Here is a 57,671-nt window from a genome sequence, read left to right as displayed (position 1 = left end):
GTTTCGTGCTTGCATATCAATCAAATTTGTTAGATTGGTATTGGCAAACTTCATGTGAAATGCCCCTGAATCAGACAACGATAGTTGATATAAATCTTCCACCAATTTTCCTAGAATGTGCACTTGATGATGCATCGAGTCAATGTGTTTGGGCTCCGGCTGACGAATGCCATCTTGGATGGCTTCTAGCTCACCTTGTAAAACGGAGAGAGGGGTTCTAAGTTCGTGAGAAATGTCAGTAATCCATTGTTCTCTTGTTTTTTTTTGCTCGCTTAAGCTGGTGGTTAATGAGTTGAATGCTCGACTTAGCTTGGAGAACTCATCATGCCCGTGTGTGGGTATCTGGTGACTATAATCGCCTTTAGTCAATGCAACCGCGGTCTGATTGAGTTGCTTAAGTGGCATAAGAAAATGACGAACTAACCATATCGCAATGAGAAAAGACCCTAGGCCTGCTAGCGAAATAATCCATGCCATATTTTGCATTTGTTGTGCGTAGAAGCTCTTAACTAATTGGTCATTGATAGTGTTGGGTTGGATGATGTTGAGCCATCCAACGATGTTACCGGATACCACTAAAGGAATGGCGGCTATGGGGGTCTTATTTGATTCCAGCGGAGGCTCGATACCGATCACCCATCGGTGATCTTGGTCAGTGAGGTAAATGCGATGACTCAATGGTCCCGATTTGTTCGTGGTTTTTCTCGGACGGTGATCGTCAAATACCATAAAAGGTCTCGGGCGAGGGATAGGCTCACCCCAAGATGTGAAAATCTCATGCCACAGGAAAGGGTCGGACGCTAAGTCATTCCAGCCGTCTTCTAAGTCATAGTATTGGATAATGTCACTCGCTAGAACCACGGCTTTTTCTTGCTCGGTATCGTTAATGTAGGATTGTAGTCCAGACTTAAAGCTGTAATTGATCATCAACGACATACCGACCACCATGAACAGGCTACCGAACAAAATGGAGATAAATAGCTTTGAAAATATCGTTAACCGCACACTACACCTTTGAATGAATATGGCTTATTACTGTCATTATATGACGTATTTTAGCGCATGAATGTGGAGGAAAAATGGAAGCGTCATAACGGCATGAAAATAATAATAAACAGATTATTTATGAATCACACAATAATTATTCACTAAATCGCTGTTTTTTGCGTTGTGTTAAGGAATGCTGGTGGTATATCGGTATAAAAGAGATAAAGGATGTGACTGTAACTATTATATGGCAATTAAAAAAACACTATTTAACGTATTTCTTATCTTTATCTATACATTGTTGCTGGGCTGTATTTATCACGTGATGACATTTCGTGAAACGTTACGTGACGACGTAGAGCATATAGTTTCAAGCATTGACCACCACCTTAAGTCAGTGGAAGATGAGTTACGGCAATTGCCGATTCCAGAACAATGTGATGAGCCTTACATGACACGACTTCGTCATCAGGTCTTCAGCAGCGTGACGCTGCGAGGCATTGTTGTGGGCGACCCCAATGGGGCATTTCCAAACTTATGCAGTAATTTTGGATCTTATGCGCGCAGAGTAGATGAAAAAGATTGGGACTATTCATCACAAGGGGATCTGCTTTTTGGCAAGGTGAAGTTTTCAAAATATCGCCGTGATAGCTCCTATGCGCTAGCGATAAGAAGGGCGAATGGATTGGTGATAGGACTAGTTAACCCTAGGGCGATTTTAGGGTGGTGGGTGAGCCCTGTCAGCGAAGATATAAATATTACGCTTTTGTTCACAGAGGAGGAAGATATTAAACTAGAGCGTCTTAATTTACCTGTCAACGAAGATACGTATTTATATAGCGAAGAATCAGAAGCTTATCCCTATGAAATATTGGTACATAAATCGACTTCAGAAGTGAAGCATCGCATTGTTACGTTTGGATATCGCTTGTTGGGTTTATTTGTTGTTTTGTACAGCATCGTATTGATTTATTTTGTTATGAGATACCAGGTGCGGAGAGATGATGTCGAAACGTCTTAGTAGTAAAATAGTCATTTCAATTGCAGTCGTTGCTCTTATTGCCATCGTGAGTGCCTTTTATGCACGAGCGAACATAAAAAATGAAATGCAAAACAGTGCGAAACACAGCGTCGAGATGATTGAGCGTAACATTGTCCATATTAGTAATGTTGTGAAAGCCAACCCTTATGATGTGGAATGCTCGACGGCGTTGCAAGCCGAGCTCGCCAATTTGACGTATGAGCATGAAGAGGTCAGAGCGTTAGGTTATGTCGAAGATTATTTAAGTTCTTGGCATGGCTGTAGTCTATTTGGTCAAACTCGTAATACGGCAGATTACTGGCAAGGTGATGAGGTTTCGGGCATCTATCTTGGTTGGTCGTTACTGACAAATTACTTTCCTGAGACCTCCTTTGTCATTGCCGTGTCTTCTGATGATGTTTCGAGATTTGGATATGTAAATCCACGAAGATTGGTCGGTTCTTGGATTGAACCTACGTTGGATTTTGCTGACTATACCCTAACCTTAGAAAATCAACCGTCTCGTGTTTACAATCGCGACTCGACACGGCTTGATGCCTATTGGACTTCTTCTACTGTTCATGAGCGTTATCGTTCCGATGCCTATCAGTTTGAGATAGTGGTAACGGCAAGCTATGAAAGTGTCCTTGTTAGAGCTGCCATTTATTTTTTATCTGGTCTCGTGACGCTAGGGTTAGTTATCTTGACCATATGGGTGTTGAGCACATCGTTTTTTCTCATAAAAACCAAAGATATGCGTGTAGAACTGTAAGCAATATGCGAAGAGCTATAAGTAATACGCGAAGAACTATAAGCCATACTTAGAGGGATATAAGTAGAGAATTATAAGTCGAGAGCTATTAGCCATACACTGTATATTCGGATTAGATTAAAGGCCTAGCTCGAAAGCTAGGCCTTTGCACACTTATTTTCCGTCTGAGATCGCCCTCAGTGTCGTTGCTGCAAGCTTATTGTTACGCTTAAAGGCTCAAACTTACTGTGTCACGGTAACGTCTTGGAACGCAGGTTCAATGCCGTAAATAGTCGTTGAAGTATATTTCACCGTCGAGAAGTCAATATTATCTAGGTCAACTTTGCGAATTTGTTGATTATCTGCGGTGCGGAAGTAGTAATCTTTGTTCGCGATGTCGACAACGTTACCGTAACCGACCATTTGTGGGTCAGGTGATACCCATTCCCAGTACATCGTACCTGGGACGATTTCCATGTCATTAAGCAGTGCGAATGCTCGTGCAACCCCATTATCACGAATGTCACCCGCTTTTGGGTTCTGATCCATAGCCGCTAGGACCGTTGCAACGCGAGTAAAGCGACCGTCTGGACCTGAATCGCGCTTGTCGAACGTATCAAGTGTTTCGCTGGTACGTGCGTTCACTTCTTTGATGGCCGCTTCAGCAAGCTCAACTTGAACGGGGTAAGCGGGGTCGTTGGTCATTGTGCCGAGGTCGTTTTCGTAGATCGTTGGGTAACCAGAATCATCAACGTATTCAACCACGATGGCACGTTTTGCGTCGCGGATGGCAAAGTGCATTCCGATTTCTAAATCGTGAGCAACGGCGATCTTTGTTGTTTCTACTTTGGTTTTCTTCAGTATTTTTACCGCTTCATCTACAGACTTAGCGTTGGCTAAGGTGAAACCGGTTACCTCAAGGTAGTTGACGTCACCTTCACCTTCAGCGGCGTATTTAGATTCAACTAATGCTAATGACTCAACGTTGACACCGTGTTCGTTCAAACCTGAAGAAATCCATTCAGTGTCGCCGTGGCGCATACCAACGAATCCTACATCGCCAGATTTACCATTAATTGCGTACCCTTGAGGAACCGTCACTAGATGCTCTTGCATAAAATCAGGCGCTTCCATTGAACGGGCAACAAAAGCATTACCATCCATTTCGAACGTTGCGTAAGAGCAAGCGTTAGCGGTTTGAATTGCACCAAACGTTGCTGCAGCCATCGTTAAAGCTAATAGAGTTTTATTCATGTTGATACCTTTTAATTAGTTTAACCAACGCGGCGTGGTCATCGCTGGTTTGCATTAGATGGTGCTATTATGCCTGTGAAAAATGAACGTAAAAACACACATGATGCACCCTTTGGTTGTTTATGGCATGATGGGGATCTGATGATTAATGACAGGCATTCGACATGGATTTTTCACTTGCTCAAATGGAAGCATTTACTGCGACTTATGAATCTGGCAGCTTTAAAGCCGCCGCTGAACAGCTCAATAAACGCCGCCAAGTCATTACCAAGCTAGTTTGCTCAATGGAAGAGAGCTTCAACATCACTCTTTTTGAGCGTAAAACGAGGCACTTAGAACCTACAGAAGTCGCTCGTAAGCTTTACCCAGTGATGAACCGAACGTTAGTTAATAGCGGTAAAGTGCAAAGCACCATTAGACGTTTTGAACGAAAGGAAACCACACGTTTGAGTGTGGGAATCGATAGTATGTTGGTTTGCCCTGAAGTCATGGCGTGCTTTCGAGAGCTATTGAGTGCGTCCCCTGAATTACAATTAGATATACATACGGGCAGCACAACAGAAATGTTTGATTGGTTGACAGAGAAGAAGGTGGAAGTGGCTCTGCGTTTCTACCCCTTTTCAGTAGAAGGCGAAATGGTAAAAATAACGGCTTTCAATTTTGAAATGATCAATATTGCTTCTTCGCAGTTAGTGAACAACGGCGCTGTGATATCGGAAGATGAAGCGTCACAAATGGCTCAGGTTGTCCCTAAGTTTGTTTATCACTATAACCATCAAAAACAGCACGTCTTTAGCGACAAGCCCATTATCTCAAATAACCTTCAACAGACCCTTTCTATTGTTGAAGAGGGCATGGGTTGGACCGTCGTTCCTAAGTTTATGGTACGGGATCAGCTTGTTAATGGCACCTTTGCTAGTTTTACGATTGAAGGTGCCTCCCCAATTTATTGGTCTGCAGAGCTGATTTATTTAAGTGAGGAGGATCTTAGCTTAGCGGGGGACTTACTCACCCAGCAACTACAAAACCTCAGCTTTTAACGTTTATTGATTTCCTGCTCTAGACCTTGAACGTGTTGAGTGAAAATATCGCCTGCAAGAGTGAGTTTATCATCGCTTTGGTAGATGATCTCAGCGGTCCAAACAACAGAAACGGACCCTTCAATATAGAATTCAGAAATGTTTTGTTCTGCAATGAGCTTCTTGACGCTAAATTCAGGCACGACTGCCCAGCCAATTTCAGCATTTGCCATCTCAACGGTTGCTTGCAAGTTGTTTGAAATGATAACCCTGTCACTCTGTACATGGCCTTTATCAAGCCCATATTGAAACACAAACTTAGGCACAATCTGGCTCAGGCTCGATAGCTCTTGACCGGTGATAACGGCGCCGCGTGGGATAAGGTTATTATGAGCAATACAAATGGTGGGGAAATTAAATGCGCTGACGGTGACAAGGTCATCATCTAAGGAAAAAGGTGAAGCCCTGAGTCCCATGTCGGCAGTGCCATCGTGCACCCACTGACTGATCTGCTTGGTGTTGCCTGCTAATACTTCAAGATCAATGGTTGGGATCGCGTCTAATACCGCCTTGTAGCAACGTGTTATTTTAGAGCTCATTAACTGGCTGTCTATTGCCAGCGTAAAACTGGTGGGTAGCTCTTCTTCAAAACTCTCTAGCATCTCAGCGATTTGTTCAGAATCTAACAGTACTCTTTTCGCCAATTTATACAGCTTTTGGGCTTGCTCGGTAGCTTCTAACCGACGTACGTGCCGCTCAAATAGTAAAACCCCACAGCTTTCTTCCATTGTGGCCACTAGTTTTGCAATCGCTTGGCTACGTTTCTCTAAGCGAATCGCCGCACTTTTAAAGCTTCCTGTTTCGTAGGTTAGAACAAAAGCTTGTAATTGTGATAATGAAAAATCCATAGGCATCTCTTAATCGTTTTCCCTATTATAGACTACCTAATGTTGTTTATTGCGATTTTATGAATTGATTTTTCGAGTGCATGATAGCTCCATCAAACGACTTAGAGTGATAACACACTCAAACTAAACACCATTCGGAGTATCTCATGAAAAAATCAATCATCGCATTAGCACTTGCTGCTACCACCGCCGTGGGTCTCACTGCCACAGCACAGGCTTGCTCTTACTCTTACATCACCGATGCTAATGGTCATCATTTTATCAGCCGTACTAACGAACTGCCGATGGAAACCGAAGAAAACCTAATTGTGGTCCCACGTGGCCACGAATTCCGTGACTCAACCTCAAAATACGGTTTCGTTGGCATACGCCATGGTGACACTCAAATGATTTCTTCAGGTTTAAATGAACAAGGTGTCAGTATTGAAGCCTTGGGTTTTTGGGCGGCCGAGTACTCAGACACAGAAAAAGGCGATGCAACGTCACTTTCTATTGTGTCGACCATGTTAGGGAACGCGAAATCAACCGATGAAGCGGTTGAGATTGCGAAGTCGCTGACGGTTGTTTACGAAGACATGAAGCAATTTAATGGGGTAACGGTTGCTTTCCACTATGCGATTAATGACGGTGAGCGTGCAGTCGTGATTGAACACGTCAATGGCGAAGCCGTGGTTTACGAAAACACGCTCGGTGTAATGACCAACGATCCAAGTTATCCTGAGCAAGAAAAACTGGCTAAGGCGGCCATTGAAAAAGTGAATGATCGCGATTCAGAAACCTTAGCCATCTTTCCAGGTTTCAGTACCAGCTCTGAGGACCGTTTCTCTCGAATAGCGGCGTTGAATGCGGCCTACGATAACAATAAACCCGCGAACGACCGTCGTGATGAAGGGATTAACCGAGCATTTTCTATGTTAAATAACATGGAGTTAGTGTCAGGTTCAATGTATTGGGAATTCTTGTCGCCACTCCCACAAATTGTCGCATATGGCAACGTGGTTGACATTGAAGACAAGGCTTACTACTTCCGTACTTACGACAACCCAACCATTCGTAAACTGGATTTAGACACGATTAACTTCGATACCATTACCTACTCAGCAACGCCGATTTATGGTGTGGAAGCAACCTACGCCGAAGTGGCGATTAAATAAACTCGGTCAAAGCAGTAATACCGTTGAAAGCCAGTAAATGCTGGCTTTCAACTTAATATTTTCAAGCCCAATTACCACGCCCTAGGCGCTACTTTCTAGGAAGGGATGCGCTCTTGCCAAAGACGTTAATTAACGCGCCGACAACAATCAAAATGCCACCCGCATAGGTCCACCCTGATGGGCTTTCATTAAATACAATGACGCCAAGAATAATAGAAAAGACAATCTGGACATACGCATAGGCGGAGGCTTTGCCTGCCGCTTGTGTTTGCATGGCCTTAGTTAAGCCGAGTTGGCCAATTTGTGTGAAAATACCAACAAGGATGAGCAAGAACGTCAGTGTCAAATCCGGCATGACAAAGTCATCGCCAATTAGAAGCAAAGAAAGCGGGAGCGCAACCAGCGGGAAGTAAAAAATAATGACGGAACTGTCTTCGGTGACGCTCAGTTTTTTAACGATAACGTAAGCGATGGCGCTACCGAATGCACCTAAAATCGCGATGCCAACGTTAAATAGGGGGAGCTCACTACTACCACTCGCGCCAAGTGTCGGGTATACCATAACGTATAAGCCTAACAAGCATAAAAGTATGCAAACAATCGTAGAAAACTGTACGCGCTCCTTTAAAAAGAGAAACGCTAGGAGGGCCGTGAAAACAGGGTGGGTGTATTGCAAAATCGTCGCTTCTGCAAGCGGCAGTGTGGTAATGGAATAGTACACACACATCAAGGCCATGGTGCCTACCGTACCCCTAGCCAACAACAGTTTTTTATTGTTTCCCCATATGGAGATGCCCTTACGTTTTACATCGCCATAGCTAATGATCAAAGAAACGAGCGCCCTTGCTGCAACAATTTCAAAAACGGGAAGCCCATAGCTACTGACATATTTTACACAAGCCGACATTAACGCGAAGCCAAGGGCCGACAACACCATAAAGCGCACGCCAATAGGAAACATTTCAGCTAAACGAGAATTCATAGGGTACTCAATGGTTAGTGGTGGATCTGACAAATAACATGGTTAATGGTTAATGGTTAATGGCTAATGGCGTTAAGAGTGAGCGACGGAGTATTTGTCTAAGAAGGCCTTTACCGATGCTTTAGGCGTTTTTGACAGTTTTTGCATCAATGAAAACGTTGGGTTGGTGAATTCATGTTGGGCTTGAAGCTCGTTTAATAAGACCAGCCATAATGAAGCCGTGACCTCAGCGTCCGCTAACGCTCTATGAAATACACCGTCGTTGTCGATATTATGATAACGAACAAGGTCACCCAATTTATGAGAGGATGCCTCTTGTGTCAGGCGACGAGATACCAACAACGAACACGCAAAACTACCATCATAGGTTGCTTGAATATTGGCAAGCTCTGCGTCTAAAAAACGTTGATCGAACGAAGCATTATGCGCCACAAGGTTACTGCCTTGGATCCAATCAGAAAACTCAGCCATGACTTCTTCACAGCTTGGTGCATTGACCAGCATACTGTTAGTGATACCCGTGTAGTTTTCAATAAACCCACTAACACGGAACCCCGGATTCATCAGCGATTGAAAACGATCAATGACCTGTCCGTTCTCTAGTTTTACTGCGCCGATTTCAATCGCTCTGTCACCTTGATTTGGTGATAAGCCCGTTGTTTCGAAATCGAGCACAATAACGGAGTCGGCGAGGGGGTTTATTGGCATGGTGCTATCTCTAGTTTACAGTGTGAATAATGCGAAGCAGGCAAGTCTAACGTGTAATGGCAAAGACCAAAAGAGCTAATTAGCGTGGTGGTTTGAATGGTAGTGCATTGCTTGAATAAATAGCATAAAAAAAGGAAGCCTTTTGGCTTCCTTTTTCGGTGTTTCTTTAGAGTTATAGCTTCTTAGAAGCAAACCCTGCTAGCGCGATAATAGCAATACCCATTAGCATAATTGGGCCTTTACCACTATCAAATCCGCTTAAGATACCCGCCATTGCAACAATTGCTACTGCTACAGGGATAACGAACTTAACCAGGTTGTACCAAAGACCAAATAGTGGGAAAGAGAACTTACCATCGTTGGTGATTTCTTTCTCAAGCTCTTCACGAGTCAATCTCCAACCAGCGAAGATACATACCAACATACCGCCAACGGCAAGGAAGATCTTATCTGTTAGTAAGTCGAAGATGTCAAAGGCTCCGGTATCAAACAGAGTTGGACCTACGCCACCTAGAGATAGAGATGCAAAGACACATAGCACCGCCATTACGGATGCAGCAGACAGTACCGCCACAGAGCGCTTCATGCCTTTCTCATCGATAAGGTAAGACACAACCACTTCTAATAGAGAAACAGAAGAGGTTAGAGCGGCAACCGTTAGACCAACGAAGAACAGTAGTGCAAATAGAAGTCCCATGCCGCCCATTTCAGCAAACAGCTGAGGAACAACAACGAAGACAAGACCAGGACCAGCAGCAGGTTCCATGCCCAGGGCAAACATCGCTGGGAACATAGCAACACCCGCAAGGATAGCAACACTGGTATCCATTGCTGTAACCATAGCGGTAGTTTGAACGAGGTTTTCTTTCTTCTTCAAGTAACTGCCGTAGGTAATCATACAACCCATACCAAGGCTAAGAGAGAAGAACGCTTGTCCAAGTGCCGCTAGTACAACACCGCTGTCAACTTTCGAAAAGTCAGGGCTGAATAGGAACTCAACACCGGCCATTGCTCCAGGAAGAGATAAGCCTTTTACTGATACGATGATAAGAATCAAGAATAAGATAGGCATTAAGATCTTGCCTGCCTTCTCGATACCACCAGAGATACCACGACTTACGATAAGAACGTTAAGGAAGAGGTAAACACCCATCCACATCAATGGCTGAAGTGGATCAGTAATGAAAGCACCGAAGCTATCGCCAATCGCATCTGGTGTGCTAAGCAGTCCAGTCGACACTTTTGACACATATGCAAGTGCCCAGCCGCCTACTACTGGGTAGAAACCCATAATCAGCAAGCCACTCAATACACCAATGACACCAACGAAGGTCCAGCGACCATCAGTTGATTTAAAAGCGCCTACAGCTGAACGGCCAGTCTTACGACCAACGGCAAATTCAGTCAACATGACACTAAAGCCAATAAAAATAACGAAAGCAAGGTAAATAGCGATAAAAGCACCACCGCCATTTTCACCTGCTGTGTAAGGGAACTTCCAAATGTTTCCTAGACCTACAGCAGAACCTGCTGCGGCCATTACGAAGCCTAGCTTCGATCCCCAATTATCACGGGGTGCTGCGTTTGTGTTGCTCGTTGCCACGGGTAACTCCAAATTTTGTTTGTTGTGTTTGTTATTCTTGGCGCCGAAAAATGTGTGTGTATTTTTATGTATACACTTTCTAAAGTTTTTGTAGGCGCTACGATCGTGACAAGTAAACCAGTTTGTGATTATAGATGGAAGTGTGAATAGTGCATTTTTCTAAATTTTGTCATCAAAATGTTGTTAAGTGCTGATTTTTTGTTCTCATTTTCCTCATGCTTCTAATTTGTTAACAATTGACAGAACCTTGAGTGGTCGGATCTTAATCACGTAGGTGCATATTTTGTGTTGTTGGAAATATACTGTGCGGGAATTTGTTGAGGAAGATTGATAGAACTCGCGCAAAGTATTCTGTTAATAATTTGTTGTCATGATGAGTGTATTAGGTGTTTATGATAACTGAAGTAATAGAGTCGGCATGATTTGTTGGTTTTTTATTATGATGATAAAAGTGTTTTTCATTAGGCTGAGCTGTCAATAGGTTAAATGAATAAGGAGTGCTTCTATCTGTAATGTTTTCTTTGCACCTGTAGAGTGCTTGTCATTCATTTTAGCGTGTTGAATAACCGTTTTGACGATTGCCAAGGACGATATAATCGCCCCCTTATCGATAAGTCATGAGGAATACTCGATAGAGGAGGCACTATTGGTTAAGATGGGGCCCTAAACCGAGCCACACTGTATTTGAGAAGATAAACGAAATGAGCAACCTGACTGTAGAACAAGAAAACGCTATCGCGACATTCAAAGCCGCACTACACCTTCCTAAAGGTGGCTTTCATGTCTTAATTGTGGATCTTTGCCAGCAATACCAACTGCCATTTCAAACCTGTCGCTCTGTACTGAAAAAAGCTCAGAAATCGATAGAATCAAAAATCCGTGACCAGTATGACGAGCTTGAACCCGCTGACCTTACACAAGCCTGTTGGCTAGCTTTGATTCACCAATCACTTTCTGAGTTAGCAGCACAGACCCAGCCACTCATGGTGACAATGACCAGCAGCGAACGCTACACGGCGATAATGAGTGCGATGGAGTCTCCCCATGTAGAGGCTAGTGCTCGCGATGAGCTAATCGATAAACTCATGATGGTCTATGAATTAGACGTATATAAATCATTGGGCGCAATGCTGCATACATCGGCATTATATTGGGAGCTTCGAGATGACCTGTTTGAGATGACGGCTGATCGTTTACAAAAATTTTCCGATTACCCACAACATGTAGAAGCCACTTTACATCTACTTGACCTAGCCGACAGGGTACGATCGCCGTCCGTTAAGTAAGCGGTGACTGTGGATTAGAAGCTGATTTGTGGTTTAAACGCGTATTTGTGGGTGACGAGTAGTCATAACCCTTTCTTAATCGATGTCTTAACCAATAGGTACGGATAGCTAATAATTAATAGCTAATAACTAATCGAGAGTGTGGTGTTAGCCATAGCCATAACCACCACACTCACCATCGATATTGATGCTTACTGAATAATTAGCACCTGTTGATTTAAGTTACAGCGGTGTTCTCTGAGTTTGTTGTAGCGCACGTATCTGCGGTACGGATAAAGATTGCTTGAACGAAATCAGGTCAGCAACGCTAATTTCTAGCTCGGTACCACTGTTGTATGTGCCTGTACCGTCTTCACCGACATTAACAGGGTATTCCGTTGCTAATGTTGTAAGATTACTCAAATCAAGTTCTGCAAAGTTCGAAAAGTGATCAGATTCAGGTTCGTAAAGGTATATTCCAGAGGTAGAATCATCGTCTAGATTCATATTAACAACCACGTAGACCCATTCATCATTAGTGAAACTTAATTTACGGGTGTCATTGCGGGTATTTTCATCACTTGCGTTTAACTTTATGGTTGAACCTTCAACAAGTGGGTTTTATCACTGGTTGAAAAGCCGCCACAATGCTTCACCACGTGAACTTGCTCGTTACGCGCTTGATAACCACGTAAAGAAAGCCTTTGTCGACGGCAAGGAGCGTGATGGTGCTCGTCGCATTAAGGTAGCTTTGGAAGAAGGTAAACACCCTTACAACATCAAGACAATATCGCAAAGCATGAAGCGCCAAGGCTTGGTTGCCAAAGCCGCAAGGAAGTTCAAATTCACAACCGATAGCAATCATACTAAAGCAATTTCCCCGAACCTCTTGGCTCAGGACTTCAATGCCACAGGGCCAAACCAGAAATGGGCGGGAGATATCACCTACCTTGCAACGAGTGAAGGCTGGCTGTATCTGGCAGTGATTATCGACCTTTATTCAAAGCAAGTCATCGGTTGGTCTATGAATGAACGTATGACAGCGGAACTTGTTTGCGATGCGTTAAAAATGGCATTGTTCCGTCGAGGCTTTCCTGAGGGTGTCATTTTACACAGCGACCGCGGAAGCCAATACTGCTCGAATGACTATCGCGAACTCATAACCGCCTATAAATTAAGGCAAAGCATGAGTCGAAAAGGAAATTGTTGGGACAATGCATGTGTTGAAAGCTTCTTCCACTCCCTGAAAGTCGAAGCGATCCAATATGAGCCTATTATGACCCGAGAAAAGATGCGTCAAACCGTCTTTGAATATATTGAAGTTGATTATAATCAGACAAGAAGGCACAGTGCTCTTGGATACCTTAGTCCAATTAACTTTGAAAAACAAAATGTCGCTTAACCGAGTGTCCAGTGTTACTGGTGCAGATCAAAGTTGGGTAATGATGGCTTATTGATCTCATCATTTATTTCATCACTAATGTAGTCATAATAAACGCCATCGACACCTAAAATAAGGACCTTTTTCTCTTTGTTAACATCCGATATTGTTTCGGATTCAGAGCCACAGCCAGAAATTATTGCAATTGATGACAGAATTAGAACCGTTTTTTTAAACATGATATATCTCACTTTGTTTGGTGTAGTCCAAATGTAAAGTGAGTCTTTTAAATAAATGTGAAATAGAGAGTTATATTTACTTTACGAATCAACAAGGAACACTTCACCGTTAGCATTATATCTTATGGGATTTATATTGTCGTTTTTAATATATTTCATCGTAACATTTATTTAATTATAGGTAAGTGTGATTTGTGATAATGTCTTTGAAATACAATGAATGTATGAGGGTGTATCATGCTTGATAAATGCAACAAGAGAAAAAGCAACCGAGATATTCCTCCACTTGGTTCACTGCGTGTATTTGAAGCCGTTGCTCGGCATGGAAGTTTAAGCAAGGCTGCAGTTGAGCTAAATGTTAGTCGCTCTGCAATAAGTCAACAAATAAAAACTCTAGAATCATTTGTTGATTCAACGCTGTTGACAAGAACAGGGAATAATATTGAATTAACAGAGCAAGCTAGATTTTATTTACCTATAGTGACTGAGTCATTAGATAATTTACATTCTGGTGCGAGGCAAATTTTTTCTGAAAAAGAAAAAGAGAAAATAACAATTAGAATATAACATTCGTTTTGTTATGCGTGGCTGTTTCCAAGATTGTCTGACTTTAGACGTAGATTTCCACTAATTAATTTTAAATTTATTACAACAACACGTAATTATCCAGAATTTTCTAAAGATATTGATGTGGAGATTATAAATGGATACGGAAATTGGGATCATCCATTAACAGAAAATATTTCAATTAAAGAACAGTGGATCGCAGTCGCAAGCCCAAGCTTTATTCGTCAATATGATTGCACACAGCCTATAGAAATACTTGCGACATATCCAAAGATTCAAACTTACAGCTACAACGAGAGTTGGAAAGACTGGCTGCATTCGATACTTTTTGGTGTTCCGTTTACCGAACCAGAGCTGCAGTTTGACAGCACTCACTTATCTATGGAGGCGGCGATCCAAGGGCATGGCATGCTCATCGCTAAGAGTTTACTTATTGAAGATAGTCTTAAGCAAGGAGACCTAGTGCAGATACACCCTAAAGTTCTAATGAGTAAGAGCAACCACTATTTAGTTTCGAATCCAATGACAGCGAACCGTTACGAGGTCGACATGTTTTGTAAATGGCTGAAAGCTGGCATTCAAGCACAACATCAATTGGCGTCTTGATATGTACTGGCACGGACAAATATCACGGATATATTGGACGGTATTCTACGCCATGCCAATGTCCGCTCAGGGATTGTAAGTAAGTCGTACTAAAATTTTCACACCTCGCTTTTCCATGAAAGCGTTGGCGACAATATTTCGTTTTTATCCTCATGAATTACTCAGCATTTACCTTTAATTTATGGTTTCTAATTTTAAACTTAAGTCGTTTTTCTTATGTGCTTTGTCACGCTCTCTATTTCTTTGAAGGCATTATTTTGCTGTGCTACGAAAAATATTGACACAGGTAGAGCGAACGCTCTACCATTAAGTAGAACAAGTATTCTACTTAATGGTAAATCAGATGCTTAAAGAACAAATAGCCGCGAGTTTGGAAATGGCGTTTAGCCAACACGGGTTTGCAGAGCCCAGCGTTGCTCAACTTAAAGTCGCGTGTAACGTCAGCCTTCGTACCTTGTACAAACACTATCCATCTAAGGAAGCCATGATTGTTGGCGCACTTGAATACCGTCACCAACGTTACCTCTCTTTCTTGCTTGAAGACGCGCCTTTTTCATCAAATGTTGAAGCTACTGTTCACGTTTTTACCAAGCTAGAGCAGTGGATGCAGGCGTACGCGCAACATGGCTGTTTGTCGATGAATGCCATTGCGGCATTTCCTGATAACGCCCTCATTACTGGTGCGGTAATGAATCATAAGGAAGCCGTGCGTCATTTTCTAGGGCAGCAAAGTAAGCATACTGAGCTGTCTACTGTGCTGTTTCTATTGCACGAAGGAGTGTCGAGTGCGTGGCCAGTCTTGGGGGCAGAGGCCGTGGTGTCAGCCAAAACAACCGTCATACAAATTTTAGAGGAAACCGCTTAATGAACACAATATCAACGACAATGAAAGGGGTGCAACTTATTGGCCATGGTGGTCCGGAAATGCTTGAATATCGCGACGATATTACTGTCCCAACACCCAAACCAAATGAGGTTCTTGTTCGAGTATCGGCGGCTGGCATTAATAATACCGATATCAATACTCGCATTGGTTGGTACTCGAAAAATGCGGGAAATACATCAGATGCAAGTTGGTCGGGTAACGCGCTTGAATTGCCACGAATTCAAGGTGCAGATGTTTGCGGTATGGTGGTAGCGGTGGGTCAAAATGTATCGGAGTCGCGTATTGGTGATAGGGTCATCATCGAGCCGTGTCTATCGGAAGCGAATGGAGCTCTACAAAACCCAGCATGGTATTTTGGATCAGAGTGTGACGGCGGTTTTGCTGAGTACACAGTCGTGGCTGAAAAGCATGCTTATACGATAAATAGCTCATTGACTGACCGTGAACTTGCTTCGTTTCCTTGTTCCTATTCTACGGCTGAAAACATGCTGACCCGAGCTGGTGTTACATCATCAGACCGTGTACTGATTTCAGGTGCATCCGGCGGGGTAGGTTCGGCGGCGATTCAACTAGCCAAAGCTCGAGGGGCGATGGTTATTGCTATAACTAGCCAAAGTAAGTATCAACAAATCTTAGATCTTGGGGCGGATCAGGTCGTAGAAAGAAACGATGATCTTGTTGAAATATTGGGTGAAAACAGTGTCGATGTGGTTATCGATTTGGTTGCGGGTTCTCAATGGCCGACTTTTTTGCAAGTACTGCGGCCCAAAGGGCGTTACGCGGTGTCAGGGGCGATTGGTGGCGCGATGGTGGAACTGGATGTTCGGACCTTATACCTAAAAGATCTTAGCTTTTTCGGTTGTACCGTACTTGAACCTGAGGTTTTTCAGAACCTAGTCGATTGTATTGAGCAAGGAAAAATTAAACCGCTTGTGGCGCAAACCTTTTTGCTTGAAGACATCGCTCTGGCGCAACAAGTCTTTTTGGACAAAAAGCATACAGGAAAAATTGTGCTGCAAGTCGCTAGTAATGAGTAGCGGTACCATCACTACGTTACGGTTATGAATACGATGCCGGGGTAGAGCGCGTGAAGCGCTGAACTAAAATTAAGGATGAACGTTTTGCGTTCATCCTTATTACGACATTGAGCTAGATAGGGACAACAAGTATATCAACCGGTGATTTGTTGATGAGGTGACGAGAGTAAGACACGATGCGACTCCAAAAATCGTGGTGGTGCCCACAAATTAATAGATCCACTCCGTTATCATTAATGGTGGCATTTAGCTTGTCACCTAAATCTCCGGTACCGACTAAAAAGCGCTTAATTGGAAAGTCGGTGTATTGTTGAAATGTCACTAGCATCTCATTGGCGTGAGCATTTAGCGGTTGTCTGTCAGGTTCCGCTTGTATGTCCACTAGGTCAGGATATATCTCCCCATGCGTGCCATCGATGTGGATAAACGATACTTCTGCATCGACGAGTTGGGCAATAGATACTGCCTTATCAATGAGTACATTACTGTCTTCCGACAGTTCTAACGCGACTAAGATATGTTTATATTTCATCACTATGCCCTCATGTTTGACTTCTAATCTAAGGATAGTCTTCAATCTTCAAAAATAATACTGCCAAGATCTCAGAAAGTTGTTAATGGTCAAAAAAACTGCGAATAATCATATTGTGTTGGTTATTGTCGCTTCAAGACGCGTGTCGTTGTCAAGAGTAAGCCCATGGTGATAAGTTCAAGTGTCCGACTGGATTTTGGGGCACTTTGGTATAGAAAAACACAACGTCATAAGCCGACACAACGACTTGCACTCCACTTAGGCCAATGAGGCAAGGGTAGCAGCGCCATATTGACTTCTTCATTCGTTTGTCGATAAGATTGGGTCATCATCTCTTAAGGAATTAACGCCATAATGAAGTACTAACATCTCGATATCCAATGAACATCATATTTTTGGACTCTCGGGGTTAGTGGGCGTTACTTCGTCATATCTATCTTGCACTACGGTATTATTGTGACCTTTGATTCATGCTATGGATCGTCAGGACGTATTTAATCAGCAATACGTCAACACAATAACACCAGCTTAAGTAACGCTCTGCCATTGTAAAAAATGGTGACCCCTTTTACTGATATTCGTAAAAGGAGGGCATTCATGCCTAAACAATCAACAAAAACACGATTTACTGGTAAAGCACTATCTACTCATCAAAAGCCGGCGACTCATAAAACTCGGTCGATTCACAAAGAAGCACCTGCAGATAAAACATTAGCCGCTCATCAATTGTCATTCCAATTAGAGACAGGGGAGTGGCTGTTCAAAGATCTCAGCTTTAGTCTCAATGACCGGTTTACGGGGCTAGTAGGGCGAAACGGTGTCGGTAAGTCGGTGTTGTTTTCTTTATTGGCTGGCTTACTAGTACCGACGCAAGGGGTTGTTAATCGCCCTGGGCACCATCCCAGAGCAACGCCAAATTTAGATGAGATGACCAACCGAGTGAACCTAACTCGCACCGGCGTTGCGACTCTAGAAAGTAAGCTAGGCTATTACTCTCAGTTACCCTCGTCTTTACTCACTCAAACGATCACTGTTGCAGAGTTCTTAGGCATTGAAGAAAAACGTCGAGCCTTACTTGCTATCAGTGAAGGTCGCTATGAACAAGCGCATTTTGACCTAGTGGATGAGGATTGGCATTTAGAAGAGCGCGTAAAGGCTCAGTTGGAAACGTTGAGAATCACGCCTGATCTTGATGCCTTGTGCCATACGCTTAGTGGTGGTCAATTGGCATGCTTGCAGTTACACCAATTGTTTGAATCAAATTCGGCGATCTTATTGCTTGATGAACCGTCCAATCACCTCGATGACTTAGGCCGTGAGTGGTTAATTGAGCAGTGCTTGCAATTTGAGGGGCAAGTCTTTGTCATCACTCATGACCGAAGTTTGTTGCGTCATGTTGATGCAATCTATCGACTGACGAGCCTGGGTATTGACTACTTTAAAGGAAGTTATGACGATTACTTCGCGCAGTCCACTGCTCAATCGGCGGCGTTGAATAAGCAAATATCGCACCTCTCTTCAGAGCAAAAGAAACTCGAACGCCAAGCGCAGGTGAATCAGGAAAAAGCACAGCAACGTGAAGCAAAAGGTAATCGACTCAGAAGGTCTGGAAGCCAGCCAAAGATCTTAATGGACGCAATGAAGGATAAAGCGGGGCGGACTAAAGGGGCCGCCGCAATAACTCAGAGAAACCAGCAAGCTCGTAATGCCGAGAAACTGCAGGCATTAAAAGCAAAAAAAGAGCAGCTAAAACCGCAAGCCATGTACCTATCGCCTTCTGATAACGGCAAGAAGCGAACTCTTCTGTCTATTGAGCAGTGCTTGTTGAAGTATGGTTGCGGTAACCTCGTGTCGTTTTCCATGACGCAAGGAGAAAGAGTGCGCTTACAAGGGCAGAATGGCTGCGGTAAATCCACCTTGCTCAAATCCATTGCCAATGGCGCGGCACCAGAGTCTGGCGATATTCGATGCTATGACAATACAGTGTACCTTGACCAGCATTTCGGGTTACTGGATAACGAAACGTCGTTGCTGGAAAATCTGCTTACGCGCAGTGATGGGTTAACGGTTAGCACTGCAAGGGTTTTGCTGGCAGGAATGGGCTTTCGGCGAGACACCGTGCATCGCAAAACCAAGCATCTCAGCGGGGGTGAAAAAATGAAGCTGTCGATGCTAATTGTGAGCCATATTCCTAAAACACCGCTGCTATTGTTAGACGAGCCTGATAACCATCTAGATATTGAATCAAAACAGCTACTTGCAAACGCTCTTCGTTACTATAAGGGGGCGTTCATTTTAGTGAGTCATGACCGTGATTTTGTTGACGAGGTAGGGATCAGTCGGATCATTACCATGAACTAATAACCAGAAGGGCTGCTGCTGAGATCACTTGCTTTGATACTTGGCACAGCCATTTTAATCATCTCTCCCTGACATAGTGAGTATGTATGACAGCGGTAGCATTTATCACAAATAATCATATAGACACATATAAAACAGGTGTCATTATTGATAACAAAGTAAATTAAACACGTAATGCTATAACATAATGATTTTTATAATGAAAAATAATTCTATTGAGCCTGATTTGTTTTTGGGCTAGCCGTTTGTCAGTTTTTACTGACGACAACACGCTATTTTCGGGTTGTTATCTTCTGCGTGTGAGCATTGTTGGTCTGGGTGCTCTGTTCTATCTTTACTCTGATTTCTTAGCAATTAACCATTTGTCATTCAAATAAAGCCAAGATAGTGACTATTAGGAGTACACGAATAATGCCTCTTCATGCAAAAGATTCAGTTCGCAATGACCTTTTAGATGATGTTTATTCATCACGAGATTTATCGATTTCTATGCCTAAATACAAGATGCCTGACCAAGAGCATGCCCCGAATCATACCTACCAAGTTGTGCATGATGAGCTGTTTATGGATGGTAATTCTCGCCAAAACCTTGCCACTTTTTGTCAGACATGGCTCGAAGACGAAATCCACCAATTGATGGATGAGTGTATCGACAAGAATATGATAGACAAAGATGAGTACCCACAAACGGCGGAGATTGAATCTCGATGCGTGCATATGCTGGCCGATTTATGGAACTCGCCTGACGCAGAGAATACGCTAGGGTGTTCAACCACTGGATCAAGCGAAGCGGCGATGCTCGGTGGCATGGCATTGAAGTGGGCGTGGCGTGACAAAATGAAAAAGCTGGGCAAGCCTACCGATAAACCGAATATGATCTGCGGCCCTGTGCAGGTTTGTTGGCATAAGTTTGCTCGTTATTGGGATATCGAACTGCGTGAGATACCAATGGAAGGCGACCGCTTATTAATGTCTCCTGAAGAAGTGATAAAACGCTGTGATGAAAACACCATCGGCGTCGTCCCGACATTGGGCGTAACGTTTACGTGTCAATATGAGCCTGTAAAAGAGGTTCACGACGCATTGGATAAACTGCAACAAGACACGGGGCTTGATATTCCAATTCACGTGGATGCGGCAAGCGGTGGCTTCTTGGCACCATTTTGCCAGCCTGAGCTTGTATGGGATTTTCGTTTACCTCGGGTTAAGTCGATCAATGCCTCTGGCCACAAATTTGGCTTGAGCCCTTTAGGCGTGGGTTGGATTGTATGGAGAGACGCCGCAGAATTACATGAAGATTTGATCTTTAACGTGAACTACCTTGGCGGCAACATGCCCACGTTCGCGCTCAACTTTTCTCGGCCGGGCGGTCAAATTGTGGCGCAATACTACAACTTCTTACGGTTAGGTAAAGAAGGGTATCGAAAGATTCACCAAGCCTGTTATGACACCGCGATTTACCTGTCATCTGAAATCGAAAAAATGGGCATGTTTGACATTATTTACGATGGAAAAGGGGGCATACCGGCAATGAGTTGGTCGCTAAAAGAAGGCGTAGACCCGGGCTTTAACCTGTTTGATTTATCAGACCGAATCCGTTCTCGTGGCTGGCAAATTGCCGCTTATGCGATGCCGCCCAAGCGTGAAGATCTTGTTATTATGCGAATACTAGTGCGTCATGGATTTAGCCGAGATCAAGCCGATATGTTGGTTTCTGACCTTAAGAACTGCGTGGAATTCTTTGCCAAACATCCGATTACTCATGGTAGTGATGCGGAAGAATCAGCAGGCTTCAATCATGGTTAAATGGCGCTTTAAATAAGACAAGAATAAGTGGCTCCTTAAGAAAAAGCCGCCTGACGTGGCGGCTTCAATTACCTATGACTAGCTAGTCATTACCTATCGCGCGCATTGTGTGTGCAGATAACTGCTTTCACGACTTTGTCTCATTCTACGGGAACGTGAACATGAATATTTCTGAACTACCTTTCTCAGTGATCCACTATATCGCTGAAAATCCATTTGTTTTCCTATTCCTTTCCATTGCTGTCGGCTACCCACTTGGTAAGGTCTCAATTAAAGGTGTCAGTTTGGGCTCGACAGCGGGAACCTTGATTGTCGGCATCGCGATTGCCCTGACAGCCTACTCTGGATATGGTCTGAGAATTGATGAACCGGGGCTAGTGTCCGATATCTTCTTGATGATGTTTATGTATGCCATTGGCATGAAAGTCGGACCACAATTCTTCTCCGGTTTGGCTCGAGGGGGCATCGACTTCGTCGTCATTGGACTGATTGTGGTGTGCAGTAATTTCATCATCGTCTATTTTGGTGCGAAATTGCTCGACCTTGCACCGGGGTATGCCGCTGGCATTATTTCGGGAAGTTACACGGTGACAGCGGTGATGGGTGTCGCGCAATCGGCGATCAGCTCTGGAGCGTTTAAAGCACCGGAAGGCATTACCTTGGACCAAGTTAGCGCGAATATTGCAGCGGGTTATGCCATCAGCTATGTCTTGTCGACGGTTTTCATTATTCTTCTGATTAAATACTTGCCTGCGCTGTTCCATCGAGATCCCGTTAAAGCGGCAAAAGAGGCAGAGGAAGAGTTTGGAGCGGGTGGGGATGCCGAGCCTTTGCCCAGCACCAGCGGCTTTTCAAATTTAGGGATTCTGCCTCTGGATATTCGAGCCTATCAAGTGTTGCACCAAGAATTAGTGGGGCAGAGTGTTCAAGCGTTATTTCATCAATTCCCTCATGCTGCGATTTTAAAACTCGTGCGCGGAGATGAGGTTCTGGACGCAGCCGATAACCCCACCTTACAGATGAATGACATTATTGGCATAAGAGGCAGCTATCACACGCTTATCGAAGGCGGAAGTAAAGAGGTGGGTGCTGAGGTCGATGAGCCTCGCGCTAGGAATGTAGATATTGAGGTCGCCGACCTTCACCTTGGCAAATCACCATATATTGGTCAGCCATTGACGGATATCGGAACCGAAGTTGGCTTTGGTATTTATATCAAAGCGCTGTTCCGCCAAGGCCATCAAATGCCTTTATTGCCACAAACCGTCATCGAGGTGGGCGATGTGCTAAGGGTTGCCGGCTCAGACTGGTGCGTGAAACAAACGGCACAAAAACTGAACAGTGCGCCTATTGTAGAAAGCACGATTACAGAAACCTTCTACCTCGCCATATCGTTGTTGGTTGGGTATATCTGTGGGCACTTTAGTGTCAGCCTTGGCGGTATTCCTTTTGCTCTAGGGACATCGGCAGGGTGTATGCTAACGGGTATTATTTTCTCTTTCTTACGAACCCGAAACCCTGCATTCGGCGGGCCGATGAGTGAGGGCGCGAGAAGTTTTCTACAAGATATTGGCTTAAGCTTGTTCGTTGCTGTGCTAGCCGCCACTGTGGGCCCTAAGATATTGTCGTCGTTTCAAGGGATTATCGTCGTCAAAATTGCCGTGCTTGGACTGGTCGCCGCGTTGCTGCCACCATTACTTGCCTGGTTGTATGGCCTGTACTTTAGGAAAATGAACCCTGCCATTCTAGCGGGGGCTTGCGCGGGTGCTCGCAATAGTACGCCGGCAATGAAAGGTGCTCAAGACGCCAGTCAAAGTGCCATACCGGCAGTGGGTTACCCGGTACCTTATGCTCTCACGTCGATGTTGGTATTAATCTTTGGCTATCTGGCCATGGTCTTATAAGTGCCTAGACTTGGCCATTTACCAGCGTTCTGAAGATTTAAAGACGATAAGGCATTTAACAATGGCAGTACTAAGGTACTCCGGCCTTAACGTTTTAAGGCCGAGTCTGAAGGTTTAAGTTTAAGTCTTGGACTTGAGCACAATAAAAGCGAGTTTATCTCGCTTTTATTGTGCTTAGGCGGTGAGTTTACACAGTTGCAAGCTTGGCTGAGCGCTCTTTCGCATTTTGGCGAGCACCAAGAATAACGGTTAAACCAAAAGCCACAACAAATGCGATGACCATGCCTACGACGTAATAAATCAGGTCGCCAGGGCGAATCGAAATAATACCTGGTAAGCCCGCCGCCCCAAGCGCAGAAGCTTTGACATTAAACATGGTAATAAACGCGCTTGAGATTGCTGCCGCACAAATTGCTGCAATAAATGGATAGCGTAGTTTCAAATTGACACCAAACATTGCAGGTTCCGTAATGCCGAGTAACGCAGTCACGCCAGATGGCATGGCAATGCCCTTCGTTTTGGTATCTTTTGTGGTGAATGCAACGGCGATGGCTGCTCCGCCTTGGGCAATGTTAGACATTGCTGCGATTGGGAAGATAAATGTGCCTCCCGTAATCGCGATATCCGCTAACAGTTGGGTTTCGATAGCAATGAAGCTGTGGTGCATACCCGTGATGACAAACGGCGCATAGATGAAACCAAATAAAGCACCGCCCACGAAACCGGCTGAGTCGTACAGCCAGTTCAAGCTATCGCCGAGTAAAAAGCCAATATCGCGAGTGAAAGGTCCGACGATCGTGAACGTTAAAAAGCCCGTGATAAAAATAGCCAGCATTGGTGTCAGTAAGTTATCAAGTACCGACGGAATGAACTTACGCAGTCCATTTTCCACTTTCGCGAGAATAAATGCCGATACTAGGACGGGCAGAACCGAGCCTTGATAGCCTACTTTTTGGATCTCAAAACCAAAGATATTCCAGGTCGGGACCGTGCCAGAGACACTTGCTCCACCGAAGCCCCAGCCATTTAGTAAGTCTGGGTGAACCATCAGCATACCCAGTGCGGCGCCAAGGAATGGGTTGCCACCAAACTTTTTAGAGGCAGAAAATGCAAGCAAAACAGGTAGGTAAACAAAAGGGGCATTCGCAAACGTGTTAATCATGCTGGCTAAATCAGCCATACCAGGGTAAGCATCAATCAACGATTGCCCGTCAATGAAGAGTCCCTTAGCGGTGAGCAGATTGAACACACCCATCAACAGGCCACCGGCAACAATCGCCGGAATGATTGGAACAAAAATATCGGATAATCCTTTGACGGCCTTCTGAACAATATTTTGTTTTTGCGCGCCAGCGGAGGCAACTTCACTGGTCGACATATCACTCATGCCAGTGAGTTTAGCCATCTCAGCGTGTACCTGATTGACAATGCCAGAGCCGAAGATGACCTGATATTGACCTGCGACCTTAAACTGGCCCTTTACACCATCCAAGTTGTCGATGGCGTCTTCTTGAATCAAAGACTCATCTTTTATTGCCAGACGAAGACGCGTGGCGCAGTGGGCGAGGGCGGCGAGGTTATCTTTCCCTCCAATTAACGCTAACAGTTCTTTTGCTACAGCAGGGTAATTCATCATTCACTCCGAATATCTGGTATGTATTTCATTGGTACTGGATGTGGTTATCGTATTGATTATTCTTTTTGGAATAGATAGCCGCTTCTTTTTTTGGGAACGTTTGCAAGATGGATTTTTCGGCAAAATCGATCGTTAGTCAAAATTTAATGGTTAAAAACATGACAAAGATCGACTTATTTGGCGTCTAACGAGATTGAATGTGATCACAAACCCCTATCTTTCAGGGTTATTAGTTGTCAAACTTGCAATCAATTGCAGGAAAGACAGAAAGGCTGATGAATTCATGGCAAGTCTACACGATGTGGCAAAATTGGCAGGCGTATCGAAGTCCACGGTGTCCCGCGTTGTCAATGATGAGTACGGCGTAAAAGAGAGCACTAAAATAAAGGTAAAGAAAGCCATTGAAGAGTGCGGTTATTTTGTTAACCAGGTTGCTAAAGATCTGAAATTACAACGAACAAATCTCATTGGCGTCATCGTGCCTACGGTCTCTTCAGGCGCGGTGTCACAAGGCGTTGATGGCTTGAGTCAGGTGTTTGAGCAAGCCGGGAAGTACGTGTTGTTGGCAAACAGCCAGCACAATAACGACAAAGAAGTGGAGTTTATTCGCCTGTTTAATCAGAAGCGAGTCGAAGGCATTATTCTCTACGCGACACACCTTGATAAAGAACTCGTCAAGGTCATCACTCAGTCCGACGTGCCCGTCGTATTGGTGGGTCAAGACGGATCGCTGTTCGATATTCCCAGCGTGATCCATGACGACAGCCGCGTGGGGTTTGTTGCAGGACAACGCTTAGTTGATTCTGGAGCGAAGAAGATTGGATTTATCGGTGTGGCGAGTCAAGATATTGCTGTAGATTCAATGCGTTACCAAGGATTATTGCAAGCGACACAGTTTGCTGGGCTAGGTGAACCTTTGTTTCATAGCCGAGGAGAGTTTTCGATCGATTCAGGTTATGAGCAGATGCTATCGATACTCAACACGCATCCAACGGTTGATGGGATATTTTGTGCCACAGATAGAATTGCTTTGGGTGCCATGAACGCGCTAAAACAAGCAGGTAAAGTTCCCGGCAAAGATGTGAAAGTGCTTGGTGTTGGGGATGACGAACTCAGTAGTATTTGTACCCCATCTTTGTCGACCTTCCATTATTCTTTTGATTCTGCTGGAGAATCTTCTGCGCAGGTACTTTTGGATTTAATCGATGGTAAACAACAGCATATGAGTAAAATGGTGCTGGGATTTAAGAGTGTTGACCGAGAAACATGCTAGTGTTCATGTGACAAATGACATGGATAAGAAGCGAGCGAACCGAATGAGCCGCTAACACGAATACATGAACGCATTTGTGTATTCGTGCCGCCTTGTTTGATCGCGAATCCTTGTGTTTTTACTTGTGTGGTCACAGATTTAATGGGGTTATTCTAAATGAACTTGTAATTTTTGTTCGTTGCAATTAATGTTGCAATCGTTCCCAAAAAATTAATGTCTTTGTGAGTGTAACTATGTCGTTAACTGGTTTTATAGAAGTGTGTGGTGGAATAGAGAATGTAACGCGCATTCTTGTTCCTGATGATCGCCTGCTGTTTGAGGTACGCGAACTGGCCTTAATTACGATGCAGGATGATGAACTCTCTTCATCTATCCGCGAATGTATTGGCATTGATACGGCGCTATCACAGCTCGCTTTTAATAAACCAACCTCGTTAAGTGACGCTGATCTTCTCGACGTAGGTAAACGCATTGCGTTGCGTCAAACAGAAATGGCGAGTCATTGTGCCCTGCCAACAGCGTGTGAATATCGACCTCAATGGCATATTGCGCCGCCGCAAGGACTACTCAATGATCCCAATGGATTTGTCTTTCATCAAGGTCAATACCACCTGTTTTATCAATGGTCGCCGTATTCGTGTCTGCACAAAGATAAGTATTGGGCGCATTTAACCAGCACTGACATGGTGAACTGGCATACTCAACCATTGGCGTTAACTCCGTCAGATTGGTTTGATTCACACGGCGTATTCTCAGGCCATGCCGTGAGCCATGGTGATGAGTTGATGTTGTTCTACACAGGCAATACTCGTATTGGTGAACAACGAGACCGCCACACCACACAATGCCTAGCCGTTTCTAAAGATGGCGTGCACTTTGATAAAAAAGGCCCAGTGATTGCCACGCTTCCTCCTGAGGTCACGCCGCACTGCCGAGACCCCAAGGTCATTTATCATAACAACGAATGGTTAATGTTACTTGGTGCTCAACGAGAAGATTTAATCGGTCGTTTGGCCGTGTACAAATCGAGCAATTTGCATGATTGGTCTTTTCACGATTTATGCGGTGACGAAATGGGGGAGTTCGGTTACATGTGGGAGTGCCCTGACTTATTTACACTCAATGGGCAATGGCTCGCGGTGATAGGCCCGCAAGGGATTCAATCTTCAAACCCTCACCACACGGTTCCGCATCACAATGGGATTTTTCACGCGCAACTATCTGCAGCGGGTGACATCACGCTGTCTGAGTTTAGTGCGCTTGATTATGGCTTTGATTTTTATGCGCCACAGACGCTAGAAACCCCCGATGGGCGACGCGTTCTGGTTGGGTGGATGGGGCTGCCTGATGAAGTAAACCAGCCTAGCGTTGAAAACGGATGGGTCCATCAACTTACTGGATTACGTGAGTTAACCTATCAGGGAGGTCAACTCATTCAACAGCCAATTCGCGAGCAACAAAAACAGCGGCAAGCTCGACAAGAGATGACGCTATCAGACTCGTCCGTTGATCTGCACACCAAGTCATTTGAGTTAAAAGTAGACTTGGAATGGGACAGTGAGCTTGCTCTGTTCAAAGATGACAATAATGAACTGTTGATTACATTAGATAGGGCGACTCGTATCCTACGACTGGATAGAAGCCGTACTTTGCTTAGAGAAGGTGACACGGTGCGTGAGTTGGTGATTCCTGAGCACAGCCTGCACTTAGCAGGGGTGGATATGGCTGACAAGGTGGCACTGCACATTCTAGCGGATGCTTCGTCGGTAGAAATATTTATCAATCACGGTGAGTTTGTTATGACGAGCCGAGTGTTTACCCCCAAAGCGGCGACTCGTGTCTCTGTCACAGGGCAGGCCACACTGGAAGTTTGGGCATTGTCAGCAATGCACTCTCAATAAAGTAGTCATTAATAATGAATCAAGGTGGTACTAATAGTGAATAGAGTATGGTTGTCTGGCGACGCGGTTGTTGACCTCATCCCCGATGGGGAATTGAGCTACCTCAAATGTCCTGGTGGCGCGCCTGCTAATGTGGCTGTCGCGGTGTCACGGTTAGGTGGGGATAGTGCCTTTTTCGGCCGAGTTGGTAACGATCCGCTTGGTCGATTTATGAAGCAAGTATTGTCTGACGAGGGTGTCAGCGCTGAAACTTTAATCCTCGATGACAAGCAACGCACATCGACGGTCATCGTTGATCTTGATGAAAATGGCGAGCGCAGTTTTACATTTATGGTAAAGCCAAGTGCTGATCAGTTCTTATCTCAAGACGATGTGCCTGAATTTAGTCCATATCAATGGCTTCATTTGTGTTCCATTGCTTTAGCGGGTGGGCCAAGTCGTAGCAGCAGCTTGCATGCGATGAGACAGATAAAAGCAGCGGGCGGGTTCGTGAGCTTTGATCCGAACCTTCGCGATGAGGTGTGGAGCGATCCCTCTGAGATTCGTTCCGTTGTTATGTCAGCAGTGCAGCTGGCTGATGTCGTAAAGTTCTCTGACGATGAACTGATGTTTCTTACTGAGACCGACACCCTGCAGCAAGGAGTGGACGAAATATCGCTATTGAATATCCCTTTGGTACTGGTGACGCAAGGTGCAAAAGGCGCACTCGTTATTCATAATGGTAAACAACAGTTGATTGCCGGTAAGAAAATGCAACCAACCGATACCACAGGAGCAGGCGATGCGTTTGTTGGCGGGTTAATTTGTCGATTGGCACAAGCGGACGATTGGAATCGTATTGAGACCATCGTTGAAGCGGTCAAATGGGCGAATGCCTGTGGCGCATTGGCGACGACGCAAAAAGGCGCCATGACGGCACTTCCTACTAATCAAGCATTACTCAACTTTATCGCTGGCGAGTAAAGCATCTAAAAAATCACGAGTAGAAAGAAACCGCATATCATCGAACAATGGGGCTGAGCAATTGGCCTCATTCACGTCACTTGCTCGAACATTGAATGACTTCTCTGCTCATTTTGCGCAGAGAAGTCAACCGTACTCCCTCCCGATTGACCCATAATTCGTCGCTCTTTCTTATTTATAGGTCATCGTCCCTTTCTTTGAGCGTTGGGGGTACCCATCCGAGTATGGTTACTTTTTCGTTGAATGTGATCTCAATGAGTGGGTTATATCGTTTTGTTTAGCGCGGGCTTAAATAGTATTGAAAAGATGGCTAGCTGATGGGATCTAATCGCGGTATTGGTCAGCGCGATGGACTCGAAACGGATTTAAAAATCAAAAAAAGTATCATTCCACAGAGAAAATCAAAAATTATCGACAATTATTGGCGGTATACAGACAGAATATGTGGCGATAATAAGAAACCATACTATCTCTATTGGAAATGTTTAGTAACACCAGGACATCTTTTGTCGCTATTTTATGATGATGTATGACGATTTTAAGGTGAATAGTGCTGGGTCATGTCACATTTAGCCCTCTATTTCATTGACCCCTTTTTATCGGATTAAGTAGTATGAGTAATATTGTAATACAAATCATTATTCAAACTTGAGTAACAAGGAAATAGAATGAAAATTACCCCATTAGCTTTGGTTATGGTCGGTGCATTAGCCACGTCAAGTGCATACGCTGATAAGACAACACCTGCCGAGGTTCTGGATCTTTCGTGCTGGAAAGTGACATTGCCAGTGTCGTTGGACAATGGCTCACGCCCAACAGAATTTAGCGAGCAAGACATCGCCAAAGGGGTAATGAATGACGATTACTTCTATGTCAATGAAGCGAAAGACGGTGTGGTTTTCCGCTCTCCGATTCAAGGCATCAAGACATCAGAAAACACAAAGTATGTTCGTTCAGAACTTCGTGAAATGATGCGTTGTGGCGATACAAGCCATAAAACAAAAGGTGTTGCGCCAAACAACTGGGTATTCAGTAGCAATGTATCTGAAGACTCGCTTAAAAATGCTGGTGGTGTTGATGGTAACTTGAAAGCAACGCTTTCTGTTGATCACGTGACAAGCACAGGTGAGATCTGGCAGCAAGGCCGAGTCATTATTGGTCAGATTCACGCGCCAGATGACGAGCCGGTTAAAATCTACTACAGAAAACTACCAAACCATGAAACAGGTTCGCTTTGGATCAGTCATGAGCCAAATGGTGGCGATGACATTACCTTCCCAATGATAGGCCCTACGACACCGAATTATTGGAAACAGAGCGGAAAAGATATCCAACCTTCTTACGATGACGGTATTGCTTTGGGCGAAAAATTCTCTTACGAGATTGATGTTGTGGGTTCGGACATGACAGTAACGGTTAGCCGTGAAGGCAAGCCTGATGTCGTTCAGAAGGTTGATATGCAGAACTCAGGTTACGAGTTAGCTGACCAATGGATGTACTTTAAAGCAGGTGTTTATAACCAAAACCGTTCGGGTGATGCGGACGACTACGTTCAAGCAACATTCTACAATCTTGAGGTTTCTCACAAGTAATTGTTGAGACATCGATGAGACACCAAAAGCGAGCCTACGGGCTCGCTTTTTTGTTGGCTGAGATAGCGATAGATTAAAACGGAGATAGGTGGAAATCGCTCTAGGTTGAAATATATATCGCTTTAAATAGAGAACGGCTGAAAACGCGAATCGACCGTTGTCGGTCATCCCTCCATCTCATTTATATGTGAACATTAGTTTGGTTTATTTATCGCCAAGGGGCTAACCAATATCCTTGTTAAATACCGCACAAGGACGTGAGTTCTTTTAATCTAGAGGAATTCGCACATGAAAAATATTCGTTTCATTTCTATCTTGGCAATGTTCGCCCTACTTTTTTCGGGTATCACTCATGCACATGAAGAAAACGCTGACCTGAAATTTCGTGGGGGTATTGGTTATACCTCATTAGGAGGGGATGAATCCGCGGCGAATGTCACCGTGGGCTTAGAGCTAAACCAATACATAGGGCTAAATTTTGATATGTACAAAGGGGCAGACAACGATCTTGATTACACGGGCGGTGGCTTTGCTCTGGAGTTGGGTTATAACTTTGCTTTATCACAAGGCTTTGAGCTCCGTCCGTTTGTTGAGGCGGGGATGACGGCAGGCGTGATGGAGAATCCAAATACCATCATTCCTAATAACAACAAAGATGCGCATTTAGGATTCAGCTCAAACGTCGGTTTGCGTCTTCAACATGATGAAGTCCCAGTATACACTGAGTTTAAAACGGACTTGCAGACCTCTCATTCCGATGCTCGATATTTACCAGAGAATACGTTTTTAGTGGGTTTACGATTTGCACTTTGAGCCTTCTATGACTTGCCTTCAGTCTGAGTCGGAGAGAAAAATCATTCACATAGCTGCTGCTTTAATCCGCTATATTTCAGTTGGTTAAACGGGTCATAGGAAGAGAAAATGTTGTTTGACTCGGCACTTAACGTTAAGCTCCCGCACTACGTAAATATAAGAAAACAGGTACTAAACATGACGACCCCTAAACGACCAATTAATAGCCATGACAATTACCATGCGCATGTTTATTTCACTCACGAGACGTTAGAGTTTGCTTCTGACTTATGCCAGCAAGCAGGGGCTACATTTGGTTTAGACATTGGTAGAGTCAATCAAAAACCAGTGGGCCCGCATCCAGTGTGGAGTTGTCAGATTTTGTTCACAAGTGCTGACTTTGAAGCGTTAGTGGCTTGGTTAGAACACCATAGAGAAGGGCTGAGTGTCTTGGTTCACCCTGTGACGGGTGACGATTTGCTTGATCATACCGAGTATGCGTATTGGTTAGGTGACTCGGTAACGCTGAACTTGGCAGGGTTTTAATCTGGGTTATCGCTAACAAGGTCACTTTTTACTGTGATGAGATGACATCTTGAGTGTTAAAAAAACAAAGGCGAACCGTAAGGTTCGCCTTTGTTTTTAATGATCACGTTTAACCGCAGATTCACAGCATTAACCGTAACGCATTAATAGGCTTGAATACCGTATTATGACTAAAGCTCTTTCATTGCAGAAACAACAGAAGGGTCATTTATCAGGTTAAATAATAGACTCTTTGCAGAAGAACGCTGAGCGTCAGACAGGACTTTCGTAGGGTTTTCTCTGGATTGAGTTAGGATATTCTTTACGAATCGGCTATTGGTACCAGATAATTCATACACGAAGCGCAGTGTATCTAATAATTCGTCTTGAGATAGGCTATAAACCGCCATCTCACAGCTGAGTTTATCCATGGCAAGGAAATTGTTAACGACAACTGTTCGCTCAGAATTAAACTTCTCTTTAGCTTCAAAGGCATCAATCAAAGCCTGCACTCTATCTGCGATTGCAACAGGCACTTCCATTGTTTTGGTTTCATGAGTCATTACTGATTCTCCTTCTCTAGCGGGTCTTTAATCTAAGGGTCAAGTTTACTCGCTGGGGCCAGTTTTCGCATTAACTTTAACGATAATGTGAGATTAGAGCAGAGTATTGCGACGGGATTTAGTGGAGAGGCGAAAAAATACGCGCTATATGCTTGAATATCACACGCTGGAATGTCATACGGTTTTAGAGATAGAGACAGATCAAGGCTTTCGGCTCTGTGACCAAAGTTACTGCTGAATCGCCTAAATAACACCGAGCGTGCTATTCAGGCGATGGTCTTACTCAGTACGCGGTAACCGTACTAACCGACCCAACAATGACTTACCTATTAAAGATTATATAAGTAATTATTTTTCTTATGCTTCTTACCAGTACCTGCTGGTTTGGCGACAGGCTTGGTCGCGGCCAATAAGGCTTCAACCGCCTCTTCATCAACCTCAAACCCTTCAACTTGCTCACGCTCTAATCGGATCTTGTTTTTCTTTTCGATGACTTTGAAGTGGTGATAATCTTCGTAATCGATCAGCGATAATGCTAAACCAACTTCCCCAGCACGACCACTTCGGCCAATACGGTGCATATAGTCAGATGGGCTTCTTGGCATATCAAAGTTAATCACAACTGGCAGTTTTTCAATATCGAGACCGCGAGCGGCAATATCAGTGGCAATTAATACATCAATCTCGCCCGCCTTGAACGCTTCAAGCACACGACTACGAGCGCCTTGGCCTTTATCACCGTGGAACACCTCGGCAGTAATGCCGCGTTTTGATAGCTTTTCTGCCAAGTGATTGCAGCTGTTTTTGGCGTTAACAAAAATAAGCGCTTGTCGCCATTGGTGCTGTTCAATCAAATGCGCTAGCAATGCCGTTTTTTCGCCTTTGTTTACCGTGAAAACACGCTGAACTAGGGTGCTTGAATCTGCGCTTTGCAGCTGTATTTCAACAGGGTCGTTCAATAGTGCTTGAGTCAGTTCTTGTACTTGCTCAGGGAAAGTGGCTGAAAATAACAAGGTCTGCTTTTTCTGCGGTACTAACGCCAACAATTGAGCCAGCTCTTCGGTAAAGCCAAGGCTTAGCATTCGGTCAGCTTCATCAAGTACCAAGGTTTTAACGCGATCAAGCTTAATCGCATTACTTGAAATCAAGTCGAGCAGACGACCAGGGGTCGCGACCAAAATATCAGTGCCACCGCGCAGCGCCAGCATTTGTGTGTTAGCGGAAACGCCACCAAAAACCGCAACGGTTTTAAGCGCACCGTTAAAATGCACGGCGTAAGATTTAATGTTATCAGCAACCTGCTTTGCAAGTTCACGGGTTGGGACTAAAACAAGTCCAGACACGTAGTTTCCCTTGCCTTGTTTACTGCTGTTTTCGGTTTGTTCAAAAAGCTGCTGCAACATAGGCAATGCGAAAGTGGCGGTTTTGCCTGAGCCCGTATTTGCCCCTGCAATGAGATCACGTCCAGCTAATACACTCGGAATTGCTTGTGCTTGAATAGGCGTTGGCTGTTGGTATTCCAGTTCTGTTAGTCGCGCGACTAACGGTGGAATGAGGCCAAGTTCTGTAAAGTTGGCAGGCATAGTGATAGCGGTCATGAATATAAAAGACTCAAGCAAAGAAAATAGCCGGCTATTTTAATCTATTTACTCGAATGAAGTTAGCGAAATCGGCTAAATCCCTTATTAACGTTGTTCAACAGTGGGTTACTGCTGTCAAAGGCGGTGATATGTACCTACTGAGACAGCGTGAGGACGCGAACTATGCGTATTGCTAGCATTCAATCGTTAACATTGAGACTCTTTTATTGTATGTTTGATTGGTTGTAGCTATTGATTTGTGCCTTTTGATGGTTTTATTTTAATTATTATTACTAATGCTGTTGACAATGCTACGCCGGAAGCATATATTGATTACACGAACTGCCAAACGGAGTTCATTTACGACAATGTTCGCCTCTTGTAGGGAACAAATAGTCGTGGTGCGAAATGACCATTCTGAAGAACCAGAAATGTGACTTTCGTTTTTTAACTGGTAAACCGTATGTCCAACGATGCCTATTCGGCTAGGAGTATGTGTTTGCTCTCTTTGCTTTAAAAGCATTGAGAACTATTGCTTAACTTAAAGGATAGTATTATGCGTAATGTAGATTTATCTCCCCTATACCGTCATGCCATTGGTTTTGATCGTTTGTTTAATCTCGCTGAGAGCAATACAAACAAAAACACCTCGAATGGATACCCACCCTATAACATCGAGCAGAAAGACGAACACAACTATCGAATCACGATGGCTGTGGCCGGATTTTCAGAAGATAAGCTGAGCCTTACTCAAAACGAAAATATGTTGATTGTGTCTGGTGAAATAAAACCAGCCGACACTAAACCGAACTATGTCTATCAAGGCATCGCTGAGCGTAACTTCGAGCGCAAGTTTCAGCTTGCTGACTATATGAAAGTATCAGCGGCCAGTATGGAAAACGGCTTACTTCATGTTGATTTAGTCCGTGAAGTACCGGAAGCCATGCAGCCTAGAAGTATTGCGATTAGCCAGTCCGGCGCGCAATAAGTCACCCTGGACAAGCAAGGTACAACGCGTTTTTTGTTATAAATAGGAATTATTTCACAATTACATTTGAATTCATCAAGTGCAATCCTTACCTATTAAGTAACGGAAACGCAGTCATCAGATTTTTATTAACTTTTCTGAGTAATGATGCAGCGATTGAAATACTTCACGCTGCATCTAGGGAAATTTTCATCAAATTTAACAGGTTTTGCATTATAAAAATTAATGCGAAATCGAAAAGGGTATTATTATGAGTAGAATTATTGGTATTGACTTAGGTACAACAAACTCTTGTGTTGCGGTTTTAGACGGCGACAAACCACGTATCATCGAAAACGCGGAAGGCGAGCGTACAACCGCATCGGTTGTTGCCTATACCGACGGCGAAACATTAGTTGGCCAGCCAGCAAAACGTCAAGCGGTCACAAACCCAGAAAATACGCTATTTGCCATCAAGCGTCTTATCGGTCGTCGTTTTGAAGACAAAGAAGTTCAGCGTGATATCGAAATCATGCCTTATAAAATTATTGAGGCAGATAACGGTGATGCATGGGTAGAAGCGAAAGGCCAAAAAATGGCCGCGCCTCAAGTCTCGGCTGAAATCTTGAAAAAAATGAAGAAAACCGCAGAAGACTTCCTTGGTGAAGAAGTGACAGGCGCCGTCATTACGGTTCCGGCTTACTTTAACGATGCACAGCGTCAAGCAACCAAAGATGCTGGTCGTATTGCTGGTCTAGAAGTTAAACGTATCATCAATGAACCTACCGCCGCGGCTTTGGCATACGGTTTGGATAAAAAAGGCGGCGATCGCACTGTCGCGGTGTATGACCTTGGTGGTGGTACATTCGATATCTCAATCATCGAAATCGATGAAGTAGAAGGTGAACAAACCTTTGAAGTATTGGCAACGAACGGTGACACACACCTAGGTGGTGAAGACTTTGATAACCGTTTGATCAACTATTTGGTTGATGAGTTCAAGAAAGAACAAGGTATCGATCTTAAGAACGATCCGCTTGCGATGCAACGTGTGAAAGAAGCGGCTGAGAAAGCAAAAATTGAGCTTTCGTCTACTTCTCAAACGGATGTGAACCTACCGTATGTAACGGCAGATGCAACCGGTCCTAAGCACATGAACGTGAAAGTGACGCGTGCAAAACTAGAATCTCTAGTGGAAGATCTAGTACAACGCTCGATTGAACCACTTAAAGTGGCACTCGCTGATGCGGATCTATCAGTCAGCGACATCAACGACGTTATTCTAGTGGGTGGCCAAACGCGTATGCCGATGGTTCAAGCTAAGGTCACTGAGTTCTTCGGCAAACAACCACGTAAAGACGTGAACCCAGATGAAGCAGTTGCGATGGGGGCGGCGGTTCAAGGTGGCGTACTTGCAGGTGATGTGAAAGACGTATTGCTTCTTGATGTGACGCCACTGTCTCTTGGTATCGAAACCATGGGCGGCGTAATGACGAAGCTGGTTGAGAAGAACACAACGATTCCAACAAAAGCGAATCAGGTTTTCTCTACGGCTGAAGACAACCAAAATGCTGTGACGATTCATGTCGTGCAAGGTGAGCGTAAGCAAGCGATGCACAACAAGTCACTGGGTCAGTTTAACCTAGAAGGCATTCAAGCAGCGGCGCGTGGTATTCCACAAATTGAAGTGACTTTCGATATCGATGCGAATGGTATCTTGAACGTGTCGGCAAAAGACAAGTCGACAGGTAAAGAGCAGAAAATCACCATTCAAGCGTCTGGTGGCCTGAGCGATGCAGATATCGAGAAAATGGTTCAAGAAGCGGAAGCGAACAAAGAAGCGGACAAAAAGTTCGAAGAGTTAGCAACGGCACGTAACCAAGCAGATCAATTGATTCACGGTACACGTAAACAATTGCAAGATGCGGGTGAAGCTTTGGCTGCAGAAGATAAAACGATGATTGAAGCGGCAATCACTGAGGTTGAAGAAGCAAGCAAAGGTGATGACAAAGAAGCCATCGATACGAAAGCTCAGGCGCTAATGGCGGCGGCTCAAAAACTGACGGAACAGGCGCAAGCTGAACCGAATGATGCGAAAGCAGACGCTAAGTCGAATGCCGACGAAGACGTTGTTGAAGCAGATTTCGAAGAAGTGAAATAACGCCCAAGCCCAGCAATAAACTCACGGGTTTACTGTTGGGCATGTTTCATAAGTACACCACTTATTAGTCATTAGGGCGTATGGGTTACTCATACGCTCTTTTTTTATCTTGAACAAAATTAAGTGAGGAGCTGACATGTCCAAACGAGATTATTACACCGTATTAGGTGTCTCAAAGACGTCCTCAGAAAAAGCAATCAAAAAGGCTTATAAAAAGCTGGCGATGAAATACCATCCGGATAAAAACCCGGACGATGCAACAGCAGAAGAAAAATTCAAAGAAGTTAAAGAAGCGTACGAAATTCTAACGGACAAAGAAAAGCGCCAAGAATATGATCAATTTGGTCATGCTGCCTTTGAACAAGGAGGACACCGTCAACAAGAGTCTCACTCACACCACGCTGGTTTCAATGGCGGCGGTTTTGGTGGCGGCGGGGGCTTTGACGATATTTTCAGCGGCGCTTTTAGGCAACAAGGGCAATCGTTCCATTCGTCCCAAGGATTCGGTGGTTTTGAGGATATATTCTCACAAGGCCGCGGTGGTCCGGCTCGCCCACGCAAAGGGCAAGACAGTGAGTTTACACTGACCGTAGACTTTGTGGATGCCGTGCAAGGTGCGGAAAAAGTGGTTGAGATTCCTATCCAAGGCGAGCAGAAAAAAATCAACGTGAAGATCCCCGCGGGCATCAAGGATGGAGAGAAACTAAGGTTTTCAGGTAAAGGCGGTATTGGCATCAATGGCGGACCCGCCGGCGATCTCTTTATTGCGATTAACACCCGTCCTCACGCTTATCTGCAACGTGATGGCGATAACCTCAGTCGCACCACGAATATCGACATGGTAACGGCGGCATTGGGTGGGGACGCAGAAGTACAAGTATTAGACAGCCGCTTTAAACTTAAGATTCCAGCTGGGACTCAGACTGGCCGCAAGTTTAAAATGACAGGCAAAGGTGTGACGAATCGCAAAGGGGTTACCGGGGATCTACTCGTGACTATCCAAGTGGATACGCCCACTGACTTAACTGAGCAGCAGCGAGATTTATTGCAACAGTTCAGCGCCACACTTTAAATCTATTGTTTGGTTAAGAGGTATGGACACCTTTTTTGACAATCGTGTCTTGGTTGAGCGTTTGCTTCCTATTAGTGAGTACTGCCGTATTTTATTGTATTTATTATCATTATTTAAACGTCATTTGTTTTTATGCTCCATCCCTTCGAAGAGTTAACGTGAAATCGTTGACTCTTTTTTGATCCTTGCGCAGAAACTGTAGACACACCTCACATGCATGCTCATTCGTGTTGAGAGACTTAGCTTGTACGGCTTTAATTATGATTAGGCCTTAATGAAAGCCGCTCTATATTGAGGACATGATGGCGTTATCAACTAAGCAAAAAGGCGTTTTTAAGGGCATGGCAGCAGCAATGTTGGTGTCGGTCATTGTGATTTTTATGGCGATGATAGATGATCCACTTAACTACTCTCAGGTAAATCAACCACAAGAAAGATTGTCGATTTTAGCGGGCGCGTTGATATTGCCGATCTTACTTCTTATTGTTTCCATTGGCCGCCTGGCAAAATTTCGTTTTCTTAGCCCAGAAGACATCGATGGGAGTGGGCTGACTTCCGGCTCTGAAGAAGCCAAGGTACTGCAAAGCCTGCTTCAAAATACATTAGAACAACTCGTTATTGCGGGCGGGGTCTATACAGTGTGGTGTTTGTTAATGCCTGCGTCGTGGTTATCTGTTGTACCGCTATGTTCAATACTATTTGCCATCGGGCGTGTGTTCTTTTTCCTCGGTTATCGTCACGGCGCGCCTGCAAGGTCGTTTGGTTTTGCACTCACGTTTTATTCAACGGCGGTAATGTTCTTCGTGATGGTGACCTATCAATTAATAGTCAGCATGAACTAGGGGCAAGAACTAAACCTAAATAATTAACTCACTCAGTGCGGCGTGACCGCAATGGTGATCTTGACGGGTAAAAGACGTGCCAGTTTGTGGCATATTTCTCGTTTTATTCGACAAAATACGGCTAAAGTTTGGGCAGTAATCAGTGCATCAAGTACGCTTTACGATGGACACGAAACGAACTTAACCAGAGAGGGACGACAATGAAAAAACAAATCACACTGGGTATCGCTTTACTGGCCGCGTCATTCTCGGCGGCTGCGGTAGAGGGGTTGATGACATATGAAAGCCCTTATTCAGTTAAGGAAACCGCGGACCGTTTTGAGAATATTGCGGCAAGTAAAGGACTGACATTATTTGCCCGGATCGATCATCAAAAAAATGCCAGCAAGGTCGACCTAGAGCTAAGACCAACGGAAGTCATTATTTTTGGCAACCCCAAAGTGGGCACACCTTTGATGCAATGTGCGCAGACTGTTGCCATCGATCTACCTCAAAAAATTATGGTCAGTGAAGATGCCGACAACAAAGTGTGGCTGTCTTACAACGATCCTAACTACCTGAAAAAACGCCATAACATTACGGGTTGTGATGAGGTTATTAACAAAATATCAGGGGTGTTGAGCAACCTATCTAAGGCTACGATTGCCAACTAAGGGTTCATGATACCGAACCTGTAATGCTGCTTGTTAAAGCGATGACCAATAAGTTGATGTAAGTAGTGAATGTGGATGCTTCTCGTCGTATAGTTAATTCACGATATGTGTTACGCGCATATCATGAATAACTAAGAGTCATTTGAAAACATATCACTAGCGCACTAAATTTGGACATGTCGCGGCGAGTTAGACTGCTAATTATCGTTGATGCGGCAAGACAGAATCAACATACGCCAGGTATCTGAAGGACTCGTCTCATTGGCTAGCTGTTGAAACCCTAAATAAGCACGGTGAGAGACTATGACGACTATAAAACTGACAACATTATCCCTGATGGTAAGCACGCTATTCGTTGGCTCCACTTTCGCCAATGAAACAATGACAACCCTTGAGGTCACTCAAGACAATTTTACACATGCTGAAACGGCTCGGAATTATCGCAATTGGGCGAGTCAGGGTGCAACCGAACAGTTTGTCATCATGCAAGGGCTACCTCCGCGCGGCAAAGCGGCCCCAACCGTTCAAATGAATGACGACACCTTGTACGGCGTTGCCATTGTCAAAGCGACCAACGGCAACGTGACGTTTGATATTCCAAAGACCAACAATTATATGGCCGTGCAAGTGGTCACAGAACGCGGTCATGGCCAGCATTATGTCGTGGAAGATGGTCAATATAGCTTGCCTGTCGAATCTGATTACGCATTCGTGATTTATCGTTCAGGCACAGAAAACGGCATTGATAATGCGGTTAAACAGTTAGATAAAGTTAACGTCGATGAATTCAACTTCGCGACAGATTACCAGACTCAACCTTATAACTATGATGACGTTGAAGCATGGGTAAAAAAATACACGGCAGAAGTGAACAGCATGGAAAGGTTTACTTATACCTTCCCACGTACATCAGACAAAGTGACGGACCTACATCAGTGGAACTTGGAAAACGCAGCAGGGTGGGGTGGCGCTAGCCCAGAAGCTTTCGTCGGTAATCAATACGCCAATAGCCCAAAAATGAAAGCCACGGTTTGTTACACAGCAACGTTTAACGACCCTGAAAATAAGTTCTTCACCTCAATCACCGCCTATGACAGCGACAAATATTTGATAGAAGGCGCAAAGAACGTCAATTCTAATTCATGGGATAAGAACAGTGATGGCACGATCACCGTATCGTTTAACTGTGGCGGCAATGCCCAAAATAATATTGATACACAAGGTCATGACTTTACCTTCACCACTCGCCACTATGGCGTGAACCCAAGAGTCATGGAATCTTCTAACGACCCGATTATTGCCGCAATCAAAGCGCAATAACCCAACTTTTTCACAGTGAATGCTTAGGAATCAATAGTTTCAAGGCATTCACTGCACAGGAGCTAGCCAAGCAATCGTCATCGCCTTGAAAAAGGAGGCCTACTAAAGCGTGTGACTCTTATTAATATTCGACAGAAATCTGTTTCGAAAAGTCGCTATTCTTAGTTTCCATCGACACCCACACCACACCTCAAAACAAACCGTCGTCTCCTTGAAAAAGACGATCTTCCAAAGCGCGTCACTCTCATCAATACTCTACAGAAGCCCACTTCGAAAAGACTTCGTTTTTAGCTTCCATCGACACCCACACCACACCTCAAAACTACCGTCATCTCCTTGAAAAAGGAGATCTTCTAAAGCGAGTGACTCTCACTAACATTCTGGTTGAAATGTGACTAGAAAAAGCGTCATAGGTTTAAATGAAATCGTTGAATGCACCTCGTGATTAATTCCTAATAGAGTTAGTTCTAATGGCAGGAGGCCTTGCTGCCTAAATCAATTGAACCTTTTCCAAGTCTTGCGATCTGATCTTCTATGATGGTTAGAAATGGTGGTGACATGGGTAAAGCGAACAAGAAGATAACTAACTGGACGGAGTACAACAAGGCTCTGTGCAAACGTTGTTCGGTTTCGTTCTGGAGAGATGACTCAGCCATAGATGCATGGGAATGCAAAACCCATCATGGTAAGCGTGGCAGAGACTTCCAGTACTCAGATACCGCGTTTGAAACTGCCTTGATGATTAAGGGCAGTTTTTCTTTGCCATTACGTGCACTTCAAGGATTTATCGACTGGATCTTCGATCTATTTGATGTTCTGCTGACATTACCTACATTAGTAAACGCTCGAAGACGATTCAGGTTAAATATCGTAATAAATCTAGAGGGGGCGATACGTCATATCGCCATTGACTCGACTGGCCTAAAAGTCTTTGGTGAGGGTGAATGGAAAGTGAAAAAGCATGGTGCAGAAAACGCAGAACATGGCGCAAAATACACTTAGCTGTTGATACTCATGAAGCCATTAGTGCGGAAGTCAGCCTTGTTAATGTTGGCGATAGTGAAGTTCTATCTACGTTGCTCAACCCACTATGCAGAAAGGTTACCACCGTCTCTGCCGATGGAGCATATGACACCAAAAATTGCCACGAGACTTTGGAAAAGAAAGGTTGTATCCCGTTGATAGCGCTACGAAAGAATGCAGCACTTTGGGAAGATGGCCACCCCAGAAACGGAGCAGTAATAGCTCTGAAAAATGGGACAATTACGGAGTGGAAAGCCTAATCTGGTTATCACGATGGCTTTGTTGCACAATTCAGTTTAGAGACAAAGTTGCCACGTTAATATCGAGTCGATAAATCGACGTGACCTTGCGCCCAGTCACTTATCGCCTCTTCATCAATCCAAAACAAAAGGTAAAAGAACCACGGTTAATAAGTGATAGGTTGTATTTCTTCCAGTTGGTTGTTTTGGTACGAGACTTAAGCATGAGACTACAAGGGATCATGAATGTAGCTGATCAGGTCGTAGGCTATAGATTTAGTTCCATTGAATTACGCAACAAAGTCTACCAATATTGATCTTGATCCACAATTACTCGACTAACAGAATTAACGCTCGATGAACATATAATTATAATTTTATATTCCTGTACCGGACTTCATTATTTATAGAGATTACTAATTCCACAATAAGCATCCCCCCAAAATCTAGTATTATCATTTATGTATGTAAAATCCCACAAGAAAAAACCATACAACTATTATGTAAATAGGGTGTTTGCGATTTTCAACATAGCTTAAGTAACAAAAGATTAAACTTAACCAATAAAAACCTAATCTGACAAGCTATCTAGATCAAAAAAATAATTTTACATATTTATTCTAATGCACTTAATTGTGTAATAAATGCCACCTAATTTCGATAAATTGGTTGTCCAGATCACATAAAGTCACCTACATATTGATTAATTGGTTGTCCAGATCTCATAACTTTGGATCAGATTAGTTGGGATTGTTCAACATGTATAAGCTTGTGGAGGTATACACACATATTATCTACTAGGAAATTGTAATGAAATGTAATCGCGCTCATTATTCATTGCTGGCAATTAGCATTGGACTGGCTACTCTTTCACTGGCTCCGTTATACGTTAACGCGAGTACTACTGTTGATGTTAACTTAGATGTTAAGCATGAGGTTGGAGGGGTCAGTAAATTCGATCGAGAAAAATTCATGGTTTTGCATTCCGCTAATATTGAATCTGATTGGAACGGAGAGGACGAAAAAAAAGAATATCTATTAAACCAACTAGATACTTACTTTGCACGTGAAACAGGAGCAATGAAATATCAATTAAATCAGATAGGTGAAGACCCAGCGCGTGATGGTTATGCCCATCCTTATGGTATGACTGCTGCAGGACAAGTTGTAATCAATAGCTATAAAAACTCGTTGGATAATCGTAATTGGCGTAACTACGAAGATCGAGATATGGGATTGATCACAGCGGCCCAAGATGTACCATTTTACCCAGGCTCTGGTAAAACGAATAAAGGGTGGGAGTTTACTCCATTGGTTCCATTTGGCCATTCTACTGGTGAATTTATGGGTAGATTTCTCAGAGATTACTTTGGTACAGGATCCGATACTGGTCGACCAATACCAAAGTATTTAGAATTGATGAATGAACCTGTTTGGCCTCTAGTAGATATGGGTTATCATGGCGGCGGAACAATTGAAGATATTTTTAATTATCACGTATCTGCTGCAAATGAAGTCAAAAAATTTAATCCAGATATAAAAGTTGGTGGATTTACAACCGCATTTCCTGAATTAGAGAAAAATAACTTTTCGCAATGGGATGAGCGTTGGAAGTATTTTATTGACCTAACGGGTAATGATATGGATTTTTACTCCCTTCACTTATATGATTTACCGGCATTTCAGGGTGGAGAACATTACCGTACAGGGGCTAATATTGAAGCAACCTTAGATATGATCGAAGGTTATAGTCGTAAAGTAAACAAAGAACGTCCATTTTTAATTTCTGAATACGGGGCGCAAGTTCATAATTTAAAAGGAACACCATACAACCCTTATCGAGACTGGTTAAATATTGCTGCATTTAACTCAATGTTGATGCAGTTTCTAGAAAGACCAGACAAAATTATAAAAGCTGTTCCTTTCGGTCCGCTAAAAGCAGAATGGGGACGTACTGGAGAAAACACTCCTTATACATCACGGATGATGCGACAAGAAAACGAACCTGACAGTGCTACGGGTAATTGGGTTTGGACTGATTACATCAAGTTTTATGAACTTTGGAAAGATGTAAATGGTACCAGAATAGATACCAAGCAAAATAACATCAATATACAAGCAGATGCCTACGCAGAAGGTGATAAACTTTACCTTATTCTAAATAACTTAAGTAAATCTACGGAAGTTATTAACCTTAATCTAATGGGTAATACTTCTGTGAACATCGAATCTGTTACAGGAAATCACTTATATCTTGGTAATGGAGATAAACCTGTGATGAAGTCAATTGGCATTGAAAAATCTCGAAAACCTAATGTGACGTTGAATCCTGAATCAACCATGATCATAGTATATGATTTTAACTCAAAGTTATCTCAAAACTATTCCTCAATAGAAAATAAATATTATTCAACAAAGTTTAAGCAAAATATTGTTGCTGATACGACATATACATATAACATTAAAGATGTTTCATTAACTAATGATGGTGAGGCAGTACTGCGTTTAGGTATTGGACGTGCACTTAACCTGGACAGAAATCCAACGGTTTCGATCAATGGCAATGCCTTAACAATTAACTCTAGTTATCGTGGGAGTGATCAGGCTGATAAAAATAGCTTTTTTGGTTTGCTAGAGATTCCTGTTCCATATGATTTTGTTGAAAAATCTAACACAATACGAGTTAGCTTCCCAGATGAAGGAGGATATGTGAGCAGTGTCGCTTTACAGGTTTTCAATTTTGATAGAACGATTAATCGTTCATTTGATGAAGTTAATCCGCCAAGTGAAAGCAATATTGTGGTTGAAGCCGAAAACTTTTCGAACACTGGAACAATGACGGGTACGGATGCCGGTGGCCATGACGGTGTGAATGCCACGGCAACAGGTATAAATTGGGTAAATGGGCAAGACTGGGTGTCTTACAAGAATATCAATATTCCTGTCTCTGGGTATTACAAAGTCAATTATTATGTAGCAACTCCAAATTCAGATCGAGTTATTAAGTTCTTCGTTGATGGAGCCTACAAAACTACCTCAACGATACCTAATACAGGTTCGTGGTCAAAGTATTCGCAGATGCAAAGTGAGGAAATATTTTTGACAGCTGGTTCTCACAACTTTATGTTGTCTGCAGGAGAGCAAGAGTACCAGTGGAATTTGGAAAAATTTGAGATTCTTAATTGAGGCGGAAGACTCATAAAAACCTGAAGAGTTAATCGTTCATGGAAAAACATAATTCTATGTTACTTATTAGGGCGTGTTGATCTTTGCTGTACATTTCATGTTCAGTAATACATCGGTAGCAACATTAACATGAATGCCAGCGATAACATGCTGGCATAATTCCTTTCTAGCTTATCATATCTATACCCAATCAACTTGAAGATGCTGGCTTGAGTACCTGAAATGTATCATTTATTTGAGACGTCAAAGAGCCTACGATCTCTAAGGAGACTAAAAGAAGGAGACTAAAAAGAGACTAAAAGGACACACACCAAAAGTATGAAATTAGTTTGATTTTGTCCAATTCGCCGACTCACCAACAACCCCATTAAAAGAGAACTGCTAAGTTATTTAAAACCTTCATAGCGGACCTCATTTTGACAACAGCCAGAAAACAGCTTATTTCCGTGGATGCGACTTCGTATTACCACTGCGTCTCACGTTGTGTGAGGCGCAGTTTTTTGTGCGGCGATGACCCGCTCACCAACACGAGCTACGAACATCGAAGAGAGTGGATAGAGCGAAAAATTCACGCTCTGACGGAGGTATACTGCATCGATGTTTGCGCCTACGCCATCATGAGTAATCACTATCACCTGGTGCTTCATATCAATAAAGACAAAGCGTTAGCATTGTCACTGCATGAAGTGGTCGAGCATTGGGGGCGTGAGCATAAATTACCCGTACTCATAGAGCGTTGGCAAAATAAGCAACTCACGAACCAAGCTGAGGAAGACAAGTGTCTTGAACTCATTGACGTATGGCGAGAAAGGCTGTGGAGCTTAAGTTGGTTCATGAAAGAGCTAAATTACGACATAGCGTGTAGGGCGAATCGAGAAGATAACTGTACAGGACACTTTTGGGAAAGCCGCTTCAAAAGCCAAGCGTTGCTTGATGAAAAAGCCCTTGCCGCCGCAATGGCGTATGTCGACTTGAATCCCATTCGATCAGGCATTGCCACAACCCCTGAAACATCGGAGTTTACCTCGATAAAAGCCAGAATCGATGCGCTGGGTAAAAATTTAGCAACAGCCCCATGTTTACACCCTTTTATCGGTAATCCAACGAATGAAATGCTAGATGGTATTCCGTTTCGGCTCATCGACTACATTGAGTTAGTAGACTGGACTGCACGTCTATTTCGGGAAGACAAAGCCAGTATGGATGCTAATCAACCCGCTATTTTGACGCGTTTAAATTTCAATCAGAAGAGTTGGCTAACGGTATGCACTGCATTAGAAAAAACACGTTCAACAGCGGTTGGGTGTCACGTTCATACAGTTCAAGCTAAGGCTGCCTTAAGAAAGAGAAGGATGCACATCTATCAACTAGAGTAAGCACCACTTTCCCCGCCGCTCCTACCCATAGGCCAGTGAAAATTCTGGATATTGTCGTTCGCCCAATGCCTAAACGTAAGTAACGTCCCTTAAGAAACTAGACAACTTCACCAAAATAGATTGAAGAAAGCAAAAGTATGCAGTTAATTGCTACTTTGAATACGGGAGTGCTTTTGATTTCTTTTTTAGGTGTGTGTCCTTTATAAGATTACTATCATTAGTCCCAGGTCTACGATGAGATCCGCGCCAGATTGTCCTCAAAAATGTGAAAGCATACTAGTTGCTGTTCTGGACATCAGGTCTTCAATCTTGTGAGGATTAAAAGGACACACACCAAGAAGAGTTGGCTAACGGTATGTACCGCGTTAGAAAAAACACGTTCGACAGCGGTTGGGTGTCACGTTCATATAGTCCAAGCTAAGGCTGCCTTAAAAAAGAGAAGGGTGCACATCTATCAACTAGAGTAAGCAGCACTTTCCCCGCTGCTTCGACCCATGGGCCAGTGAAAATGCTGGATACTGTCTTTCGCCCCATGCCTAAACGTAAGTAAACGCGTCTTAAGAAACTAGACAACTTCACCAAAAATAGATTGAAGAAAGCAAAAGTATGCAGTTAATTGCTACTTTGAATACGGGAGTGCTTTAGATTTCTTTTTAGGTGTGTGTCCTTTCTAAGATTCTTGACTTTGAATACGGGAGTGCTTTAGATTTTTTTTTAGGTGTGTGTCCTTTCTAAGATTACTAGCATCCAAGGGAGGATAAGAGCGTCAAATAGAAGTGTTTATATCATTTGCTATATGGAGCTAATTAACACGATGCGATGAACGTAAGATTCTAAGGTTACAAGTTGAATATTATTTGGGAGCAATATCACTTTATTGGTTTTGTATTTTCTCTAGACTAATCATCCGATAATGGAAAAAGTGGAAGCGTAGTTTATGAAATATAACCTAATTGATGTTGTTAATGTTGCTTCAAAATTCCATTTTAAATTATAGAATTATTAAAAGAGACATAATATGTATAAGAAACTAATTATCCTTAGTCTACCCGTCCTTTTAGCTGCTTGTGCAGCGCCCAAATACACTGCGGAAGTTATCCCGGAAGATAACCAGAGTAAAGACATTACGATTGTGAAAGATGATGCAACACGGGAAATTTTCTTAGAGTCGATGCAAGAATGGTGTTTGGATACCGCCCATAAATGTACGGTTGTAAGTGATGGGACTCCACCTGAGAGCTCAGAACTTACGCTGACTTATGTATCGCGTTGGAGTTGGGATTTTAGGACGTTTGTCGCAGATGCCAAAATTAAAGCATATAAAAATAGTGCGAAAGTTGGTGAGGTAGAGTTCAAGGCACCGAATAGTGCTAATTCAGATAAGTGGGGTGATGACAGTAAACGTATCATCGCAATGATGGATTTATTATTTGGGAAGCAGACGTTAAGTGAAGCTCAATCCAAAATTAAAGCGGGTGAAATGTAGCACCATAATTAGCGCTTCAATTGGATTCCTCCCGTCCCCCTGAATATATGCACTTAACATTTATCTTTGATATTTATGACGGTTATCAGGCTTTGTAATTAATGGTGTAGAGGTTGTTTAACTGCTCATTAATTGATGGCGTCATTATTCAATCGCAAGGTGTGTTCTTCTCAAAATAAGGTACGGCCATTACTACCATGACTGAAGAGCGGCCCTACCTTCGAGATGAGCTATTTAAAGGTTCCTTACTGAATTTCGTTCAATCATTTCGAAAACAACCGAAGATCGTGTCGCTACTTTATTTGGGGAGCTAATCGCGGTAATTAATTTATAAATCGCCGATTGAGCAATTCGGTTGTAATCCGTTGTCATGGTGGTGAGGGGCGGTGATGATATGGCGCTCACGCTTAAATTATCGAAGCCAATCACTGAAATGTCTTCAGGTACGCGTTTACCTATGTGCGACAAAGCCTCTAGTAATGAGAGTGCCACCATGTCACATAAGCATAAAACCGCCGTACAATCATCAAAACGATTTTCAGCCATGATGAGCGGCAGAATTTCCTGCGCACCAAAGTCTCCCATAGGATTACGAATTAAGTCTTTACCCTTGAGGCCCCGAAGGGGTTCGGCTCTGTCGGCATAATCGACAAAGTCAATCACGGCTTGTTTAGGGTCATGCTCTATTCCTGCCATGCTGAGGGCTCTCAAAAACCCATCCGTTCGTTGATAGGTTGAATGCCGGTCGTTCGCGGTGATGAACTTTATTTTTCGATGACCTTTTGACAGTAAGTACTCTGTCGCCATAAAGGCACCAAATTCATAATCTGGAGAAATACTCGGAGTCCGCATTTTGGGGTCAACACCATTGATTATTACCGCTGGAATCGACTTATTCTGAGTCATTTCAATCAAATCTTGATTGGGATTGCCAAGGATTAGAATAGATTGAGCATCACACAACTTGTTTTTTAGCGATTGACTATTTTTGGTCGGATTTAACACCGACATTTCTAAACTGATAGAAAGTTTATCTGCTTCCACTTTAAGTTGGTTGAGAAGTGTTCCATAGAAGGTGTGAGGTGCAAATGCGGAATCGTCACAAAATACCGTTATTTTGTTAAATGTCATCGGAATTTCTAGCGAGGATCGGCGCTTAACATATCCGACTTCGCTGATGATTGCTTCGACTCTCCGTGCGACATCATTTTTGACCAAATCGCTGCCATTTAAAACCCTAGACACGGTTGCCTTTGACACGCCTGCAAGCGATGCAATCTGTTCCACAGTCGGCTTTTTTTGTGTTTTTTCTGCTGAATTCAAAAAGATTTCCTACTCAACGTGACCTCAGTTAATCAACAACCCACTGATAATCATGCGTTGTGATTCGACGCCCCCAGTTTTAAATCATCTGACAGATAATTTCAAGTGTTTGCATGAATTTAATGAAACGTTTCATTTTTATGGTTCTTTTCATTTCATGAGGATTATCACAGAAAATCCTTTAAATTTGGGCGATTGTATTTATGTCACCAAGTGACGGAACCGAATTTTAAAATATTTTTAGCACGATCACATAAATTTATGAAAAGTTTCAGTTACACCCCATTTCGTTAGTGAGGCATATCAATGGACCAAACATTAGAGTTAATAAAACAGGACATTATCGCCAGTATTGAGCGCAACGTTTCAATGATTGGTATTCGTAATCCTATGGTGGGTGCAGGTGCAGAGGACTTCACTTGGTTATATCCAGAAGAGTATTTTTGGACAGATTCATTTTGGACGGGTCAGCTTTGGCTAGCTTACTTGTTTACTGGTAAGCAAGAGCTCAAGAACAATGCTCGTATGCGCAATGCCCATTTTGAGAGCATATTGAATAACCCTCTATGGCTTAACCATGATCTTGGCTTTGAGTTTAGCCTTTCGGCAGTTGCGGATTACAAACTGACTGGTGATCTGAATGCTAGGCAGTTGGCATTACGCGCTGCAGAGGCACTAAGACACCGATATAACTGGAACGGAAACTACTTAGTTGCATGGACGGCTGGGGCAGAAGATAAAGCGCATGCTGAAAGTGTTCAGGGAAAAATTATTATCGACTGTATGCAAAATTTAGCGTTGCTGATGTGGGCATACCAAGAAACCAATGTTGAATCGTTTAAACAAGTGGCGATTGGCCAAGCAGAAACGTCTATGAAATATTTGGTTAGGGATGACTACAGTACCTACCATACCTTCGATTTTGACACGAGTACCAACAAACCTATTAGAGGTTGTACCCATCAGGGGTTCGCTGATGAATCATGCTGGAGCCGTGGGCAAGCATGGGCGATTCACGGATTTGCTCAGATGGCGATTATGACGGGTGATGACCGTTACGCTGAAGAAAGTGTCAAGTTAACCGAATACATGCTGAGTAAAATCACTCCGGATATGGTGCCTGAGTGGGACTACCTTCTCCCAGAAGGTGAAATCCGATACAAGGATACCTCAGCTGGTTCTATTACTTCTGCAGGTTTGTTCATTTTGTCTGAGTACTTCTTAAAGCAAAACAAACCAGAACAAGCTGAACAATATCGCTCTTTAGGCCTAAAAATGCTTCTGGCATTAAGAGAAAACTACGACCAAACCCACACTGATTCAGCACAAGGATTACTGTCTAATGCTGCATCTCATATCCCCAATGCTAAAGCCAAGGACCTAGATTATCTTGCCAACGCGATGCTGCCCTATGGCGATTATTATTATTTTGAAGCTGTAGCGCGCGCATTGGGACACAACAAACTGTTTTGGTAGAGCCAAATAACGTGAACGAAAGGTGAATACAATGAAAGGATTGACAACCAAACTTGCACTTTTAGGAACAGCATTAGCCTTGTCATTAGGAAGTGTACAGGCAAAAACCTATAAGTTTGCCACCAACATACCGAGTGAAGATGCTGCTGGTACCTTACTAACGGAAATGGGCAGTAATATCAAGGAACGTACCGATGGGCGGGTTAACCTCCGTTTCTTTTGGAATGGCACTCTTGGCGGGCAAGCCCAATATCTACAACAGATCCAAAGTGGTGTGATTGACATGGGGTTAGTAAATAGTGCGACGTTAGAAAACCTCTCACCAGAAATTACTAGTATCAATCTACCTTACATTTTCCGTAGCCTAGATGAGTACGAACAAACCATGCTTGACCCAGTAGTGAGCAAACAGATCTACGATTCGGTCGCCGACAAAAATATTCATGCTATGGGTTTTTTGAGTAATGGTTTCCGCAGTATGTATACCACTCGCCCTGTTGCCACGCTAGAAGATTTAGAAGGGTTGAAACTTAGAACCTCACCGAGTGACACGTATATGAAGCTCATTCGGGCATTGGGCGGCGTTCCGACACCAATGGATTTTGGAGAGGTTTATCCCGCACTGCAACAAGGCATTATTGATGGCGCGGAAGGCGGATTAGCGGGGCTATGGGAGGTTAAGTTTGGCGAAGTTGCAAAGTACGCTATCCGCACTGAGCATACTCGTCTTACCGACTTTTTAGTGACAAGTGAACGTTTTCGCAAAGGGCTTTCTGAGGAAGACCTGAAGGTTGTGCAGGAAGAAATGCTGAACACGACACAAAAATCTTTTGCTGCAGTTGCAGAGCAAATTGAGAGATCCGAGGCGCTCGCCGCTTCTGAACTCAATGTAGAGTATATCGAAATCGACAAAGCACCGTTGATTAGCCGAATGCAACCTATGTACGATGAAACGCTTTCCGATCCTGTTAAAGCGCCATTACTAGAAACTATCTTTACCATTCAAGAGCGCTAAATCTTGATAGCGGTGCTGTGTAAACAGCGCCGCCTTTGCGCCTGAATTGATGGCGTTTGGCTTCAAGGAGAGGTTTATGACCCCGTTAGAACTAGAAACCCCTAGAACAACTCCCAACCTAACAGATTCGTTTATGAGTACTTTAGAGGCGACGCTTAAGTATTTTTTAATCTGTCTACTCACTGTAATGAGTGTGCTTATTATCTATCAAGTTACGGCTCGCTATGTTTTTAGTTCGCCTAGTGCAATGTCTGAAGAGCTTTTGCGCTTTCTGTTAATTTGGCTCGGCATACTGGGAGCTGCGCTCTGTTTTATCAAATCCACGCACCTCAATTTACCCTTGATTCTTGACAAGGTTACGCCCGAAACTCGTAATAAAATGGAGTTGTTCAATCGTTTTATCTATGTCCTTCTGGGATTAATTATGGTTTGGGGTGGCTATGTTGCCGCCGCAAAAAATTGGAATCTAATGACACCGACCATGCAACTGCCTTTAGGAGCGGTTCAGTCGGTGCTAGTGATCAGCGGTGCTTTGATAGCCTTCAGCCAGATTGTCGCCCTCATTAAAAGCCTTAAACAAGACCCTAAACTGATATCTATTATTTTGTTCTATGCGGTTGGAACGGCCGCTTTGGTGTGGGGTTACAATGAACTAAAGCAACTGGACAGCTTTGATGATTTTCTCTATTCCAATATGGAGATGATTTCTTTCTTTGCATTGTTTGTGTCGTTTATCTTTTTTTTGCTAATGGGGACATCCATCGCCGTAGGCTTAGCGTTTTCAGGCATCCTAACGCTGTCCCTGCAGATTGATTTTGTTAATCTACTAGGAACGAGCAGCGAAAAGTTATTCAGTGGTTTAGACAGCTTTGGCTTCTTAGCTTTGCCGTTTTTTATCTTGGCAGGCAATATCATGAACCAAGGGGGGATTGCTAAGCGATTGATTGTATTTGCAATGCTTATCGGTAAGCGAATTCCTGGTAGCTTATGGCAAACGAACATCGTCGCTAATATGATGTTTGGATCCTTGTCTGGTTCGGCGATTGCTGCTTCGACGGCTATTGGCGGTATCGTCACGCCTATGGCTAAAGAGAAAAATTATGATATGCCATTCTCTACGGCAGTGAATGCCTCATCTTCTATTGCTGGAATGCTTATTCCGCCTGCTGGTGCCTTTATTGTTTACTCGATGATAACGGGGGGCAGTGCATCGATCGCCGCTTTGTTTTTAGCCGGTTACATTCCAGGGATTATTGTTGGACTCAGCGTTATGCTGGTTGCCTATCGTTATGCAAAAAAACACAACTATCCTGTTGATTCTACGCACTATCCATTAAGTGAAGTGGCTGCAATTACTTGGCGTGCAGTGCCAAGTATGTTCCTAATCGTTGTCGTTATTGGCGGTATTATCGGCGGTATGTTTACGGCTATTGAAGCGTCTGGTATCGCTGTAATCTACAGCTTGTTACTTGCGCTTTGTTATCGGAGCTTAACGTGGCAGAGTTTAATGAAGACTCTGTATGATTCCGCGATTAGCTCGGCCGTTATCTTGTTCTTAATTGCTTGCTCTGGGTTAATGAGTTGGTCAATGACCTTTGCCAGTATTCCAGACACAGTAGGAGAAATGCTGGTCGCGGTGAGTGACAACAAATACATAATCTTGTTTGTCATTAACCTCACATTGCTGTTTGTCGGGGTGTTCATGGATATGGCGCCAGCGCAGCTTATATTTACGCCTATCTTGTATCCCGTTGTTACTGCGATGGGCGTTGACCCGGTGCATTTTGGCGTCATCATGATTTATAACCTTTCCATGGGAATTGTCACGCCACCAGTCGGAACGGTGTTGTTTGTATCCTGCGGTATAACTGGAGAGAAAATAACCAATGTAATCAAGCCATTACTGCCGATTTTTTTAGTGCAGTTTATTGGGTTACTTTTAGTCACCTATTTCCCTGTCATTAGCTTAGCGTTACCACGTATGTTTGGATTGATGTAAGGAACATTATTGATGAAACAAGTGTTTTTTTCTGAGAACCCTCTGCAGTCCAAGCAAGATTACCAAAAGTTGGTGTGTGATTTATTTGAACCTCTTATTCCTTTTTATCAACAACAAGGTGCTCGGATCGATTTTGAGGAAGGTGGCGCTTGCTTCGATATGGTAGCGAGTTCGGTAGAGGGGGTTGCTCGCCCTCTGTGGGGCCTGATTCCCCTTGAGTTAGGAGGCGGTAAATTTCAACACTGGCCCTTAGTTCGGGAGCTTATTGTAAAGGGCACCGACCCAAACTCTGATCAATACTGGGGGGAACTCGGTGACATAGACCAACGTAGTGTTGAAATGGCACCCATTGCCATGTGGTTAACGCTATTACCGGAAATATCTTGGGATCCATTAACAGAGCAACAACAAACTAATTTGGTTCATTGGCTGGCCAGTATTCAAGACCACCCAACATCGCAAAACAATTGGTTGTTTTTCACTATTTTTGTTCAGCAAGGGTTACGAAGTGTCGGTAGAGAGGCACTCGTTGATGAGCAGCTGGAAGAGCAATGCTTGCAACGTATTCGAGATTGGTATCTTGGGGATGGCTGGTATGGCGATGGTGATATCGAAACCATTGATCAATACTGCGGATATGCCATGCATTACTACGGGTTGATCTACTCTCAACTTTATCCAAATGCTAACCCAGAGTTCGCAGGCATTTTTAAAACCAACGCTGATACGTTTAGCTACCCGTTTCGATACTGGTTTTCAGAAGAAGGGGATTCATTGGTTCAAGGTCGTTCACTGACCTATCGATTTGCCAGTGCTGGATTTTGGGGAGCGTATGCATTGTGCGAGCAAACTGAGCTGTCTAAGGGTGAGATAAAGGGGCTTTGGGCGAGACAAATTCGTCGGTGGCAAACAAAACCGATTTTCACTCAAACTGGTGTGCTTACTCGTGGTTATGATTACCCAAACACCACTATGTGTGAGGTATACAACTCTCCAACCTCACCTTACTGGGCAATGAAGGCATTTATCCCTTTGTTGTTACCTGATGAAAACGAATTCTGGCAATGCAAAGAAGAGTCGATGTCACCACTTGACGCCGTCGCTTCTATGCCAGCGAACAAAACCATTGTCCAGCGAGTAGATGGCCACAGTATTGTTCATTATGGCGCGAATGTTCACCCGGGATTTCAGCTTGATAAATACAACAAGTTTGCTTACTCCACGTTTGGTGGCTTGGATGTTAATGCTCTGCTTTATTCAGAAAAGCTCAGTTTTGGCGACAATATATTGGCAATGAGTTTCGACCAAGGCGCTAATTGGCAAATGCGCCAGAAGAATCTCTCAGTGGCGATAGATGGGCATACAATGACTATCGTGTGGCAATCCGGGTTGCAAGTTGTCACGACTAAGATTGAAGTGTTGGAGAATGGGCAATGTATTCGAAGCCATGAATTAGAAAGTGACAGAGAAGTATGGGTGGTAGAGTCAGGCTTTACCGTCGATACTTGGTATCAAGAGCCTCGGATATTGGCTCACATCGGGAGTGACTCGCCAATTGAGGAGGCGCTAGTCTCGATTAATGGTGGCAATGGTACGTCAGAAGTAGCAAGCCGTGACGGACATAAAAAAACAGCTCATCTCGCAACGAGAGTCCATAGTGATGTGTGTTTTGCAAGAAGTATGGTTCCTTTCTTACTGTCGAAACATAGTGGTGGAAAAATGGCACTTTCAAGTAGGTTTGGGTTTCAGAAATAGCTGGGTTCATCCTTTTTCAGGTGTTAAGGCCCCATCATTTCGTTATCTAAAGGACAACTAGGTTAGAACCTCGTATTCACGAGGACGCCGACTTGATTTTTATCTCGATAATAAAAAACGCCAAAGTGCTCATAGAGAACGTTGGCGTTAATTAAACCGAGATTTTTAATTCACGACTTTAATTCATCGCTTTTTTAGCTGCTTCCTTTTCTTCCTCTGTTCGGTAATCAAACATAAGAATTAGGACTATTGGAACAATAAAGGCAACCGCAATGGCTAACGCATAAACCCACATTGGACTAAATACAGGAATCGTAAATAGTGATGTGAAAGCAAATGCTTTGGTTTTTACTCCACCATAGCTTGCGCCTAGCGTTGCGATCACTAACCCGCCAGCAACACAGCCTGGAAGCAAACGTGAGTACATTTTCTTAAAGCGTAAATGGATACCGTAAAGTGACGGCTCAGAGATACCACCAAACAGACCCGCAGCCAATGCACCAACCGATGTTTGACGCATGTATGTATCTTTCTCACGCATCGCAATCAGAAGCACCCCTGCTGTGGCACCGAAACAGGCAAAGTTCCATACACCCATTGGGCCTTGAATGAAGTCATAACCAAGCGTTTGTATGTTGACCAGCATTAGCGCGTTCAGCGGCCAGTGTAGACCCAATGGAACGAGGAATGGGTATAACAGTGGGATCAACAGAGCAAATACGAAGGGTGCATTGGTGTTTAACCATGCCAAGCCATTACCAAGCCCCGTCCCTAACCAAACGCCTAGTGGGCCTAAGAAGAAAGCCGTTATAGGGATCATGATGATCAGAGAGAAGAATGGCACGAAGACCATATGAACATTCTCAGGGAAGATTTTCTTAAGCGTCCGGTAAACCAGCGCCAAGACTGGCACCATGATTAACGGCACAAATACTTGCCCAGAGTAGTCATTTAACTGCATGGCGAAGCCAAACACGTTCGCAATGTGACTCGTGGTGCCTAGCACAGCATTGTGAATGGTTTCTGTTGATGCCAATGACGAGAGGTTTTGAAACTCAGGTGTCATCAGTGCGCCCATAATCGCCGCACCTAACCAAGGTTCGACTTTCAACTTTTTAGAGGCGTTGTAAGCGATCATGATTGGCAAGAAGTAGAAGACGGTATGCCACATCGTGTCGACAAATTGCCAACTTGCGGATTTTTCGCCACGGAAGTTCACGATGTGCAATGCATCCAAAACAGCAAGTGCAGCAATAACGAGTGAGGCGCCGAGTAGCACACCTAGGAAAGGACGGAAAGAATCAGAAAGATACTCGAAAAAGCTGTCGACCCATTCTTTTTTACCTCGAACGCCCCCAGAGCGCAGCGACGTTTTAAGGTCAGCATTAGTTTCCGTGCTTTCTTCTTTCGGATCGGCGACGTCAGGTGTGTCACCTCGCATAGCCGGTAACGCTTTAATTTGCTCTAGCATGGTTTGCACTGAACCACCGATAACGATTTGATAACGGTCGCCACTTTGAGGTACGGCCCCCATCACTTCAGGAATCGCATCCAATGCTGCTTTGTCTGCTTTAGAGCCATCGTGTAGCTCGAATCGTAAGCGCGTCGCACAACAAGTAATAAACTTGATATTGCTTGCACCGCCAATGCCCTCCAGTATTTTCTCTGGAGCAGAGAGGTTGTTCTTAGACATACTGTTATCTCTACAATTGATAAACAAAGCTGAATTAATTGCCAACTTTATTTAGTTAGACAGAAAGAAATTGATAAAAGTATATATAACTCTATATAAGTAAGTAATAGATCAGCAGCGTTATAAATGGAGAGTAATATTGCAAACATGAAATGAGTAATAATATTATAAGGTTAGGTGTTTGTGTATAAGTTACTTCATCTTAAATAGAGTGTTTAAGATGAAGTGATATATTGATGATAAAATTAATCAAATAATTTAAATTAATATAAAATTAATAATATAAGGT

Annotated in this window: 46 protein-coding genes and 4 pseudogenes (1 of these 50 running past the window's edge); 34 read left to right on the top strand and 16 right to left on the bottom strand. The window is 43.6% G+C overall.

The window, feature by feature from the left end; genetic code table 11:
* Positions 1-1,005, bottom strand: the 5' portion of a protein-coding gene (locus AB4405_RS18525) for an ATP-binding protein (protein WP_372062287.1). It extends 432 nt beyond the left edge of the window; only the first 1,005 of its 1,437 coding nucleotides appear in the window; its start codon is at positions 1,003-1,005; its stop codon lies off the left edge, out of view.
* A 229-nt stretch (positions 1,006-1,234) separates the two neighbouring features.
* Here AB4405_RS18525 and AB4405_RS18520 point away from each other — a divergent pair, with 229 nt between their 5' ends.
* Together AB4405_RS18520 and AB4405_RS18515 are read left to right on the top strand one after the other, a co-directional pair.
* A complete protein-coding gene (locus AB4405_RS18520; protein WP_372062286.1) occupies positions 1,235-2,008 on the top strand; it encodes a hypothetical protein in 774 nt (257 codons plus the stop codon).
* Entirely contained in the window at positions 1,989-2,780 is a 792-nt protein-coding gene (locus AB4405_RS18515; protein ID WP_102532256.1) for a hypothetical protein, read from the top strand. Before AB4405_RS18520 ends, AB4405_RS18515 begins: the two co-directional genes overlap by 20 nt.
* Positions 2,781-3,002: 222 nt before the next feature.
* Here AB4405_RS18515 and AB4405_RS18510 read toward each other — a convergent pair whose 3' ends face one another.
* Positions 3,003-4,013, bottom strand: a complete 1,011-nt coding sequence (locus AB4405_RS18510; RefSeq protein WP_372062284.1) for a linear amide C-N hydrolase — start codon at positions 4,011-4,013, stop codon at positions 3,003-3,005.
* A gap of 164 nt (positions 4,014-4,177) precedes the next feature.
* Between AB4405_RS18510 and AB4405_RS18505 the strand changes: the two genes are divergently transcribed.
* Complete coding sequence (locus AB4405_RS18505; RefSeq protein WP_372062282.1) at positions 4,178-5,053, top strand: LysR family transcriptional regulator; 876 nt, start codon at positions 4,178-4,180, stop codon at positions 5,051-5,053.
* On the opposite strand, the gene AB4405_RS18500 is transcribed toward AB4405_RS18505, so the two are convergent.
* Positions 5,050-5,940 (bottom strand): LysR family transcriptional regulator, encoded by an 891-nt coding sequence (locus tag AB4405_RS18500; protein WP_372062281.1) that lies wholly within the window; start codon positions 5,938-5,940, stop codon positions 5,050-5,052. The genes AB4405_RS18505 and AB4405_RS18500 overlap by 4 nt on opposite strands.
* Positions 5,941-6,086: 146 nt before the next feature.
* Here AB4405_RS18500 and AB4405_RS18495 point away from each other — a divergent pair, with 146 nt between their 5' ends.
* The gene (locus tag AB4405_RS18495; RefSeq protein ID WP_372062279.1) at positions 6,087-7,094 is read left to right on the top strand and encodes a linear amide C-N hydrolase; all 1,008 of its coding nucleotides are present in this window, start codon (positions 6,087-6,089) and stop codon (positions 7,092-7,094) included.
* 88 nt (positions 7,095-7,182) lie between these two features.
* On the opposite strand, the gene AB4405_RS18490 is transcribed toward AB4405_RS18495, so the two are convergent.
* From AB4405_RS18490 to AB4405_RS18480, 3 genes are all read right to left on the bottom strand, one after another.
* Positions 7,183-8,076, bottom strand: coding sequence for a DMT family transporter (locus tag AB4405_RS18490; RefSeq protein WP_102532261.1), 894 nt, complete (start codon positions 8,074-8,076; stop codon positions 7,183-7,185).
* A 72-nt stretch (positions 8,077-8,148) separates the two neighbouring features.
* Positions 8,149-8,784, bottom strand: a complete 636-nt coding sequence (locus tag AB4405_RS18485; protein ID WP_372062277.1) for a PolC-type DNA polymerase III — start codon at positions 8,782-8,784, stop codon at positions 8,149-8,151.
* A gap of 172 nt (positions 8,785-8,956) precedes the next feature.
* On the bottom strand, positions 8,957-10,387 hold the full coding sequence (locus tag AB4405_RS18480; protein WP_372062275.1) for a sodium-dependent transporter: 1,431 nt from the start codon (positions 10,385-10,387) through the stop codon (positions 8,957-8,959).
* 701 nt (positions 10,388-11,088) lie between these two features.
* Between AB4405_RS18480 and AB4405_RS18475 the strand changes: the two genes are divergently transcribed.
* Complete coding sequence (locus AB4405_RS18475) at positions 11,089-11,673, top strand: hypothetical protein (protein WP_372062274.1); 585 nt, start codon at positions 11,089-11,091, stop codon at positions 11,671-11,673.
* 222 nt (positions 11,674-11,895) lie between these two features.
* Here the strand turns inward: AB4405_RS18475 and AB4405_RS18470 are convergent, their stop codons facing one another.
* Complete coding sequence (locus AB4405_RS18470) at positions 11,896-12,159, bottom strand: hypothetical protein (RefSeq protein WP_372062273.1); 264 nt, start codon at positions 12,157-12,159, stop codon at positions 11,896-11,898.
* Positions 12,160-12,259: 100 nt separating this feature from the next.
* Between AB4405_RS18470 and AB4405_RS18465 the strand changes: the two are divergent.
* Positions 12,260-13,054 (top strand): annotated as a pseudogene (locus tag AB4405_RS18465) (IS3 family transposase); the annotation flags it as partial.
* A gap of 14 nt (positions 13,055-13,068) precedes the next feature.
* On the opposite strand, the gene AB4405_RS18460 reads toward AB4405_RS18465, so the two are convergent.
* A complete protein-coding gene (locus tag AB4405_RS18460; protein WP_372062272.1) occupies positions 13,069-13,272 on the bottom strand; it encodes a hypothetical protein in 204 nt (67 codons plus the stop codon).
* A gap of 237 nt (positions 13,273-13,509) precedes the next feature.
* Here AB4405_RS18460 and AB4405_RS18455 point away from each other — a divergent pair, with 237 nt between their 5' ends.
* The 4 genes and pseudogenes from AB4405_RS18455 to AB4405_RS18440 all read left to right on the top strand — a co-directional run bounded on the left by AB4405_RS18455 (position 13,510) and on the right by AB4405_RS18440 (position 16,368).
* Positions 13,510-13,839 (top strand): LysR family transcriptional regulator, encoded by a 330-nt coding sequence (locus AB4405_RS18455; protein WP_372062271.1) that lies wholly within the window; start codon positions 13,510-13,512, stop codon positions 13,837-13,839.
* 12 nt (positions 13,840-13,851) lie between these two features.
* A pseudogene (locus AB4405_RS18450) lies at positions 13,852-14,445 on the top strand (LysR substrate-binding domain-containing protein); the annotation flags it as partial.
* A gap of 343 nt (positions 14,446-14,788) precedes the next feature.
* Complete coding sequence (locus tag AB4405_RS18445; RefSeq protein ID WP_102532588.1) at positions 14,789-15,310, top strand: TetR/AcrR family transcriptional regulator; 522 nt, start codon at positions 14,789-14,791, stop codon at positions 15,308-15,310.
* Positions 15,310-16,368: an alcohol dehydrogenase family protein gene (locus tag AB4405_RS18440; protein WP_372062270.1), complete on the top strand. Its 1,059-nt coding sequence runs from the start codon at positions 15,310-15,312 to the stop codon at positions 16,366-16,368. The genes AB4405_RS18445 and AB4405_RS18440 overlap by 1 nt, the downstream gene beginning before the upstream one ends.
* Positions 16,369-16,480: 112 nt before the next feature.
* On the opposite strand, the gene AB4405_RS18435 is transcribed toward AB4405_RS18440, so the two are convergent.
* Positions 16,481-16,900, bottom strand: coding sequence for a universal stress protein (locus AB4405_RS18435; RefSeq protein ID WP_102532590.1), 420 nt, complete (start codon positions 16,898-16,900; stop codon positions 16,481-16,483).
* Between the two features lie 597 nt (positions 16,901-17,497).
* Between AB4405_RS18435 and AB4405_RS18430 the strand changes: the two genes are divergently transcribed.
* The 3 genes from AB4405_RS18430 (at position 17,498) to AB4405_RS18420 (ending at position 22,971) form a co-directional block, all read left to right on the top strand.
* Positions 17,498-19,261, top strand: coding sequence for an ATP-binding cassette domain-containing protein (locus tag AB4405_RS18430; protein WP_372062268.1), 1,764 nt, complete (start codon positions 17,498-17,500; stop codon positions 19,259-19,261).
* A 411-nt stretch (positions 19,262-19,672) separates the two neighbouring features.
* The gene (locus AB4405_RS18425; protein ID WP_372062266.1) at positions 19,673-21,067 is read left to right on the top strand and encodes a glutamate decarboxylase; all 1,395 of its coding nucleotides are present in this window, start codon (positions 19,673-19,675) and stop codon (positions 21,065-21,067) included.
* A gap of 161 nt (positions 21,068-21,228) precedes the next feature.
* Positions 21,229-22,971, top strand: coding sequence for an aspartate:alanine exchanger family transporter (locus AB4405_RS18420; RefSeq protein WP_372062264.1), 1,743 nt, complete (start codon positions 21,229-21,231; stop codon positions 22,969-22,971).
* A 187-nt stretch (positions 22,972-23,158) separates the two neighbouring features.
* Here the strand turns inward: AB4405_RS18420 and AB4405_RS18415 are convergent, their stop codons facing one another.
* Positions 23,159-24,604, bottom strand: coding sequence for a sucrose-specific PTS transporter subunit IIBC (locus AB4405_RS18415; RefSeq protein ID WP_372062397.1), 1,446 nt, complete (start codon positions 24,602-24,604; stop codon positions 23,159-23,161).
* Positions 24,605-24,890: 286 nt separating this feature from the next.
* On the opposite strand from AB4405_RS18415, the gene AB4405_RS18410 reads away from it, so the two are divergent.
* The 6 genes from AB4405_RS18410 (at position 24,891) to AB4405_RS18385 (ending at position 31,674) form a co-directional block, all read left to right on the top strand.
* The gene (locus tag AB4405_RS18410; RefSeq protein WP_372062263.1) at positions 24,891-25,880 is read left to right on the top strand and encodes a LacI family DNA-binding transcriptional regulator; all 990 of its coding nucleotides are present in this window, start codon (positions 24,891-24,893) and stop codon (positions 25,878-25,880) included.
* Positions 25,881-26,113: 233 nt separating this feature from the next.
* Positions 26,114-27,781, top strand: a complete 1,668-nt coding sequence (locus AB4405_RS18405; protein ID WP_372062261.1) for a glycoside hydrolase family 32 protein — start codon at positions 26,114-26,116, stop codon at positions 27,779-27,781.
* Between the two features lie 36 nt (positions 27,782-27,817).
* The gene (locus tag AB4405_RS18400; RefSeq protein ID WP_372062259.1) at positions 27,818-28,744 is read left to right on the top strand and encodes an aminoimidazole riboside kinase; all 927 of its coding nucleotides are present in this window, start codon (positions 27,818-27,820) and stop codon (positions 28,742-28,744) included.
* Between the two features lie 668 nt (positions 28,745-29,412).
* Complete coding sequence (locus AB4405_RS18395; protein ID WP_102532540.1) at positions 29,413-30,336, top strand: polysaccharide lyase family 7 protein; 924 nt, start codon at positions 29,413-29,415, stop codon at positions 30,334-30,336.
* 288 nt (positions 30,337-30,624) lie between these two features.
* Positions 30,625-31,149 carry an acyloxyacyl hydrolase gene (locus AB4405_RS18390; protein ID WP_372062257.1) on the top strand — a complete coding sequence of 175 codons (525 nt, stop codon included), beginning with the start codon at positions 30,625-30,627 and terminating at the stop codon, positions 31,147-31,149.
* Between the two features lie 177 nt (positions 31,150-31,326).
* A complete protein-coding gene (locus AB4405_RS18385) occupies positions 31,327-31,674 on the top strand; it encodes a DOPA 4,5-dioxygenase family protein (protein WP_372062256.1) in 348 nt (115 codons plus the stop codon).
* A gap of 170 nt (positions 31,675-31,844) precedes the next feature.
* Here the strand turns inward: AB4405_RS18385 and AB4405_RS18380 are convergent, their stop codons facing one another.
* Positions 31,845-32,216 (bottom strand): hypothetical protein, encoded by a 372-nt coding sequence (locus AB4405_RS18380; RefSeq protein WP_372062255.1) that lies wholly within the window; start codon positions 32,214-32,216, stop codon positions 31,845-31,847.
* 329 nt (positions 32,217-32,545) lie between these two features.
* The gene (locus tag AB4405_RS18375; RefSeq protein WP_372062254.1) at positions 32,546-33,814 is read right to left on the bottom strand and encodes a DEAD/DEAH box helicase; all 1,269 of its coding nucleotides are present in this window, start codon (positions 33,812-33,814) and stop codon (positions 32,546-32,548) included.
* A gap of 538 nt (positions 33,815-34,352) precedes the next feature.
* On the opposite strand from AB4405_RS18375, the gene AB4405_RS18370 reads away from it, so the two are divergent.
* The 8 genes from AB4405_RS18370 to AB4405_RS18335 all read left to right on the top strand — a co-directional run bounded on the left by AB4405_RS18370 (position 34,353) and on the right by AB4405_RS18335 (position 42,094).
* On the top strand, positions 34,353-34,784 hold the full coding sequence (locus AB4405_RS18370) for an Hsp20 family protein (RefSeq protein WP_372062253.1): 432 nt from the start codon (positions 34,353-34,355) through the stop codon (positions 34,782-34,784).
* Between the two features lie 250 nt (positions 34,785-35,034).
* A complete protein-coding gene (gene dnaK, locus AB4405_RS18365; RefSeq protein WP_372062252.1) occupies positions 35,035-36,924 on the top strand; it encodes a molecular chaperone DnaK in 1,890 nt (629 codons plus the stop codon).
* 136 nt (positions 36,925-37,060) lie between these two features.
* On the top strand, positions 37,061-37,996 hold the full coding sequence (locus AB4405_RS18360; protein ID WP_372062251.1) for a DnaJ C-terminal domain-containing protein: 936 nt from the start codon (positions 37,061-37,063) through the stop codon (positions 37,994-37,996).
* 299 nt (positions 37,997-38,295) lie between these two features.
* Positions 38,296-38,838, top strand: a complete 543-nt coding sequence (locus AB4405_RS18355) for an MAPEG family protein (protein WP_372062249.1) — start codon at positions 38,296-38,298, stop codon at positions 38,836-38,838.
* A 200-nt stretch (positions 38,839-39,038) separates the two neighbouring features.
* Entirely contained in the window at positions 39,039-39,491 is a 453-nt protein-coding gene (locus AB4405_RS18350) for a DUF302 domain-containing protein (RefSeq protein ID WP_372062248.1), read from the top strand.
* 303 nt (positions 39,492-39,794) lie between these two features.
* Positions 39,795-40,811 (top strand): DUF1254 domain-containing protein, encoded by a 1,017-nt coding sequence (locus AB4405_RS18345; protein ID WP_372062247.1) that lies wholly within the window; start codon positions 39,795-39,797, stop codon positions 40,809-40,811.
* Between the two features lie 534 nt (positions 40,812-41,345).
* Positions 41,346-41,813 carry a transposase gene (locus AB4405_RS18340; protein WP_372062246.1) on the top strand — a complete coding sequence of 156 codons (468 nt, stop codon included), beginning with the start codon at positions 41,346-41,348 and terminating at the stop codon, positions 41,811-41,813.
* On the top strand, positions 41,756-42,094 hold the full coding sequence (locus AB4405_RS18335; RefSeq protein ID WP_372062244.1) for a transposase: 339 nt from the start codon (positions 41,756-41,758) through the stop codon (positions 42,092-42,094). Before AB4405_RS18340 ends, AB4405_RS18335 begins: the two co-directional genes overlap by 58 nt.
* Positions 42,095-42,180: 86 nt before the next feature.
* On the opposite strand, the pseudogene AB4405_RS18330 reads toward AB4405_RS18335, so the two are convergent.
* Positions 42,181-42,299 (bottom strand): annotated as a pseudogene (locus tag AB4405_RS18330) (IS5/IS1182 family transposase); the annotation flags it as partial.
* A 584-nt stretch (positions 42,300-42,883) separates the two neighbouring features.
* On the opposite strand from AB4405_RS18330, the gene AB4405_RS18325 reads away from it, so the two are divergent.
* Entirely contained in the window at positions 42,884-45,259 is a 2,376-nt protein-coding gene (locus AB4405_RS18325; RefSeq protein WP_372062242.1) for a carbohydrate-binding protein, read from the top strand.
* A 101-nt stretch (positions 45,260-45,360) separates the two neighbouring features.
* Here the strand turns inward: AB4405_RS18325 and AB4405_RS18320 are convergent.
* A pseudogene (locus AB4405_RS18320) lies at positions 45,361-45,450 on the bottom strand (IS5/IS1182 family transposase); the annotation flags it as partial.
* A gap of 225 nt (positions 45,451-45,675) precedes the next feature.
* Between AB4405_RS18320 and AB4405_RS18315 the strand changes: the two are divergent.
* Entirely contained in the window at positions 45,676-46,635 is a 960-nt protein-coding gene (locus AB4405_RS18315) for a transposase (RefSeq protein ID WP_372062241.1), read from the top strand.
* A gap of 1,018 nt (positions 46,636-47,653) precedes the next feature.
* Positions 47,654-48,121, top strand: coding sequence for an Sbal_3080 family lipoprotein (locus AB4405_RS18310; protein WP_372062240.1), 468 nt, complete (start codon positions 47,654-47,656; stop codon positions 48,119-48,121).
* Positions 48,122-48,355: 234 nt separating this feature from the next.
* On the opposite strand, the gene AB4405_RS18305 is transcribed toward AB4405_RS18310, so the two are convergent.
* The gene (locus tag AB4405_RS18305) at positions 48,356-49,444 is read right to left on the bottom strand and encodes a LacI family DNA-binding transcriptional regulator (protein ID WP_102532444.1); all 1,089 of its coding nucleotides are present in this window, start codon (positions 49,442-49,444) and stop codon (positions 48,356-48,358) included.
* Positions 49,445-49,750: 306 nt separating this feature from the next.
* Here AB4405_RS18305 and AB4405_RS18300 point away from each other — a divergent pair, with 306 nt between their 5' ends.
* The 4 genes from AB4405_RS18300 (at position 49,751) to AB4405_RS18285 (ending at position 55,689) form a co-directional block, all read left to right on the top strand.
* The gene (locus AB4405_RS18300; protein ID WP_372062239.1) at positions 49,751-50,920 is read left to right on the top strand and encodes a hypothetical protein; all 1,170 of its coding nucleotides are present in this window, start codon (positions 49,751-49,753) and stop codon (positions 50,918-50,920) included.
* A gap of 31 nt (positions 50,921-50,951) precedes the next feature.
* Positions 50,952-51,935, top strand: a complete 984-nt coding sequence (gene dctP / locus AB4405_RS18295; RefSeq protein ID WP_102532446.1) for a TRAP transporter substrate-binding protein DctP — start codon at positions 50,952-50,954, stop codon at positions 51,933-51,935.
* 76 nt (positions 51,936-52,011) lie between these two features.
* The gene (locus AB4405_RS18290; RefSeq protein ID WP_372062238.1) at positions 52,012-53,934 is read left to right on the top strand and encodes a TRAP transporter large permease subunit; all 1,923 of its coding nucleotides are present in this window, start codon (positions 52,012-52,014) and stop codon (positions 53,932-53,934) included.
* Positions 53,935-53,946: 12 nt separating this feature from the next.
* On the top strand, positions 53,947-55,689 hold the full coding sequence (locus AB4405_RS18285) for a DUF2264 domain-containing protein (protein ID WP_372062237.1): 1,743 nt from the start codon (positions 53,947-53,949) through the stop codon (positions 55,687-55,689).
* 178 nt (positions 55,690-55,867) lie between these two features.
* Here the strand turns inward: AB4405_RS18285 and AB4405_RS18280 are convergent, their stop codons facing one another.
* Positions 55,868-57,382 (bottom strand): PTS transporter subunit EIIC, encoded by a 1,515-nt coding sequence (locus AB4405_RS18280; RefSeq protein ID WP_372062235.1) that lies wholly within the window; start codon positions 57,380-57,382, stop codon positions 55,868-55,870.
* Positions 57,383-57,671 lie beyond the last annotated feature (289 nt).

Source organism: Vibrio sp. 10N.261.51.F12 (assembly GCF_041471725.1).
In the GTDB taxonomy this organism is placed as follows: domain Bacteria; phylum Pseudomonadota; class Gammaproteobacteria; order Enterobacterales; family Vibrionaceae; genus Vibrio.
Note: the sequence above shows the minus strand (reverse complement) of the source record. Positions and strands in the feature narration are given on the sequence as shown.

What these genes read in the sequence shown, in the direction of transcription:
- AB4405_RS18520 (WP_372062286.1), top strand. Translation starts at nt 1,235, where the DNA reads ATGGCAATTAAAAAAACACTATTTAACGTATTTCTTATCTTTATCTAT.
- AB4405_RS18515 (WP_102532256.1), top strand. Translation starts at nt 1,989, where the DNA reads ATGATGTCGAAACGTCTTAGTAGTAAAATAGTCATTTCAATTGCAGTC.
- AB4405_RS18510 (WP_372062284.1), bottom strand. Translation starts at nt 4,013, where the DNA reads ATGAATAAAACTCTATTAGCTTTAACGATGGCTGCAGCAACGTTTGGT.
- AB4405_RS18505 (WP_372062282.1), top strand. Translation starts at nt 4,178, where the DNA reads ATGGATTTTTCACTTGCTCAAATGGAAGCATTTACTGCGACTTATGAA.
- AB4405_RS18500 (WP_372062281.1), bottom strand. Translation starts at nt 5,940, where the DNA reads ATGGATTTTTCATTATCACAATTACAAGCTTTTGTTCTAACCTACGAA.
- AB4405_RS18495 (WP_372062279.1), top strand. Translation starts at nt 6,087, where the DNA reads ATGAAAAAATCAATCATCGCATTAGCACTTGCTGCTACCACCGCCGTG.
- AB4405_RS18490 (WP_102532261.1), bottom strand. Translation starts at nt 8,076, where the DNA reads ATGAATTCTCGTTTAGCTGAAATGTTTCCTATTGGCGTGCGCTTTATG.
- AB4405_RS18485 (WP_372062277.1), bottom strand. Translation starts at nt 8,784, where the DNA reads ATGCCAATAAACCCCCTCGCCGACTCCGTTATTGTGCTCGATTTCGAA.
- AB4405_RS18475 (WP_372062274.1), top strand. Translation starts at nt 11,089, where the DNA reads ATGAGCAACCTGACTGTAGAACAAGAAAACGCTATCGCGACATTCAAA.
- AB4405_RS18470 (WP_372062273.1), bottom strand. Translation starts at nt 12,159, where the DNA reads ATGAATCTAGACGATGATTCTACCTCTGGAATATACCTTTACGAACCT.
- AB4405_RS18460 (WP_372062272.1), bottom strand. Translation starts at nt 13,272, where the DNA reads ATGTTTAAAAAAACGGTTCTAATTCTGTCATCAATTGCAATAATTTCT.
- AB4405_RS18455 (WP_372062271.1), top strand. Translation starts at nt 13,510, where the DNA reads ATGCTTGATAAATGCAACAAGAGAAAAAGCAACCGAGATATTCCTCCA.
- AB4405_RS18445 (WP_102532588.1), top strand. Translation starts at nt 14,789, where the DNA reads ATGCTTAAAGAACAAATAGCCGCGAGTTTGGAAATGGCGTTTAGCCAA.
- AB4405_RS18440 (WP_372062270.1), top strand. Translation starts at nt 15,310, where the DNA reads ATGAACACAATATCAACGACAATGAAAGGGGTGCAACTTATTGGCCAT.
- AB4405_RS18435 (WP_102532590.1), bottom strand. Translation starts at nt 16,900, where the DNA reads ATGAAATATAAACATATCTTAGTCGCGTTAGAACTGTCGGAAGACAGT.
- AB4405_RS18430 (WP_372062268.1), top strand. Translation starts at nt 17,498, where the DNA reads ATGCCTAAACAATCAACAAAAACACGATTTACTGGTAAAGCACTATCT.
- AB4405_RS18425 (WP_372062266.1), top strand. Translation starts at nt 19,673, where the DNA reads ATGCCTCTTCATGCAAAAGATTCAGTTCGCAATGACCTTTTAGATGAT.
- AB4405_RS18420 (WP_372062264.1), top strand. Translation starts at nt 21,229, where the DNA reads ATGAATATTTCTGAACTACCTTTCTCAGTGATCCACTATATCGCTGAA.
- AB4405_RS18415 (WP_372062397.1), bottom strand. Translation starts at nt 24,604, where the DNA reads ATGAATTACCCTGCTGTAGCAAAAGAACTGTTAGCGTTAATTGGAGGG.
- AB4405_RS18410 (WP_372062263.1), top strand. Translation starts at nt 24,891, where the DNA reads ATGGCAAGTCTACACGATGTGGCAAAATTGGCAGGCGTATCGAAGTCC.
- AB4405_RS18405 (WP_372062261.1), top strand. Translation starts at nt 26,114, where the DNA reads ATGTCGTTAACTGGTTTTATAGAAGTGTGTGGTGGAATAGAGAATGTA.
- AB4405_RS18395 (WP_102532540.1), top strand. Translation starts at nt 29,413, where the DNA reads ATGAAAATTACCCCATTAGCTTTGGTTATGGTCGGTGCATTAGCCACG.
- AB4405_RS18390 (WP_372062257.1), top strand. Translation starts at nt 30,625, where the DNA reads ATGAAAAATATTCGTTTCATTTCTATCTTGGCAATGTTCGCCCTACTT.
- AB4405_RS18385 (WP_372062256.1), top strand. Translation starts at nt 31,327, where the DNA reads ATGACGACCCCTAAACGACCAATTAATAGCCATGACAATTACCATGCG.
- AB4405_RS18380 (WP_372062255.1), bottom strand. Translation starts at nt 32,216, where the DNA reads ATGACTCATGAAACCAAAACAATGGAAGTGCCTGTTGCAATCGCAGAT.
- AB4405_RS18375 (WP_372062254.1), bottom strand. Translation starts at nt 33,814, where the DNA reads ATGACCGCTATCACTATGCCTGCCAACTTTACAGAACTTGGCCTCATT.
- AB4405_RS18370 (WP_372062253.1), top strand. Translation starts at nt 34,353, where the DNA reads ATGCGTAATGTAGATTTATCTCCCCTATACCGTCATGCCATTGGTTTT.
- dnaK (WP_372062252.1), top strand. Translation starts at nt 35,035, where the DNA reads ATGAGTAGAATTATTGGTATTGACTTAGGTACAACAAACTCTTGTGTT.
- AB4405_RS18360 (WP_372062251.1), top strand. Translation starts at nt 37,061, where the DNA reads ATGTCCAAACGAGATTATTACACCGTATTAGGTGTCTCAAAGACGTCC.
- AB4405_RS18355 (WP_372062249.1), top strand. Translation starts at nt 38,296, where the DNA reads ATGATGGCGTTATCAACTAAGCAAAAAGGCGTTTTTAAGGGCATGGCA.
- AB4405_RS18350 (WP_372062248.1), top strand. Translation starts at nt 39,039, where the DNA reads ATGAAAAAACAAATCACACTGGGTATCGCTTTACTGGCCGCGTCATTC.
- AB4405_RS18345 (WP_372062247.1), top strand. Translation starts at nt 39,795, where the DNA reads ATGACGACTATAAAACTGACAACATTATCCCTGATGGTAAGCACGCTA.
- AB4405_RS18340 (WP_372062246.1), top strand. Translation starts at nt 41,346, where the DNA reads ATGATGGTTAGAAATGGTGGTGACATGGGTAAAGCGAACAAGAAGATA.
- AB4405_RS18335 (WP_372062244.1), top strand. Translation starts at nt 41,756, where the DNA reads ATGGAAAGTGAAAAAGCATGGTGCAGAAAACGCAGAACATGGCGCAAA.
- AB4405_RS18325 (WP_372062242.1), top strand. Translation starts at nt 42,884, where the DNA reads ATGAAATGTAATCGCGCTCATTATTCATTGCTGGCAATTAGCATTGGA.
- AB4405_RS18310 (WP_372062240.1), top strand. Translation starts at nt 47,654, where the DNA reads ATGTATAAGAAACTAATTATCCTTAGTCTACCCGTCCTTTTAGCTGCT.
- AB4405_RS18300 (WP_372062239.1), top strand. Translation starts at nt 49,751, where the DNA reads ATGGACCAAACATTAGAGTTAATAAAACAGGACATTATCGCCAGTATT.
- dctP (WP_102532446.1), top strand. Translation starts at nt 50,952, where the DNA reads ATGAAAGGATTGACAACCAAACTTGCACTTTTAGGAACAGCATTAGCC.
- AB4405_RS18290 (WP_372062238.1), top strand. Translation starts at nt 52,012, where the DNA reads ATGACCCCGTTAGAACTAGAAACCCCTAGAACAACTCCCAACCTAACA.
- AB4405_RS18285 (WP_372062237.1), top strand. Translation starts at nt 53,947, where the DNA reads ATGAAACAAGTGTTTTTTTCTGAGAACCCTCTGCAGTCCAAGCAAGAT.
- AB4405_RS18280 (WP_372062235.1), bottom strand. Translation starts at nt 57,382, where the DNA reads ATGTCTAAGAACAACCTCTCTGCTCCAGAGAAAATACTGGAGGGCATT.